The sequence below is a fragment of the Streptococcus cristatus genome, assembly GCF_003943815.1.
GTDB classification, from domain to species: domain Bacteria; phylum Bacillota; class Bacilli; order Lactobacillales; family Streptococcaceae; genus Streptococcus; species Streptococcus cristatus_F.
Genome location: NZ_RJNA01000003.1, coordinates 1 through 57,671 on the forward strand (window position 1 = coordinate 1; position 57,671 = coordinate 57,671).

At 42.0% G+C, this 57,671-nt stretch carries 45 protein-coding genes, 2 pseudogenes, 1 CRISPR repeat array and 1 other annotated feature (1 of these 49 running past the window's edge); of the genes and pseudogenes, 40 read left to right on the top strand and 7 right to left on the bottom strand.

Annotated elements, in window-relative coordinates:
* Positions 1 to 37: 37 nt before the first annotated feature.
* A pseudogene (locus D8872_RS02350) lies at positions 38 to 355 on the bottom strand (IS110 family transposase); the annotation flags it as partial.
* Between the two features lie 271 nt (positions 356 to 626).
* Positions 627 to 812 (bottom strand): annotated as a pseudogene (locus tag D8872_RS02355) (transposase); the annotation flags it as partial.
* 144 nt (positions 813 to 956) lie between these two features.
* Here D8872_RS02355 and pbp2b point away from each other — a divergent pair.
* The 15 genes from pbp2b to D8872_RS02430 all read left to right on the top strand — a co-directional run bounded on the left by pbp2b (position 957) and on the right by D8872_RS02430 (position 16,881).
* The gene (gene pbp2b, locus D8872_RS02360) at positions 957 to 3,014 is read left to right on the top strand and encodes a penicillin-binding protein PBP2B (RefSeq protein ID WP_125389801.1); all 2,058 of its coding nucleotides are present in this window, start codon (positions 957 to 959) and stop codon (positions 3,012 to 3,014) included.
* 53 nt (positions 3,015 to 3,067) lie between these two features.
* Positions 3,068 to 3,664 (top strand): recombination mediator RecR, encoded by a 597-nt coding sequence (recR, locus tag D8872_RS02365; RefSeq protein WP_045496451.1) that lies wholly within the window; start codon positions 3,068 to 3,070, stop codon positions 3,662 to 3,664.
* Positions 3,665 to 3,812: 148 nt separating this feature from the next.
* Positions 3,813 to 4,859 carry a D-alanine--D-alanine ligase gene (locus tag D8872_RS02370; RefSeq protein WP_125389802.1) on the top strand — a complete coding sequence of 349 codons (1,047 nt, stop codon included), beginning with the start codon at positions 3,813 to 3,815 and terminating at the stop codon, positions 4,857 to 4,859.
* A 104-nt stretch (positions 4,860 to 4,963) separates the two neighbouring features.
* The gene (locus tag D8872_RS02375) at positions 4,964 to 6,337 is read left to right on the top strand and encodes a UDP-N-acetylmuramoyl-tripeptide--D-alanyl-D-alanine ligase (RefSeq protein ID WP_125389803.1); all 1,374 of its coding nucleotides are present in this window, start codon (positions 4,964 to 4,966) and stop codon (positions 6,335 to 6,337) included.
* Positions 6,338 to 6,455: 118 nt separating this feature from the next.
* Positions 6,456 to 7,154, top strand: a complete 699-nt coding sequence (locus D8872_RS02380) for a YwaF family protein (RefSeq protein ID WP_125389804.1) — start codon at positions 6,456 to 6,458, stop codon at positions 7,152 to 7,154.
* 108 nt (positions 7,155 to 7,262) lie between these two features.
* Complete coding sequence (locus tag D8872_RS02385; RefSeq protein WP_125389805.1) at positions 7,263 to 7,943, top strand: YwaF family protein; 681 nt, start codon at positions 7,263 to 7,265, stop codon at positions 7,941 to 7,943.
* A gap of 295 nt (positions 7,944 to 8,238) precedes the next feature.
* Positions 8,239 to 9,783, top strand: a complete 1,545-nt coding sequence (locus tag D8872_RS02390; protein WP_125389806.1) for a peptide chain release factor 3 — start codon at positions 8,239 to 8,241, stop codon at positions 9,781 to 9,783.
* A 210-nt stretch (positions 9,784 to 9,993) separates the two neighbouring features.
* Positions 9,994 to 10,905, top strand: a complete 912-nt coding sequence (locus tag D8872_RS02395; RefSeq protein ID WP_061910918.1) for a magnesium transporter CorA family protein — start codon at positions 9,994 to 9,996, stop codon at positions 10,903 to 10,905.
* Between the two features lie 180 nt (positions 10,906 to 11,085).
* Positions 11,086 to 11,979, top strand: coding sequence for an ABC transporter ATP-binding protein (locus D8872_RS02400; RefSeq protein WP_125389807.1), 894 nt, complete (start codon positions 11,086 to 11,088; stop codon positions 11,977 to 11,979).
* Positions 11,976 to 13,190: an ABC transporter permease gene (locus tag D8872_RS02405; RefSeq protein ID WP_125389808.1), complete on the top strand. Its 1,215-nt coding sequence runs from the start codon at positions 11,976 to 11,978 to the stop codon at positions 13,188 to 13,190. Before D8872_RS02400 ends, D8872_RS02405 begins: the two co-directional genes overlap by 4 nt.
* Before the next feature lie 129 nt (positions 13,191 to 13,319).
* Positions 13,320 to 14,045 carry a UMP kinase gene (gene pyrH / locus D8872_RS02410; RefSeq protein WP_005589574.1) on the top strand — a complete coding sequence of 242 codons (726 nt, stop codon included), beginning with the start codon at positions 13,320 to 13,322 and terminating at the stop codon, positions 14,043 to 14,045.
* Positions 14,046 to 14,064: 19 nt separating this feature from the next.
* Positions 14,065 to 14,622 (top strand): ribosome recycling factor, encoded by a 558-nt coding sequence (gene frr, locus D8872_RS02415; protein WP_005589576.1) that lies wholly within the window; start codon positions 14,065 to 14,067, stop codon positions 14,620 to 14,622.
* A 99-nt stretch (positions 14,623 to 14,721) separates the two neighbouring features.
* Positions 14,722 to 15,576 (top strand): RNA-binding virulence regulatory protein CvfB, encoded by an 855-nt coding sequence (gene cvfB, locus D8872_RS02420; protein WP_125373533.1) that lies wholly within the window; start codon positions 14,722 to 14,724, stop codon positions 15,574 to 15,576.
* A complete protein-coding gene (locus D8872_RS02425; RefSeq protein ID WP_125389809.1) occupies positions 15,577 to 15,792 on the top strand; it encodes a YozE family protein in 216 nt (71 codons plus the stop codon).
* A 90-nt stretch (positions 15,793 to 15,882) separates the two neighbouring features.
* Complete coding sequence (locus D8872_RS02430; RefSeq protein ID WP_125389810.1) at positions 15,883 to 16,881, top strand: PhoH family protein; 999 nt, start codon at positions 15,883 to 15,885, stop codon at positions 16,879 to 16,881.
* A gap of 63 nt (positions 16,882 to 16,944) precedes the next feature.
* Here the strand turns inward: D8872_RS02430 and nrdF are convergent, their stop codons facing one another.
* From nrdF to nrdH, 4 genes are all read right to left on the bottom strand, one after another.
* A complete protein-coding gene (gene nrdF, locus D8872_RS02435; protein ID WP_125389811.1) occupies positions 16,945 to 17,910 on the bottom strand; it encodes a class 1b ribonucleoside-diphosphate reductase subunit beta in 966 nt (321 codons plus the stop codon).
* 2 nt (positions 17,911 to 17,912) lie between these two features.
* Positions 17,913 to 18,143 carry a hypothetical protein gene (locus D8872_RS02440; protein ID WP_125388054.1) on the bottom strand — a complete coding sequence of 77 codons (231 nt, stop codon included), beginning with the start codon at positions 18,141 to 18,143 and terminating at the stop codon, positions 17,913 to 17,915.
* A gap of 52 nt (positions 18,144 to 18,195) precedes the next feature.
* Positions 18,196 to 20,355, bottom strand: coding sequence for a class 1b ribonucleoside-diphosphate reductase subunit alpha (nrdE, locus tag D8872_RS02445; protein WP_125389812.1), 2,160 nt, complete (start codon positions 20,353 to 20,355; stop codon positions 18,196 to 18,198).
* Positions 20,356 to 20,449: 94 nt separating this feature from the next.
* Positions 20,450 to 20,668 (bottom strand): glutaredoxin-like protein NrdH, encoded by a 219-nt coding sequence (gene nrdH / locus D8872_RS02450; protein WP_005589588.1) that lies wholly within the window; start codon positions 20,666 to 20,668, stop codon positions 20,450 to 20,452.
* Positions 20,669 to 21,110: 442 nt separating this feature from the next.
* On the opposite strand from nrdH, the gene D8872_RS02455 reads away from it, so the two are divergent.
* From D8872_RS02455 to budA, 15 genes are all read left to right on the top strand, one after another.
* Positions 21,111 to 21,374: a phosphocarrier protein HPr gene (locus tag D8872_RS02455; protein WP_005589589.1), complete on the top strand. Its 264-nt coding sequence runs from the start codon at positions 21,111 to 21,113 to the stop codon at positions 21,372 to 21,374.
* A gap of 4 nt (positions 21,375 to 21,378) precedes the next feature.
* A complete protein-coding gene (ptsP, locus tag D8872_RS02460; RefSeq protein WP_125389813.1) occupies positions 21,379 to 23,112 on the top strand; it encodes a phosphoenolpyruvate--protein phosphotransferase in 1,734 nt (577 codons plus the stop codon).
* 234 nt (positions 23,113 to 23,346) lie between these two features.
* Positions 23,347 to 24,771, top strand: coding sequence for an NADP-dependent glyceraldehyde-3-phosphate dehydrogenase (locus D8872_RS02465; RefSeq protein WP_125389814.1), 1,425 nt, complete (start codon positions 23,347 to 23,349; stop codon positions 24,769 to 24,771).
* Between the two features lie 388 nt (positions 24,772 to 25,159).
* Positions 25,160 to 27,073 carry a 1,4-alpha-glucan branching protein GlgB gene (gene glgB, locus D8872_RS02470; RefSeq protein ID WP_125389815.1) on the top strand — a complete coding sequence of 638 codons (1,914 nt, stop codon included), beginning with the start codon at positions 25,160 to 25,162 and terminating at the stop codon, positions 27,071 to 27,073.
* A gap of 3 nt (positions 27,074 to 27,076) precedes the next feature.
* Entirely contained in the window at positions 27,077 to 28,219 is a 1,143-nt protein-coding gene (locus tag D8872_RS02475) for a glucose-1-phosphate adenylyltransferase (protein WP_005589595.1), read from the top strand.
* A complete protein-coding gene (gene glgD, locus D8872_RS02480) occupies positions 28,209 to 29,348 on the top strand; it encodes a glucose-1-phosphate adenylyltransferase subunit GlgD (protein ID WP_125389816.1) in 1,140 nt (379 codons plus the stop codon). Before D8872_RS02475 ends, glgD begins: the two co-directional genes overlap by 11 nt.
* The gene (gene glgA, locus D8872_RS02485) at positions 29,345 to 30,775 is read left to right on the top strand and encodes a glycogen synthase GlgA (RefSeq protein WP_125389817.1); all 1,431 of its coding nucleotides are present in this window, start codon (positions 29,345 to 29,347) and stop codon (positions 30,773 to 30,775) included. The genes glgD and glgA overlap by 4 nt, the downstream gene beginning before the upstream one ends.
* 133 nt (positions 30,776 to 30,908) lie before the next feature.
* A complete protein-coding gene (locus tag D8872_RS02490; RefSeq protein ID WP_125389818.1) occupies positions 30,909 to 33,305 on the top strand; it encodes a glycogen/starch/alpha-glucan phosphorylase in 2,397 nt (798 codons plus the stop codon).
* Positions 33,306 to 33,446: 141 nt separating this feature from the next.
* Positions 33,447 to 33,947, top strand: a complete 501-nt coding sequence (locus D8872_RS02495) for a phosphatase PAP2 family protein (protein ID WP_125389819.1) — start codon at positions 33,447 to 33,449, stop codon at positions 33,945 to 33,947.
* Between the two features lie 149 nt (positions 33,948 to 34,096).
* Positions 34,097 to 35,038, top strand: a complete 942-nt coding sequence (gene manA, locus D8872_RS02500) for a mannose-6-phosphate isomerase, class I (RefSeq protein ID WP_125389820.1) — start codon at positions 34,097 to 34,099, stop codon at positions 35,036 to 35,038.
* A gap of 342 nt (positions 35,039 to 35,380) precedes the next feature.
* Positions 35,381 to 36,550: an AI-2E family transporter gene (locus D8872_RS02510; protein WP_125389821.1), complete on the top strand. Its 1,170-nt coding sequence runs from the start codon at positions 35,381 to 35,383 to the stop codon at positions 36,548 to 36,550.
* On the top strand, positions 36,543 to 37,772 hold the full coding sequence (locus D8872_RS02515; protein ID WP_125389822.1) for a tetratricopeptide repeat protein: 1,230 nt from the start codon (positions 36,543 to 36,545) through the stop codon (positions 37,770 to 37,772). Before D8872_RS02510 ends, D8872_RS02515 begins: the two co-directional genes overlap by 8 nt.
* Before the next feature lie 99 nt (positions 37,773 to 37,871).
* Positions 37,872 to 38,177: a DUF4298 domain-containing protein gene (locus D8872_RS02520; protein ID WP_125389823.1), complete on the top strand. Its 306-nt coding sequence runs from the start codon at positions 37,872 to 37,874 to the stop codon at positions 38,175 to 38,177.
* A 160-nt stretch (positions 38,178 to 38,337) separates the two neighbouring features.
* The gene (locus D8872_RS02525) at positions 38,338 to 39,087 is read left to right on the top strand and encodes a PHP domain-containing protein (protein WP_125389824.1); all 750 of its coding nucleotides are present in this window, start codon (positions 38,338 to 38,340) and stop codon (positions 39,085 to 39,087) included.
* A 114-nt stretch (positions 39,088 to 39,201) separates the two neighbouring features.
* Positions 39,202 to 39,921: an acetolactate decarboxylase gene (gene budA / locus D8872_RS02530; RefSeq protein WP_061910878.1), complete on the top strand. Its 720-nt coding sequence runs from the start codon at positions 39,202 to 39,204 to the stop codon at positions 39,919 to 39,921.
* Positions 39,922 to 40,088: 167 nt separating this feature from the next.
* Here the strand turns inward: budA and fbpA are convergent, their stop codons facing one another.
* Entirely contained in the window at positions 40,089 to 41,738 is a 1,650-nt protein-coding gene (gene fbpA / locus D8872_RS02535; RefSeq protein WP_125389825.1) for an Rqc2 family fibronectin-binding protein FbpA, read from the bottom strand.
* A gap of 171 nt (positions 41,739 to 41,909) precedes the next feature.
* Positions 41,910 to 42,146: a binding site (T-box leader), on the top strand.
* A 127-nt stretch (positions 42,147 to 42,273) separates the two neighbouring features.
* On the opposite strand from fbpA, the gene trpX reads away from it, so the two are divergent.
* From trpX to D8872_RS02585, 10 genes are all read left to right on the top strand, one after another.
* Entirely contained in the window at positions 42,274 to 43,281 is a 1,008-nt protein-coding gene (gene trpX, locus D8872_RS02540) for a tryptophan ABC transporter substrate-binding protein (RefSeq protein ID WP_125389826.1), read from the top strand.
* A 317-nt stretch (positions 43,282 to 43,598) separates the two neighbouring features.
* Entirely contained in the window at positions 43,599 to 44,645 is a 1,047-nt protein-coding gene (gene pheS, locus D8872_RS02545) for a phenylalanine--tRNA ligase subunit alpha (protein WP_125389827.1), read from the top strand.
* A gap of 168 nt (positions 44,646 to 44,813) precedes the next feature.
* Positions 44,814 to 45,326 carry a GNAT family N-acetyltransferase gene (locus D8872_RS02550; protein ID WP_125389828.1) on the top strand — a complete coding sequence of 171 codons (513 nt, stop codon included), beginning with the start codon at positions 44,814 to 44,816 and terminating at the stop codon, positions 45,324 to 45,326.
* A 117-nt stretch (positions 45,327 to 45,443) separates the two neighbouring features.
* Entirely contained in the window at positions 45,444 to 47,873 is a 2,430-nt protein-coding gene (gene pheT / locus D8872_RS02555; RefSeq protein WP_376739484.1) for a phenylalanine--tRNA ligase subunit beta, read from the top strand.
* A 153-nt stretch (positions 47,874 to 48,026) separates the two neighbouring features.
* Positions 48,027 to 51,413, top strand: a complete 3,387-nt coding sequence (gene cas9 / locus D8872_RS02560; RefSeq protein WP_125389830.1) for a type II CRISPR RNA-guided endonuclease Cas9 — start codon at positions 48,027 to 48,029, stop codon at positions 51,411 to 51,413.
* 160 nt (positions 51,414 to 51,573) lie between these two features.
* Complete coding sequence (gene cas1 / locus D8872_RS02565) at positions 51,574 to 52,485, top strand: type II CRISPR-associated endonuclease Cas1 (RefSeq protein WP_125389831.1); 912 nt, start codon at positions 51,574 to 51,576, stop codon at positions 52,483 to 52,485.
* A 1-nt stretch (position 52,486) separates the two neighbouring features.
* A complete protein-coding gene (gene cas2, locus D8872_RS02570) occupies positions 52,487 to 52,810 on the top strand; it encodes a CRISPR-associated endonuclease Cas2 (protein WP_061910864.1) in 324 nt (107 codons plus the stop codon).
* Positions 52,807 to 53,850 (top strand): CRISPR-associated protein Csn2-St, encoded by a 1,044-nt coding sequence (gene csn2-St / locus D8872_RS02575; RefSeq protein WP_125389832.1) that lies wholly within the window; start codon positions 52,807 to 52,809, stop codon positions 53,848 to 53,850. The genes cas2 and csn2-St overlap by 4 nt, the downstream gene beginning before the upstream one ends.
* A gap of 70 nt (positions 53,851 to 53,920) precedes the next feature.
* A CRISPR array of direct repeats spans positions 53,921 to 56,897; the repeat unit is 36 nt; unit sequence GTTTTTGTACTCTCAAGATTTAAGTAACTGTACAAC.
* 136 nt (positions 56,898 to 57,033) lie between these two features.
* On the top strand, positions 57,034 to 57,450 hold the full coding sequence (locus tag D8872_RS02580; RefSeq protein WP_125389833.1) for a YbgA family protein: 417 nt from the start codon (positions 57,034 to 57,036) through the stop codon (positions 57,448 to 57,450).
* Between the two features lie 162 nt (positions 57,451 to 57,612).
* A protein-coding gene (locus D8872_RS02585; RefSeq protein ID WP_125389834.1) for an SP_0198 family lipoprotein crosses the window boundary here: on the top strand, positions 57,613 to 57,671 show its 5' portion. It continues 373 nt past the right edge of the window; 59 of the gene's 432 nt are visible here — the first part of the coding sequence; the start codon lies at positions 57,613 to 57,615; its stop codon lies off the right edge, out of view.

Consider the following 57,671-nt stretch of genomic DNA (forward strand, 5'->3'; position numbering starts at 1 on the left):
CCTGCACGTAAGTTGGTTTACGATTGTGCACAAGCTAAGATTTAGCCAGCTTTTCAGCGTCAATTTTATCTGTTTTACGAACTCGCAGACTGTCCAATTGCTTCTTAGCTTCCAGTGGATTTAGCCGTGTGTAAGCGTAACTATATTCCTCAAGAAAGGCTTGAAGACGTCGAGAATAGACGCCTGTAGCCTCAAATATAATCTCAGGGTTATGAACAGTTTTCAAGTCCCCCAACAGGCGATTGAATCCAATGGCATCATTGAGTATGGTGTAGCCATGAACCTTCTCACCGTTGACTAAAATTGCCACCTCAGAACTTGTTTTACTGACATCCATTCCAAATACTGCACGCATGACATTACCTCTTTTGTCTTGAATAATTCCATGTTTTAGTGATTTTATTTTCAATACGCGACGTTTAGCGTCCCACATACTTTGATCAAACTCCACCTAAAACAAGGTGTCTTGCCAGTTTTTCAAGCGACGTCTAGCGCCATAGAGCCCTACGACTTTACAAGACACCACTACTTTAACATAAAGAAAAAGTAGTGAGTACTCTCTTCCGTCGGAGATTTCTTCACTACTAATCTTAGTATGTTTGTCAACTGTAGTGGGTTGAAGTCAGCTAAGCTCGAGAAAGGACAAATTTCGTCCTTTCTTTTTTGATGTTTAGAGCGATAAAAATCCGCTTTTTGAAATTTTCAAAGTTCCGAAAACCCAAGGCATTGCGTTTGATGACCTTGATGAGGTTATTAGTGGCTTCTAGCTTTGCGTTTGAGTAGGTAAGATCTAAGGCGTTTATAATTTTAGATCCATAATTCCTACAGTGGTTTTACCCACTACAGAAATTATAGATTTTCTCATTGTTGGAGAAAAATTCTTTTTCGATCCTTTTAGATTTCCATGCTTCATTGCTGGGGAAATGTGGTAAAATAAAAGATAGATTTTTACGAGGATGAGAGAAGAAATGTCTAAGAGAAAATTTGATAGCCATTCTATCACAGGCCGACTCTACCTTCTATTTGGTATAGTCGGAGTCTTATTTTTGGTGCTGATTGCTCGTCTGGGCTATATGCAGGTCGTCAATCAAGAATTTTATACTGATAAATTAGCTAAGGCCAGTAAAACAAAGATTAAGTCGAGTTCGGTTCGTGGACAAATCTATGACGCTTCGGGCAAGCCCCTGGTGGAGAACACAACCAAGCAAGTGGTGACCTTTACACGAGACAATAAACTGACAGCAGAAGAAATCCGTGAAACAGCACAAAAACTGCTGCAGTATGTGTCTGTGTCGGACCTAAAGGTGACCGAGCGCCAAGAAGTTGACTATTATCTGGCGGATAATAAAGTTTACCGCGAAGTGGTTGAAAAATTACCTAAGGAAGAAAAATTTGATACGGATGGCAATCGTTTACCTGAAGCCAAGATCTATAAGGCAGCAGTGGAGAGTATTGATCCAAGCCAGCTAGGCTATACAGATGAGGAAAAGAGGATTATCGCTCTATTTAGCCAGATGAATGCTGTTCCAAACTTTTCAACAGGGACGATTCAGACAGATGATTTGACGACGGAGCAGGTCGCTACGATTGCGTCCATCGGAAAAGAACTTCCGGGTATTAGTATTTCAACCAGCTGGAATCGGAAAGTTTTGGAAACATCGTTGGCTTCGATTGTTGGTCAAATTTCAACCGAAAAAACAGGTCTGCCAGCTGAGGAAGCAGATGACTATGTCAAGAAGGGCTATTCTCTGAATGACCGAGTGGGAATTTCTTATCTGGAAAAAGAGTATGAGTCTGTTTTACAAGGAAAACGAGCAGAAAAAGAAATTCGGCTGGACAAAAATGGCAACATGGAGAGCGTTGAGACCATTTCCGAGGGAAGCAAAGGGAACAACTTGAAACTAACCGTAGATCTGACTTTCCAGCAGGGAGTCGAGGATATTCTCAGAAATGCCTTTAATATGGAGCTAGCCAAGGGCAATGCAACCTATTCAGAAGGTGTCTATGCCGTGGCTATGGATCCCAATACAGGATCAATCTTGGCTCTGGCTGGTGTCAAGCATGATCTGGAAACAGGCGAAATCTCGGCGGATGCGCTGGGTACCATTACCAATGTTTTCGTTCCAGGTTCTGTCGTCAAGGCGGCTACCTTAACCGCTGGTTGGCAGTACGGAGCCATTTCAGGAAATCAATCCTTGGTCGATCAGCCGATTCTTTTCGCGGGTTCTGCTCCCATCAATTCTTGGTTTACGGCCTATGGCTCACGCTCTATTACAGCGGTGGAGGCTCTGGAATATTCGTCTAATACCTATATGATTCAGGTAGCCCTAAATATGCTTGGGACTCCGTATAGCCCAAATATGGCTTTAGGAACCAACAATGTCGATGCTTCAATGAAAAAACTCCGTTCGACTTTTGCAGAATATGGTCTGGGGACTGAGACAGGAATTGATTTACCGACAGAATCTACAGGCTACATTCCCAAAAACTTCACAGTTAGCAATTATATTACGGATGCTTTTGGTCAGTTTGATAACTATACTCCACTTCAGCTGGCTCAATATGCGTCGACGGTAGCCAATAACGGCAAACGGGTAGCTCCGCATCTAGTCGAAGGCATTTACGCCAACAATGACCAAGGTGGCCTAGGAGACTTGATTGAAAAGAAGGAAACAAAAGAGTTAAATCAGGTCAATATTTCTGAGGAAGATATGGCTCTGATAAAACAAGGCTTCTATCAGGTGGTCAATGGATGGAGTGGCTTGACAACTGGACGGACGATTGCGCAGGGCGCTATGGTTTCGATCAGTGCAAAAACCGGGACTGCCGAAACCTTTGTCAACGGTGGTACATCTGCTATCAATACCAATGTTGTATCCTATGCACCAAGCGATAATCCTAAAATAGCTGTAGCCGTTGTCTTTCCGCACAATACTGACCTTTCCTCAACGGTCAGCCACAGTATTACCCGTGATATTATCAATCTTTACAACCAACAGCACCCTATGAATTAGAAAGGAAAAGCAGTAGAATCAGATAAAGATTTTACTGCTCAACGATTACTATTATGCTTTATCCAACTCCTATCGCTAAATTGATTGATAGCTTTTCCAAACTGCCGGGTATCGGCATCAAGACAGCTACTCGTCTGGCCTTTTATACCATCGGGATGAGTGACGATGATGTCAATGAGTTCGCCAAAAATCTATTAGCTGCTAAACGCGAGCTGACCTACTGCTCTATCTGTGGCAATCTGACGGACGATGATCCTTGTGCTATCTGTACGGATCAAACGCGCGATCAGACTGTGATTCTGATCGTTGAGGATAGTCGCGATGTGTCTGCTATGGAAAATATACAAGAATACCACGGCCTTTATCATGTTCTTCACGGCCTCATCTCCCCTATGAACGGTGTAGGACCAGATGACATCAACCTTAAGAGTCTCTTGACTCGCTTGATGGACAGCCAAGTGACGGAAGTGATTGTGGCTACCAATGCAACGGCTGACGGAGAAGCGACTTCTATGTATATTTCTCGCGTTCTCAAGCCCGCTGGTATCAAGGTGACCCGTCTGGCCCGCGGATTGGCTGTCGGCGCTGATATCGAATACGCAGACGAAGTGACCCTGCTCCGAGCGATTGAAAATCGGACAGAATTGTAAGATGAAAGAAAGATTTCCTGCTGAAAAACAGCTTTGGGAGTCTTTTTTCTATTCAAAAATGCTGGGAAATATGATATACTGAAACAGTCTAAAAAGAAGATGGGGCAACCCAAAATGAACTTATAGCTAGAAATGTTAGGATAAGATAATGGTCAAACAAACCTTGATTTTACTATACGGTGGCCGCAGCGCTGAGCGAGAAGTTTCAGTCTTGTCGGCTGAGAGTGTCATGCGCGCTATCAACTATGACAAATTTTCTGTCAAGACTTATTTCATCACAAAAGCTGGCGATTTTATCAAAACGCAGGAATTTACAGAAAAACCAGCTACAGATGAAAAGCTCATGACCAATGCAACGGTTGATCTTTCACAGCAAGTCAAACCGAGTGATATTTATGAGGAAAATGCAGTTGTCTTTCCTGTTCTTCATGGACCGATGGGCGAGGATGGCTCCATTCAAGGCTTCCTTGAAGTGTTGCGGCTTCCTTATGTGGGCTGCAACATCTTGTCTTCCAGTGTTGCTATGGACAAAATCACCACCAAACGTATTCTGGAGTCTGCTGGAATTCTGCAGGTGCCTTATGTAGCAGTGATTGAGGGCGAAAATCTGGAAGAAAAAATTGCTGAAATCGAAGAAAAATTGACTTATCCGATTTTTACCAAACCGTCTAATATGGGCTCTAGTGTCGGTATTTCCAAGTCTGAGAATCAAGAGGAGCTACGGGCAGCATTGGATTTGGCCTTCAAGTACGATAGCCGTGTCTTGGTTGAGCAGGGAGTCAATGCGCGTGAGATTGAAGTTGGTCTCTTAGGAAATTATGACGTTAAGAGCACCTTGCCGGGCGAAGTGGTCAAAGATGTGGCTTTCTACGACTATGAATCCAAGTATATTGACAATAGGATTACCATGGATATCCCTGCAAAAATTTCAGACGAGGTTATTGCAGTCATGCGTACGAATGCTGAGACAGCTTTTCGTGCCTTGGGCGGACAGGGATTGGCTCGCTGTGATTTCTTCTACACCGAAGAGGGGGACATTTTCCTCAATGAGCTCAACACCATGCCTGGCTTTACCCAATGGTCTATGTATCCCTTGCTTTGGGAAAATATGGGACTGCCTTATTCCGGGTTGATTGAGAAATTGGTAAATCTAGCTGAAGAGGCCTTTACTCAGCGAGAAGCGCATCTTTTATAAATATGATATAATAGAGGGACTGAGATGACAGACTGAATATTTACTATTTAGTCTGGCCTCAATCCCTTCTTTTTTGGGAAAAAGCGGAAAAATGAGTTAAAAATATGAAATTAGATTTATATGAAATAGCAGAAGTCTTGGCTGCCAAAAATGATGTCAGTCAGTTTGAAAATGTGACTTTTAGAAATGCTGAATTTGACAGCCGTTTGATTGAGACGGGGGATCTTTTTATCCCGCTCAAGGGCGCGCGTGACGGTCATGACTTTATCGCGACCGCCTTCGCTCAGGGAGCTGCAGCTACCTTGTCTGAGCATCCAGTAGCAGAAGGACCTTATATTTTGGTCGATGATGTACTAGCGGCCTTTCAAGGCTTGGCTCAATACTATCTGGAAAAGACAGGTGTAGATGTGCTCGCTGTGACAGGCTCCAATGGGAAGACCACAACCAAGGATATGCTGGCTCAGCTATTAGCTACTAGCTACAAAACCTATAAAACTCAAGGCAACTATAATAATGAAATCGGTCTGCCCTACACAGTACTCCACATGACAGATGACACAGAAAAGCTAGTTTTAGAAATGGGACAGGATCATTTGGGAGATATCCACCTTCTGTCTGAAATTGCCAAGCCAAAGACGGGCATTGTGACCTTGGTTGGTGAAGCTCACTTAGAATTTTTCGGAAGCCGTACGGAGATTGCTAAAGGAAAGATGCAAATTGCAGATGGCATGAAGAAAGGCGGTCTGCTCTTGGCTCCAGCTGATAAGATCGTCAATGATTTTCTGCCAGACCAGCAAAAAGTAGTCCGCTTTGGTCCCGATGCAGATATTTACTTGACTCGCTTGGAAGAGCGCAAAGACAGCTTGACCTTTGAAGCGAATTTTCTGGAGCAGGCGATTGACTTGCCCGTGACTGGCAAATACAATGCGACCAACGCTATGATCGCCTCTTACGTTGCCTTGCAGGAGGGTGTCAGTGAGTCGGCGATCCGTCAGGCTTTTGCCCAGCTGGAATTGACCCGCAATCGAACCGAGTGGAAGAAGGCGGCTAATGGGGCCGATATCCTGTCAGATGTCTACAATGCTAATCCGACAGCTATGCGCTTGATTCTTGAGACTTTCTCAACGATTCCAGCCAGTCAGAGTGGTCGCAAGGCTGCAGTATTAGCCGATATGAAAGAGCTGGGTGCTGACTCCAAGCTGATGCACGGAGCCATGATTACCAGTCTCAATCCAGAGATTATCACCGATCTTTTCCTTTATGGAGAGGACATGGAAGCTCTCTACGTCTATGCTCGGGAAATCTACCCACCAAATCGGGTACATTATTTTGTCAAAAATGCTGACAAGGATCAGTTTGAAGATTTGACCAAGACCGTTAAGACTTGGTTGCAATCATCCGACCAAATCTTGCTCAAGGGTAGTAATTCGATGAAGTTGGATAAATTATTGGAGGCCTTGGAGCATGGAGACAAGTGATACTTCCTCTAGGCTAGATAGACAACTGAAAAAATTTTTGAAAAGAAATTAAGGACTTTGCTAGGAAGAGCAAGCCCAGTGTCCTTAAAAATTATTTATTAGGATNAAAATTTGAAAGATGAATTTACTAGATTTTTTTACTAGTCACAAAACAGAACCGCCTGTGATGACGCCTTTTGCTTATATTCTGCTCATGATGAGCCTAGTGTCCGTCATCTATGTTGCTAGTCGTTATTTTGAGCGAAAGAAAGTGCAGACTTTTTTTAGGGTTGCCCAAATCGTGCAATTAGTCTCTTTGTATGGCTGGTACTTAGCTATTCAGGAGCCTTTGTCAGAGAGTCTCCCCTTGTACCATTGTCGAGTGGCGATGTTTGCTGTCTTGCTACTGCCAGATAAAGTAGCTGTAGCTTATAAACAATATTTCGCCTTATTGGGAGTATTTGGACCGATTTGCGCCATTGTCTATCCGATTTTGGATCCCTATCCATTTCCACATATCACGCTATTTTCATTTTTCATCGGTCATTTGGCTCTGTTAGGCAATTCGATTATCTACCTGATGAAGCATTATGATAGACTTAATTTGTCCTATCGCCGTATTGTAGAAATTACCTTTGGCTTGGATTTCCTCATCTTGCTTGGAAATATTGTATTTGGAGGAAACTACGGTTTCTTAAAGGAGCCACCTCTGGTAGGAGATCATGGTATGCTTGGCAACTATCTGATTGTGTCGATGGTCTTAGCGGCTGCCTTGCTTCTATTTTCTTACTTGTTCAAAGAAATGAAGGAAAGACAGGCAGAGCGATTGACCCAATAAAGATTGGAAGAGGAAATGATTTCTCTAGCAACTAGGAAAATTCTGCCTAGATTTTCAATCTGACTGGGAGTTTGAACATACAGATTTTAAAAGTAGAAAGGAAACCAGATGCATCATTTTTTGACTACCAACCAAACTGAACCACCCTTTGTATCAGCTTTGGCCTACTCTTTGATGATGGCACTGCTTTTGCTATCCATCTACGCATCGATAAAATACCATAAGAATCCTAGCTTTATCAAAAGCATGAAAATTCTTCAGTTGTGCCAACTGGCAGTTCTTTATAGTTGGTATGTGGGTTTTCAGCTTCCTCTGGCAAATAGTCTGCCTTTGTACCATTGCCGTTTGGCCATGTTTGCGGTGGTCTTTCTGCCAGATAAATGGCCCAGCAAGCAGTATTTTGCTCTCTTAGGAGCCAGCGGAGCAGTCTTTGCCCTTGGTTATCCAGTCTTTGATCCTTATGATTTCCCGCACATTACCAGTTTTTCTTTCCTGATTGGTCACTATGCGCTCTTGGTAAATTCCTTGATTTATCTGATGAATTACTACGATAAGACCCAACTCAAGAAATACATGATTGTGCTCTATACTTTTGTGCTCGATGCCTTTCTTGTCGGTGTCAATCAAGTGACGGGTGGAAATTACGGTCTGCTAAAAAGCCCGCCTTTTATCAATCAGCACAATCTTTTAGTAAAATATTTAGCTGTATCGATTATTTTGTCCGCTACCTTGCTTCTTTTTGATGAAGTATTTAAGAAACGCTGGAAAAAGCAGCTGGAAATTGTTTGATATTGCATTTTATAGCTCCTGTCAAGTTAATTTGGCAGGACTTTTCTTAAATCTGATTTTAATCTTAATCTTTGCAATTTTCCTCTTTAGCAGTGTCATTGTTAGATTTTAAGACAAGTTAGCCAAATATAAAGAATAGAATCGCTGGCAAGGGCGATTTTTACCTTTCTTATATAATTGAAAAAAAGCGCCAAATCCGCTATAATAGGTAGGTTGAAAGGATTAGAATATTCCAATGTAAAATATAAAAATACTGACATTCACCATTATCCAAAAAGAAAAGAAAGAGAAGAAGATGACTTTACAAGAAGAAATTAAGAAACGACGCACCTTTGCCATTATTTCCCACCCGGACGCGGGGAAAACGACCATCACTGAGCAGTTGCTCTACTTCGGAGGCGAGATTCGTGAGGCTGGTACCGTAAAAGGAAAGAAAACAGGAACTTTTGCCAAGTCTGACTGGATGGATATCGAGAAACAACGTGGGATTTCGGTCACTTCATCTGTGATGCAATTTGACTACGATGGCAAACGCGTGAACATCTTAGACACACCAGGGCACGAGGACTTCTCAGAAGATACCTATCGGACCTTGATGGCGGTGGATGCTGCTGTCATGGTCGTGGACTCTGCCAAGGGTATCGAGGCTCAAACCAAGAAGCTCTTTGAGGTTGTCAAACACCGTGGAATTCCGGTCTTTACCTTTATGAACAAGCTGGACCGTGACGGTCGTGAGCCACTGGACCTCTTGCAAGAATTGGAAGAAGTCTTGGGGATTGCTAGCTATCCAATGAACTGGCCAATCGGGATGGGGAAAGCCTTTGAGGGCTTATATGACCTCTATAACCAACGCTTGGAGCTCTATAAAGGAGATGAGCGTTTTGCCAGCCTAGAAGATGGGGACAAGCTTTTTGCCAGCAATCCTTTCTATGAGCAAGTTAAGGATGACATTGAGCTCCTGAAGGAAGCAGGGAATGAGTTCTCAGAGGAAGCTATTTTAGCTGGTGAGCTAACCCCAGTCTTCTTCGGTTCAGCCCTGACTAACTTTGGGGTGCAGACCTTCCTTGAGACCTTCCTCAAGTTTGCTCCAGAACCTCATGGACACAAGAAAACAGACGGAGAAATTGTGGATCCTTATGACAAGGATTTCTCAGGATTCGTCTTTAAAATCCAAGCCAACATGGACCCTCGTCACCGTGACCGTATTGCCTTTGTCCGTATCGTATCGGGTGAATTTGAGCGCGGTATGAGTGTCAACCTACCTCGTACTGGTAAGACTGCCAAACTGTCTAATGTTACCCAGTTTATGGCGGAAAGTCGTGAGAATGTAACCAATGCCGTAGCAGGTGATATCATCGGGGTTTACGATACAGGTACCTATCAGGTTGGGGATACCTTGACGGTTGGAAAAAACAAGTTTGAATTTGAACCCCTGCCAACCTTTACTCCAGAGATTTTCATGAAAGTATCAGCTAAGAACGTCATGAAGCAAAAATCCTTCCATAAAGGAATGGAGCAGTTGGTACAAGAAGGAGCCGTCCAGCTTTATAAGAATTACCAAACAGGTGAGTACATGCTAGGCGCTGTCGGGCAACTCCAGTTTGAAGTTTTCAAGCACCGGATGGAAGGCGAGTATAATGCAGAAGTTGTCATGACTCCAATGGGTAAAAAGACAGTTCGTTGGATTTCGCCAGAGGACCTAGACGAGCGCATGTCGTCAAGCCGCAACATCTTGGCCAAAGATCGTTTCGACCAACCTGTTTTCCTCTTTGAAAATGACTTTGCCCTCCGCTGGTTTGCAGACAAGTATCCAGATGTGAAGTTAGAAGAGAAGATGTGATTCAGTACTACCAATTGGAAATAAAGTTCCTAATTGGTGGACGCTAGCCGCTATTTGGCGAACTAGCTAACTGCCTTACTAACTACGTTTGGCAAATGAAACCGATTTGCTTGGTTATTGTCAGGACATAGGAGCTTTGGCAATGAGGCTAAGTGTGGACATTAGGCGTGAGTTATTAGACAATCATTCTAGATCCCAGAAAGGAGTTCTATGTTTCTGGAAAGAAAACTAAAAGACCAATCTGTCTGGATCAACATTGACTCAGATGATGTTAAAAAGAATGGACAGATTTATCAGGATTACAATATCGACCTTGAAACCATCGAGTATGCGCTGGATAAAAATGAGCGGGCTCACATGGACTACAATCGTGAGAATGGGACGGTTCTTTTTATCTATAATGTGCTGAATCTAGCGACAGAGAAGGACTACTATGAGACCATTCCGATGACTTTCGTGGTGCAGCAGGATCGTCTCATCACCATCAGCAATCAAGACAATGCTTATGTGGTTGATATCATGAAGGCTTACACGGAGAATCATGAGCCCGTATCGGTCTATAAGTTTCTTTTTGCCAGTTTAGAGTTGATCTCCAATTCCTACTATCCGGTCATTGAGCAGATGGATAAGCGCAAGGATGAGCTTAACCGACTTTTGCGTCAGAAAACTACTAAAAAGCACTTGTTTGCTCTCTCGGATTTGGAAACTTCCATGGTCTATCTGGTGGCAGCATCCAAGCAAAATAGCATACTGCTAGAGCACATCAAGAGCCATGCTGTTTATCGTGGGTTTGATGAACTAGAGACCGAGCAATTTGAAGATGCCATGATTGAGGCACGTCAGCTGGTTTCAATGACGGATTTGATTGCTCAGGTTCTTAGCCAGCTTTCGGGCTCCTACAATAACATCCTGAACAACAATCTGAATGATAATTTGACTGTCTTGACCATCATTTCAGTTCTTCTGGCAGTCCTAGCAGTTATCACCGGCTTCTTTGGTATGAATGTTCCCCTGCCTTTGTCAGATGATAAAAATGCTTGGCTTTATATTATCATCATTAGCTTTGTTCTCTGGACTCTTCTGACCAAGCTCCTCAACTGGGTGGTCAATAAAGAGCGATGAATAAAATACATTAAATGAATGAGGTTTTCGAGCCTCATTTTTTTGCGGTATTAGCTGGAGCGGGTTTCTTCTTCTATTTATGAAAAATAGAGAGAAAATGTTTTGTATAGTAGGACAAAAAGATGAAAATCTGCTTTCAAAGTAGTATAATAATCTTAGTATCATAATAGGAGGTTTCATATGCTTCATGTAGAAAAACTAGAAAAAAGTTTTGGGCAAAAGCAAGTCTTGTTCGGTATTGATTTTGAAGCCCAGCCGGGGCATATCCTTGGCTTGATTGGGAAAAACGGTGCTGGGAAAACAACGATTTTTCACAGTATTTTGCGCTTCCTAGACTATAGTGGAGAGATTCGTTTCGAAGGGCAGGCTATCAAGCAGGAGACCTATAATAGGATTGGCTATCTGCCTGAGGAAAGAAGCCTGATGCCCAAGCTGACGGTCTTTGAGCAAGTGCGCTATCTGGCAAATCTAAAGGGTGTGCCGACAGCTGTTGTCAAAGAAAAACTGCCCCAGTGGATGGAAAAGCTCCAGGTCAAGGGGAAATTAACCGACAAAATCAAGAGTTTGTCCAAGGGGAACCAGCAAAAGGTTCAGCTGATTATCACGCTCTTGCATGAGCCAGACTTGATCATCTTAGATGAGCCTTTCAGCGGTCTGGATCCTGTCAATACTGAAATCCTGAAGGAAGTCATTGTTGAGGAGAAGAAGCGTGGAGCGACGATTATCTTCTCGGATCATGTCATGACAAATGTGGAAGAACTGTGCGATGATGTCCTGATGATTCGTGACGGGCAAGTGGTCCTCAATGGCGATGTACAGGCAGTCCGCAACCAATATGGCAAGACTCGTCTTTTCGTCTCAAGTGACCTGTCTCAGGCTGAATTAGAAGCCCTGCCTCATGTTGTCAAGGCGACGCAGACCAAGCAAGGCATCTGGAAATTGATTTTGGATGACGAAACAGCTGGTCCTGAATTGTTTGATCGCTTGACCAAGGGAAGTTATGTGGCAACTTTTGACCAGCAGGCACCGACAATTGATGAAATTTTCAAATTAGAATCAGGGGTGGAAGTATGAAACAAATGTTAATCGTCATCAAAGAAACCTACCTGCGTCATGTCAAGTCTTGGAGTTTTGTCTTTATGGTCTTGTCTCCTTTTCTCTTTCTTGGGCTGAGCTTGGGGATTGGCTATCTGCAAGGAAGCTCGATGGCCTCTTCAAAAAAAGTAGCAGTACTGACCCAGCTTGATTCTGTACGAGAAGTATTAAGAGCTGAAGATCAGCTGAGTTTTCAGTACAAAGATGAAACTGCAGCCAAGCAGGCTGTAAAAGATAAGAAAATCTCGGGCTATCTGACGATTGAGGAAAGAGATGGACAGCTTTATGCCACCTATTACGCAGAAACCAGTATGAACGCTGCAACGAAAATGGCTCTGTCCAATTCCCTTATTCAAGTCCAGCAGGCTTTAAACTTGGCTCAGGCCGAATTATCAGATGAGCAGAGTCAGATTCTTGCGCGGACAGTCCAGTTTGAAGAGAAAATTGATGAAAACAAAGAAAGCAAGAAGATGGTTCAGACCTTTGCTGCAATAGGGCTGGGCTTCATGCTCTATATGATTTTGATTACTTATGCCAGCGTTACTGCCCAAGATGTGGCCAGTGAAAAGGGCACAAAAATCATGGAAGTCATCTTCTCCAGTATTAAGGCAACCGATTATTTCTATGCTCGTATGATTGGGATTTTTGCAGTGATTCTTAGCCATCTGGGTATTTATGTGCTTGGTGGACTGGCAGCCTTTCTCTTTGCGGACAGCATTCCTCTTGTATCCCAAGTCTTGAAGAGTAATCCAGCCATTCAGCAGTATATCGGAGAAGCTGTGTCTTTGAATACCCTAGCTTTTGTAGCTGTCAGCATCTTTATGTATGTCGTCTTGTCGGCCTTTCTTGGTTCGATGGTGGCACGAGCAGAAGATACAGGAAAAGTCCTTTCGCCAGTTATCATGCTCATTTTAGTCGGTTTCATGGGAGTTTCAGCTTTGGGAGCAGCAGGAGATAATGTGATTTTGAAGGTTGGTTCTTACCTTCCGTTCATCTCAACCTTTTTCATGCCTTTCCGGGCTATCAATGGTTATGCGACCAGCTTGGAAGCTTGGCTTTCTCTAGGAATTACAGCTATTTTCGCGGTGATGATGACATTTTTCATCGCGCGAATCTACTCCAGCCTTGTCCTGCAGACGGATGATTTGGGAGCTTGGAAGACCTTCAAACGTGCTTTAAAATATAAATAAATCACAACTTCACTGGAGTCATCTGGTGAAGTTTTCTTTTTGTATTTTAATTTAATATTTTGAATAATAGGGCTAGGTAAAAAGTGGAATTTATGGTAAAATAGTACAGATAAAACAAGGAGTGGAAAAATGGTAGAACCTAAATATAAGCGTATTTTGATTAAACTATCTGGAGAAGCTTTGGCTGGCGAAAAAGGTGTGGGTATCAATATTGCCACTGTTCAAAAGATGGCTGAAGAAATCAAGGAAGTCCATGAACTGGGCATTCAAATTGCCTTGGTTATCGGTGGCGGTAATCTTTGGCGAGGCGAACCAGCAGCAGAAGCAGGCATGGATCGCGTTCAAGCGGACTATACTGGGATGTTAGGGACAGTTATGAATGCACTTGTAATGGCAGATTCCTTGCAACAAGTGGGCGTTGACACCCGCGTTCAAACAGCAATTGCCATGCAACAGGTAGCTGAGCCTTATATTCGTGGACGTGCTCTTCGTCACTTGGAAAAAGGTCGGATCGTTATTTTCGGTGCTGGTATTGGTTCACCATATTTCTCAACAGATACGACAGCTGCTCTGCGGGCTGCGGAAATTGAGGCAGATGCTATCCTCATGGCTAAAAATGGTGTAGATGGAGTCTACAATGCCGATCCAAACAAGGATAAGACGGCTGTTAAGTTTGATGAATTGACCCACCGTGATGTTATTAACAAAGGCTTACGCATCATGGACTCGACTGCTTCTACCCTTTCTATGGACAATGACATTGACCTAGTCGTCTTTAATATGAATGAACCTGGCAATATCAAACGAGTCGTCTTTGGCGAGCAAATCGGGACAACTGTCTCAAATAATTTATAAAAATCAGGGAGAAAAGAAAATGGCAAATGCAATTGTAGAAAAAGCAAAAGAAAGAATGACCCATTCGCACCAAAGTTTGGCGCGTGAATTTGGTAGTATCCGTGCAGGCCGCGCTAATGCTAGCCTTTTGGATCGCATCCATGTGGAATACTATGGAGTAGAGACACCGCTTAACCAACTCTCTTCTATCACGATTCCAGAAGCGCGTGTTCTTTTGGTGACACCTTTTGATAAGTCTTCTATCAAGGATATCGAGCGTGCGATTAATGCATCTGACTTAGGTATCACACCATCTAGCGACGGATCTGTCATTCGTTTGGTTATTCCAGCTCTGACAGAGGAAACTCGTCGTGAATTAGCTAAAGAAGTGAAAAAAGTCGGTGAAAATGCTAAGATTGCGATTCGTAACATCCGTCGCGATGCGATGGACGAAGCCAAGAAACAGGAAAAGGCTAAAGAAATCACTGAAGATGAATTGAAGGTTCTTGAAAAGGATATCCAAAAAGTCACTGATGATGCAGTGAAGCATATCGATGATATGACAGCGACTAAAGAAAAAGAACTTCTAGAAGTTTAATATTTTAACAGAATCAAAACTCAGTTGGCCTTGGCTGACTGAGTTGTTTTAACATAAAAATCCTTGCGAGTAGAAGAAGCAAGGTAGAAATAGGAATATATGAATACAAATCTTGCTAGCTTCATCGTGGGGATTATCACGGATGAAAACGATCGTTTTTACTTTGTCCAGAAGGATGGACAAACTTATGCGCTTTCTAAAGAAGAGGGACCGCATGAGCTCGGTCAGTCTGTCAAGGGCTTTGCCTACAGCGATATGAAGCAGAAACTTCGCCTGACGACTCTTGAAGTCACAGCGACCCAAGAGCAGTTTGGCTGGGGAACAGTGACGGAGGTTCGCAAGGATCTAGGCGTCTTTGTCGATACCGGCCTGCCGGATAAGCAAATCGTCGTGTCACTAGACATCTTGCCAGAAATCAAGGAACTTTGGCCTAAGAAGGGCGACCGCCTCTATATTCGTCTGGATGTGGACAAGAAAGACCGCATCTGGGGTCAACTGGCTTATCAAGAGGATTTCCAGCGTCTGGCTCGCCCTGCCTACAATAACATGCAGAACCAAAATTGGCCAGCCATTGTTTATCGGCTCAAGCTTTCTGGCACCTTTGTCTATCTGCCAGAGAATAATATGCTGGGCTTTATCCATCCGAGCGAGCGCTATGCAGAGCCACGTCTGGGGCAGGTCTTGGACGCACGAGTAATTGGCTTCCGTGAAGTAGACCGCACCCTTAACCTCTCCCTCAAGCCTCGCTCCTTTGAAATGCTGGAAAACGATGCCCAGATGATTCTGACCTATCTGGAGAGCAACGGTGGCTTCATGACTTTGAATGACAAATCTTCACCAGACGATATCAAGGCCACTTTTGGTATTTCCAAAGGCCAGTTTAAAAAAGCCCTGGGCGGTCTCATGAAAGCTGGTAAAATCAAGCAAGATCCGACTGGAACGGAGTTGATTTAAATGAGAAAATCTTTTTACAGTTGGCTGATGACGGAGCGCAATCCTAAAAGTAATAAGCCCAAAGCAATTTTGGCGGACTTGGTTTTTCAGGATACTGCCTTTCCCAAGCATACGGATGATTTTGATGAGGTCAGTCGTTTTCTGGAAGAGCATGCAAATTTTTCCTTTAACTTGGGCGAGTTCGATGCGATTTGGGAAGAATATCAGGCCCATTAAGTGGATAGTGGCTAGGGATAGTCATTTTCTGCTTGCTTTGATATAATAAAGGTAATTCATTCAATAAATTAAAATAGAGAGGTTCTTTGTTTGCAGGAACATTCAGTAGAATTGAAACTGGGCCATCCAGATGATGCCTTTCATCTCTTTGGCTCTAATGAACGCCATCTGCGCCTAATGGAGCAGGAATTGAAGGTCACCATTCATGCCCGAACCGAGATTGTGCAGATTCTGGGTACGGAGGCTTCCTGCGAGGAGGCTCGCCAGGTTATTCAGGCTCTCTTGGTCTTGGTCAATCGTGGTATGACCATTGGTACGCCCGATGTTGTGACGGCTATTACTATGGTCAAAAATGATGAAATTGATAAGTTTGTAGCTCTTTACGAAGAAGAGATTATCAAGGACAGCTATGGCAAGCCAATTCGAGTCAAGACACTGGGTCAGAAAATCTATGTGGACAGTGTTAAAAATCATGATATCGTCTTTGGGATTGGACCAGCCGGAACAGGGAAGACTTTTCTGGCGGTGACCTTGGCGGTGACTGCTCTCAAGCGTGGGCAGGTCAAGCGAATCATCCTGACAAGGCCAGCGGTAGAAGCTGGTGAGAGTTTGGGCTTTCTGCCTGGTGACCTTAAGGAAAAGGTGGATCCATATCTTCGTCCGGTCTATGATGCTTTGTATCAGATTTTGGGTAAGGACCAGACTACGCGCCTGATGGAGCGAGAAATCATTGAGATTGCACCCTTAGCCTATATGCGGGGGCGGACGCTGGATGATGCTTTTGTCATTCTGGATGAAGCTCAAAATACGACCATCATGCAGATGAAGATGTTCCTGACACGTCTCGGCTTCCAGTCTAAGATGATTGTCAATGGAGATATCAGTCAGATCGACCTGCCTCGCAATGTCAAGTCCGGCCTCATTGATGCTCAAGAGAAATTGAAAAACATCTCCCAGATTGATTTTGTGCATTTCTCAGCTAAGGATGTGGTTCGCCATCCAGTAGTGGCGCAGATTATCCGTGCCTATGAGCCGCCAGCTCCTAAGAAAGAGGATCGTGAAGTAGCTGAGGACGAAAGCGCGAGTTGATGATAAATGATAAAAAAACGACTAACTTGATGAGCAAGTTAGTCGTTTTCTAGTGTCTGAAAATTATTTGGTTAAACCGTAGTTGTAGTCATCATCTTGCATGGCTTCAACTTCACCAAGAAGGTAACCATTTCCGACTTGAGAGAAGAAGTCGTGGTTAGATGTTCCTGTTGAAATCCCATTCATGACGATTGGGTTGACATCGTCAGCTGAATCTGGGAAGAGTGGATCTTGTCCTAGGTTCATAAGGGCTTTATTGGCATTGTAACGAAGGAAGGTTTTGACTTCTTCGGTCCAGCCCACACCGTCATAGAGGCTTTCCGTATAGCCTTCTTCGTTCTCGTAGAGGGTGTAGAGCAGGTCGTACATCCATTCTTTGAGTTTCTCTTGCTCTTCTTCCGGTAATTCATTGAAACCAAGTTGGAATTTGTAACCAATGTAGGTTCCGTGAACAGATTCATCACGGATGATCAGTTTGATGATTTCCGCAACGTTGGCTAGTTTGTTGTTACCAAGATAGTAGAGGGGTGTAAAGAAACCAGAGTAGAAGAGGAAGGTTTCAAGGAAAACGCTGGCAATCTTCTTTTCAAGGGAGCTACCATTGAGGTAGATTTCATTGATAATTTCAGCTTTTCTCTGTAGGTATGGGTTTGTGTTAGTCCATTCAAAGATTTCTTCGATTTCAGCCTTGGTATTCAAGGTTGAAAAGATAGAAGAGTAAGATTTTGCGTGGACGGATTCCATGAATTGGATATTGTTGAAGACGGCTTCTTCGTGGGCAGTACGGACGTCCTTACGTAGAGCATCCACACCAGATTCAGATTGGAGGGTATCCAGCAATGTCAATCCTCCGAAGACCTTGCCGACCAAGTCCTTTTCCTTGTTGGACAATTTTCTCCAGTCATCCAGGTCATTAGACAAGGGAATCCGTGTATCGAGCCAGAATTGCTCCGTCAGCTTTTCCCAAGTTGATTTGTCAATGACATCTTCGATAGCATTCCAGTTTATGGCTTTATAGTATGTTTGCATGTTTATATTCTCTCGTTTTTTTGAATTCTTTTCTTAACTAAATACTTTCCAGCTACTGAGCTACCTTTTCGTAGTCCGTCAGAGGCTATTGTATCAATTTTGCTTTCTAAATTTATTTTATCTTCTTCCAAAATGGAAATCTTCTTTTTATCTTGTCGGCGTAGCTTCTTTAAAATTGCGTTCTGAAATTTTAACTCATTATTTTCTCGTTTTGTTTTACTAAATCCGAACATATTCTTCTCCTAATTAAAAGTAAGTTATAAATTTGATATTTTAGAATCAAAACTAGATCACACAGCTTTCACACTGATTTGCCCCAACTTCGCCGCCATCGTCAGTGAAGGTGCGGACGTAGTAGATGGACTTGATTCCCTTGTTGAAGGCGTAGTTACGCAGGATAGAAAGGTCGCGGGTTGTCTGCTTGCTTTCTTTTTTCCATTCGTAGAGGCCTTTAGGAATATCGCTGCGCATAAAGAGAGTCAGTGAAAGTCCTTGGTCCACGTGCTCAGTTGCAGCGGCATAAACATCAATTACCTTGCGCATGTCCATGTCATAGGCGCTGGTGTAGTAAGGGATAGTCTCAGTTGACAAGCCTGCCGCAGGATAGTAGATCTTACCGATTTTCTTTTCCTGACGTTCTTCGATCCGCTGAGTGATTGGATGGATTGAAGCAGAAACATCGTTGATGTAGCTAATAGAGCCATTTGGTGCAACAGCTAAGCGGTTTTGATGGTAGAGGCCGTCAGCCTTGACCTTGTCGCGTAACTCTGCCCAATCCTCTGCAGATGGGATAAAGATATCTTTGAAAAGTTCTTTGACACGATCAGACTTAGGTACAAATTCACCCGTCAGGTATTTGTCAAAGTAAGTGCCGTTAGCATAGTCAGATTTTTCAAAGTTATGGAAGGTCACGCCACGCTCGCGAGCGATATTGTTAGACTCAACTAAAGTCCAGTAGTTCATGAGCATAAAGTAGATGCTAGTGAACTCGACAGCTTCCGCTGATCCATAATCGATCAACTGCTGAGCCAAATAGCTGTGCAGTCCCATAGCTCCCAGACCAAAGGTATGCGCCAGACTGTTACCGTTGTCGATAGAAGGCACAGCTGTGATGTGTGAGCTGTCAGTGACAAAGGTCAAGGCGCGTGTCATGGTTCGGATGGATTTTCCGAAGTCAGGCGAAGTCATCATGTTGACAACGTTTGTAGATCCCAAGTTACATGACACATCTGTTCCCAGGTGGAGATACTCTTGTGCGTCATTCAAGAGGCTAGGCTCTTGAACTTGCAGGATTTCTGAGCAAAGGTTACTCATGATAATTTTGCCGTCGATTGGATTGGCACGGTTAGCTGTATCGATATTCACGACATAAGGATAGCCAGACTCTTGTTGCAGTTTAGAAATTTCTGTTTCCAAATCACGGGCCTTGATCTTGGTTTTGGTGATTTTAGGATTAGCAACTAGCTCATCGTATTTCTCTGTGATGTCGATATAGGCAAATGGAACGCCGTATTCACGTTCGATTGAGTAAGGGCTGAAGAGATACATATCTTCATTCTTGCGCGCTAATTCGTAGAATTTATCTGGAATGACAACACCGAGCGAGAGAGTTTTAACTCGAACTTTTTCATCAGCATTTTCTTTCTTGGTAGAAAGGAAAGCGATGATATCTGGGTGGAAGACATTGAGGTAAACAACTCCAGCTCCCTGACGTTGGCCCAGCTGGTTAGAGTAAGAGAAGCTATCTTCAAACAGTTTCATAACAGGAACAACTCCAGATGCAGCTCCTTCATAACCTTTGATGGGCGCTCCAGCTTCCCGCAGATTGCTGAGGGAAATACCGACCCCGCCTCCGATACGAGAGAGCTGCAGGGCGGAGTTGATGGAGCGGCCAATTGAGTTCATATCATCTGTTACTTGGATGAGGAAGCAGGAAACCAATTCACCGCGACGAGCCCGGCCAGCATTGAGGAAGCTTGGTGTAGCTGGTTGATAGCGCTGGTGGATGATTTCATTTGCAATATCCTTGGCAATGGCTTCATCTCCGTTGGCAAAGTAGAGGGCATTAAAGAGCACCCGATCTTCCATGCTTTCCAGATAGTATTCACCATCATTTGTCTTCAGTGCATACTGGTTATAGAATTTATAGGCAGCCATGAAAGATTTGAACTTGAAATCTTGAGCATGGATAAAAGCAGACAACTCTTCAATATATTCAGGAGAATAGAGTTGGATAAATTCTTTTTCCAAGTAGTTCTCTTCGATTAAATATTGAATTTTTTCAGTAATAGAAGCAAACTTCATCGTGTTTGGTTCAACATTTTCTTTAAAGAAGGCTTCCAAGGCTTCTTTGTCTTTGTGAAGCATGATTTGTCCATTGACTGGACGGTTGATTTCGTTATTTAGACGGAAGTAAGTCACATCTTCTAAGTGTTTGAGTCCCATAATTTTCCTTTTTCTAAAATGTCTTTTGCTTTTACAAAATAAACGGCTCCTACGAATGATAGGAGCGGCAACAAAGCTCTAAATACTGGTGAGATTATGATAATTTTTTAAGTTTACCAGGCTGGAAACCAGAAAATGCTTCAGTTGGTGTTTGAATAACAGGCGCTGCATTGAAACCGAGGCTTTTAACATGGTCGATGTATTCTGGTTGCTCATCAAGGTTGATTTCGCGATATTCTACATTGTTGGTATCAAGAAAACGCTTGGTCATCTTGCATTGAACACAATCGTTTTTAGAGTAAATAGTTACCATTAGATGATTCCTCTATACTTTCATTTTCTTAAATTTAAATCTGAAACTAGTATATCTAAAAGCGAATTCGATGTCAACAGTTTTGAACTAAATATTGTATGATATTTTCTTATAGCAACTATTGAGATACAATATATAGTGTGTAAAACATCGAAACAAAGAGAAATAACCACAAGGAGTCACAGCGCTTACTGTACTTTAAGCGAAGCTAGACCAAGAAGAATTCATTATAAGGAAGAAAGCCTTGAAACTATTTCGGAAAGAGAGGGAGTTGACGATTGAATCTACTATTTTAAAACAGAATTCATTTTCAAAGTCTAACGAAATATTTTGTAAGCGGGCTATAAAATTCTTGAAAAAGATTTCAAAAAGTGATATAATATCAACTTGTAAGGGTTATCACTTTAACTCAAAAAGAATTATTTTAAAGGAGAGTCTAACTATGGCTTCTAAAGATTTCCACATTGTGGCAGAAACAGGTATTCACGCGCGTCCAGCAACATTGTTGGTACAAACAGCTAGCAAATTTGCTTCAGATATCACTCTTGAGTACAAAGGTAAATCAGTAAACCTTAAATCAATCATGGGTGTTATGAGTCTTGGTGTTGGCCAAGGTGCTGACGTTACAATCTCAGCTGAAGGTGCAGACGCGGATGATGCTATCGCTGCTATCTCAGAAACAATGGAAAAAGAAGGATTGGCATAAGAAAATGACAGAAATGCTTAAAGGAATTGCGGCATCTGATGGTGTTGCTGTTGCTAAGGCATATCTATTAGTTCAACCGGATTTGTCATTTGAGACTGTTTCAGTCGATGATACGAATGCAGAAGAGGCTCGTTTGGATGCAGCTCTTGAAGCTTCACAGAACGAGCTTTCTGTTATCCGTGAGAAAGCAGTAGATAGCCTTGGTGAGGAAGCGGCTCAAGTATTTGACGCTCACTTAATGGTACTCGCTGACCCTGAAATGGTTGGTCAAATCAAAGAAACGATCCGTACTAAGAAAGTAAATGCGGAAGCTGGTCTGAAAGAAGTTACAGACATGTTTATCGCTATTTTTGAAGGTATGGAAGACAATCCATACATGCAAGAACGTGCGGCAGACATTCGTGACGTGACGAAACGTGTTTTGGCAAACCTTTTGGGCAAGAAATTACCAAATCCAGCTTCTATCAATGAAGAATCAGTTGTGATTGCACATGACTTGACTCCTTCTGATACAGCTCAATTAGACAAGAAATTTGTTAAAGCTTTTGTAACTAACATCGGTGGACGAACAAGCCACTCTGCAATCATGGCGCGTACGCTTGAAATCGCAGCGGTATTGGGAACAAATAATATTACTGAACTCGTTAAAGACGGCGATATCATCGCAGCTAATGGTATCACTGGTGAAGTAATCATTAACCCAACTGAAGAGCAAGCAGCAGAATTCAAAGCAGCTGGTGAAGCTTATGCGAAGCAAAAAGCTGAATGGGCTCTCTTGAAAGATGCTCAAACAGTGACTGCCGATGGCAAACACTTTGAACTCGCTGCTAACATTGGTACACCAAAAGACGTTGAAGGTGTCAATGCAAATGGTGCTGAGGCCGTAGGTCTTTACCGTACAGAATTCCTTTACATGGATTCACAAGACTTCCCAACAGAAGACGAGCAGTACGAAGCATACAAGGCTGTACTTGAAGGAATGAATGGTAAACCTGTTGTCGTTCGTACAATGGATATCGGTGGAGATAAGGAACTTCCTTACTTCGATATGCCGCATGAAATGAACCCATTCCTTGGTTTCCGTGCATTGCGTATTTCTATCTCTGAAACTGGTGACACTATGTTCCGTACACAAATCCGCGCCCTCTTGCGTGCTTCTGTACATGGACAATTGCGCATCATGTTCCCGATGGTTGCTCTCTTGACAGAATTCCGCAAGGCTAAAGCAGTTTACGAAGAAGAAAAAGCGAAATTGCAAGCGGAAGGCGTTGCTGTAGCGGACAATATCCAAGTGGGTATCATGATTGAAATTCCAGCAGCAGCAATGCTAGCTGATCAATTTGCCAAAGAAGTTGATTTCTTCTCTATCGGTACGAACGACTTGATCCAATACACAATGGCTGCTGACCGCATGAACGAACAAGTTTCATACCTCTACCAACCATACAACCCATCAATCCTTCGCTTGATCAACAATGTTATCAAGGCAGCTCATGCTGAAGGAAAATGGGCAGGTATGTGTGGAGAAATGGCCGGTGACCAAACAGCTGTGCCACTCCTTGTAGGTATGGGCTTGGATGAGTTCTCTATGAGTGCAACTTCAGTTCTTCGGACTCGTAGCCTCATGAAGAAATTGGATACGAAGAAGATGGAAGAACTTGCACAACGCGCATTGACTGAATGTGCAACGATGGAAGAAGTTCTTGAACTTGAAAAAGAATATCTTGACTTCGATTAATCTGAAAATTAAGATCAGAAAATTTTTCTGGTCTTTTTTACTTTTCTTCAGTGTCCAGTGGACCTAGTGTAGAAAGTGAGAATTGATAAAAAAGAGAGAAATATAGAGGGTTAATATGAGCAAAAGAATATAATTCATGAAATTTGTGAAAAATTTCTTTAAATTTCTAAAATTTAGTTGAAATTTTCAGAAAATTTGATAAAATGATACTTAATAACATTTTGGAGGGGACAAGTGACACAATATAAGAACTATATAAATGGAGAGTGGAGAGCTTCTGAAAATGAAATCACCATCTCATCTCCTATCAATAATGAGATTTTAGGAACTGTTCCTGCCATGAGTCAGGCAGAGGTTGATTATGCGATGGCGAGTGCTCGTGCGGCTTTGCCAGCTTGGCGCGCCCTTTCAGCAGTCGAACGTGCAGCTTATCTGCATAAGGCCGCGGATATTTTGGAGCGCGATCAGGAGAAGCTTGGCGAAATCCTTGCCAAAGAAGTTGCCAAGGGTATTAAAGCGGCGATTGGAGAAGTTGTTCGGACAGCAGACTTGATTCGCTATGCGGCTGAAGAGGGCATCCGTATTCATGGCCAGGTTATGGAAGGTGGTGGCTTTGAAGCTGCCAGCAAGAAAAAACTGGCTGTGGTCCGTCGTGAGCCTGTAGGAGTTGTACTGGCCATTGCGCCATTTAACTACCCAGTTAATCTGTCAGCTTCGAAAATTGCTCCTGCCCTTATCGGCGGAAATGTTGTGATGTTTAAGCCACCTACTCAAGGTTCAATCTCTGGTTTGCTCTTGGCTCAGGCTTTTGCTGAGGCTGGTCTGCCTGCTGGTGTTTTCAATACCATCACAGGACGTGGTTCAGAAATTGGGGATTACATCATTGAGCATAAGGAAGTAAACTACATTAACTTTACTGGTTCGACTCCAATCGGAGAACGCATCGGTAAGTTGGCTGGCATGCGTCCAATTATGTTAGAATTGGGTGGTAAGGATGCTGCAGTTGTGCTGGAAGATGCTGACTTGGAGCATGCAGCTAAGCAGATTGTTGGTGGGGCATACAGTTATTCCGGTCAGCGCTGTACGGCTATTAAACGTGTCATTGTCATGGAGAGCGTAGCAGATAAATTAGCGGCGCTGATTAAGGCAGAGGTAGAGAAACTGACGATTGGTGATCCCTTTGATAATGCGGATATCACACCAGTCATTGATCATGCATCAGCAGATTTCATCTGGGGCTTGATTGAAGATGCTCAAGAAAAGGGAGCGTCAGCCTTGACAGAAATCAAACGTGAAGCAAATCTCATCTGGCCTGCCTTGTTTGACCATGTGACACTAGATATGAAATTAGCTTGGGAAGAGCCATTTGGTCCTGTTCTTCCGATTATTCGTGTGACTTCCGTTGAAGAGGCTATCCAGATCTGTAACCAGTCAGAATTTGGTCTTCAATCTTCAGTCTTTACAAATGATTTCCCGAAAGCATTTGAAATTGCTGAGAAACTGGAAGTGGGTACTGTACACATCAATAATAAGACCCAACGTGGTCCAGATAACTTCCCATTCCTTGGTGTTAAGGGATCTGGAGCCGGAGTGCAAGGGATTCGTTACAGTATCGAAGCGATGACACAAGTGAAATCCATCGTGTTTGATGTGAAATAATGAGAAAGGCGGCTTTGTGCGGCCTTTTTTCTTACCTTTATGAACTTGTAATTCTAACAAGTGTTCGAACAATATAAAAATAAGTAGGCGCTCATATTTTTGATTGCTTATCATTTTAAAATGTAAATTTACATATTGGTCTAGATAAATTATTTTAGGAATCCTAGTACAGGGATTGATTTTTAAGTACAGATATTAGCCTCAAACTCTTTGAAATCAGTATTTTATCAGATATTTTCCACAAGAACCTTGATATAGCAACTCATTCTTGTAAAGAAATTGGGCTTTTGAAATTTTTGAGATAGTTTTTGGAAATTTACTTGAAAAATATAAGAAAATGGGGTAAAATAGAAACATAGAAAACGCTTACAAATAGAAAGGTGACTAAATGGACAAAAAAGAAGCATTAAGAACCTTTACAACAGGTGAAAACTTTCATTTGCAGCATTATTTGGGAGTGCATCAGGATGTGGTGGATGGCAAGGCTGGCTACACCTTTAGAGTTTGGGCTCCAAATGCGCAGAATGTGCATCTGATTGGAGATTTCACCAATTGGTATGGAGAGCAGATTCCTATGACTCGCAATGAAGGCGGTGTCTGGGAAGTCTTCACGGATTTGCCTAAGGAAGGAGATATTTACAAGTACAATATCAAACGCAGTAGTGGTCAGGAAATCTTGAAAATTGATCCGCTGGCTATCTATTTGGAAGAGCGCCCAGGTACGGGAGCTATTGTTCGGACTATTCCAGAAAAGAAGTGGCAAGATGGACTTTGGCTGGCTCGGAGAAAGCGTTGGGGCTTTTTCTCAAGACCGGTCAATATCTATGAAGTGCATGCTGGATCTTGGAAACGTAATCCTGACGGCAGTCCATATTCTATGGCTCAGCTTAAGGAGGAGTTGATTCCTTATCTGGTCGAAATGAACTACACGCACGTTGAGTTCATGCCGCTCATGGCCCATCCTTTGGGACTCAGCTGGGGCTACCAGCTCATGGGCTACTTTGCCTTTGAACATACTTATGGAACGCCAGAGGAATTTCAAGACTTTGTCGAAGAATGTCACTTGAATAATATTGGTGTCATTGTGGACTGGGTTCCAGGTCACTTTACCATCAATGACGATGCCTTGGCCTACTATGATGGAACACCAACCTTTGAGTACCAGGATCATGACCGAGCTCATAACTATGGCTGGGGTGCCTTGAATTTTGATCTAGGAAAAAATGAAGTGCAATCTTTCTTGATTTCTAGTATCAAGTTCTGGATTGATTTCTATCATCTAGATGGGGTTCGTGTGGATGCAGTTAGCAACATGCTCTATCTAGACTACGATAGTGGTCCTTGGCAGCCAAACAAGGACGGCGGTAATCGCAACTATGAAGGTTATTACTTCCTGCAACGCCTCAATACGGTTATCAAATTAGCTCATCCAGATGTCATGATGATTGCTGAAGAGAGCTCGTCCGAAACCAAGATTACGGGTATGAGAGAAATGGGCGGTTTGGGCTTTGACTTCAAGTGGAATATGGGCTGGATGAACGATATTCTCCGGTTCTACGAAGAAGATCCGATTTACCGCAAGTACGATTTTAATCTGGTGACCTTCAGCTTTATGTATGCTTTTTCTGAAAATTTCCTCTTGCCTTTCTCTCACGACGAAGTTGTTCACGGTAAGAAGAGCATGATGCATAAGATGTGGGGTGACCGCTATAATCAATTTGCTGGTCTCCGCAACCTCTTGACCTATCAAATCTGCCATCCAGGCAAGAAATTGCTCTTTATGGGTTCAGAATTTGGTCAATTCCTAGAGTGGAAGTCAGAAGAGCAGCTGGAATGGTCAAATCTGGACGATCAGATGAACAAGCAGATGCAGAGCTTCACTTCGGCCCTCAACGCCTTTTATCGAGATAATCGTCCGCTTTGGGAGATTGATCTTAGCTACGATGGCATCGAAATCATTGATGCCGACAATACCGATCAGAGCGTCCTTTCCTTTATCCGTAAGACGGAAAAAGGAGATATGCTGGTCTGTGTATTCAACATGGTGCCAGTAGAGCGCAAAAACTTTACCATTGGTGTGCCAGTGGCAGCCGTTTATGAAGAAGTATGGAATACTGAATTAGAGAAATGGGGAGGTGTTTGGAAAGAACACAACGAAACAGTTCAGTCTCAAGAGGGACTATGGAAAGATTATCCGCAGACCTTGACCTTTACGCTACCAGCTTTGGGAGCAAGTATTTGGAAAATCAAGCGTCGTGTGAATGTTCGTAAAAATGCTAAAAAAGATTCCACAAAGGAGTAGGATATGAAGAATGAAATGCTAGCTTTGATTCTTGCCGGTGGGCAAGGAACTCGTCTTGGAAAGCTCACACAAAGTATTGCAAAACCAGCAGTACAGTTTGGTGGTCGTTATCGTATTATTGATTTCGCGCTGTCAAACTGTGCCAACTCTGGGATTAATAATGTCGGTGTGATTACCCAGTACCAACCACTTGCTTTGAACAGTCACATCGGGAACGGTTCAAGCTGGGGCTTGGATGGTATCAACACAGGTGTATCCATTCTTCAGCCTTACTCTGCCAGTGAAGGAAATCGTTGGTTTGAGGGAACTAGCCACGCTATTTTCCAAAATATTGACTATATCGACAGCATCAATCCTGAATATGTCTTAATCCTATCTGGTGACCATATCTACAAGATGGACTATGATGATATGCTCCAATCCCATAAGGATAACAGCGCTAGTTTGACGGTTGCAGTCTTGGATGTACCTCTCAAGGAGGCCAGCCGTTTTGGTATCATGAATACCGACGCTAACAATCGGATCGTTGAATTTGAAGAAAAACCAGAAAATCCTAAATCTACCAAGGCTTCTATGGGAATCTATATCTTTGACTGGCAACGTCTCCGCAATATGTTGATTGCTGCTGAAAAGAGCAATGTAGATATGTCCGACTTTGGTAAGAATGTTATCCCTAACTATCTTGAATCTGGCGAAAGTGTTTATGCTTATGAATTTAACGGCTACTGGAAAGACGTTGGTACGATTGAGTCACTTTGGGAAGCTAATATGGAATACATTAGTCCAGAAAATGCTTTAGACAGTCGTGATCGTCAGTGGAAAATTTACTCACGCAACTTGATTTCACCACCCAACTACCTTGGTGCAAATGCTCATGTTGAAGATTCTTTGGTAGTTGACGGCTGTTTTGTGGATGGAACTGTTAAGCATTCTATTCTTTCAACAGGCGCTCAAGTTCGTGAGGGTGCAGAAGTTATTGATTCTGTCATTATGAGTGGCGCTATTATCGGTCAGGGAGCTAAGATTAAACGTGCGATCATTGGTGAGGGCGCTGTTATTTCTGATGGTGTAGAGATTGACGGAACAGATGAAGTGCAAGTAGTCGGATATAATGAAAAAGTGGGGGTACCAACAGATGAAGATTGATAAATATTCAGCGATTTTAGGAAATACGGTCGGTTTCCACGACATGTCAACCTTAACAGAACATCGTCCAGTTGCCAGTTTGCCATTTGGTGGGAAATACCGCTTGATTGACTTCCCACTTTCTAGTCTTGCTAATGCTGGTGTTCGTAGCGTCTTTGGTATCTTCCAGCAAGACAATATCAGCTCTGTATTTGACCATATTCGTTCAGGTCGTGAGTGGGGCTTGTCTACACTTTTGAGCCACTACTATCTAGGTATTTACAATACTCGTGTAGAAAGCAGCACAGTTGGTAAGGAATATTATGAACAGTTACTGACTTATCTGAAGCGCTCAGGCTCTAACCAAACTGTAGCCCTGAACTGTGATGTGTTGATCAACATTGACCTAAATCAGGTCTTCCACTTACATAACACAACCCAGCAACCGATGACAGTGGTTTACAAGAAATTGCCATCTAAGGACATTTCAGATGTGAATGCAGTTCTGCAAGTCAGTGAAACAGACCATGTCCTAGGACATAAACTGCATAGTGATAGAGACGAGGGCGAGCTCTTCAATATGTCTACAGATATTTTTGTAGTAGATACGCCTTGGTTGATTGAAAAATTGGAAGAAGAAGCCCAAAAAGAATTCCCACAAAAACTGCGCTATGTTCTTCGGGACTTGGCAGCTGAAGTTGGAGCTTTTGCTTACGAGTACACAGGCTATCTGGCAAATATTTACTCTGTTGAATCATACTATAAGGCCAATAAAGATATGCTTGATCGGCAGAAATTTTACTCTCTCTTCTCGCCAAATCACAAGATTTATACAAAGGTGAAAAATGAAGAGCCGACTTACTATGCAACAGGATCAAAAGTAAATCGTTCTCAGTTTGCCTCAGGTAGTATTGTAGAAGGTGAAGTTGTAAATTCTGTTATTTCGCGGAATACAAGAATTTTAGCGGGTAGCAGTGTCAAAGACAGTCTCCTCTTCCCGCGCGTTGTCGTTGGAAAAAATGCAGTGGTAGAATATGCAATTGTGGACAAGGGCGTTGAGATTGCTGAAGGAGTTGTCGTTCGAGGGACAGCTGAACATCCAGTTGTACTGAAGAAAGGTCAAAAAGTTACAGAGGACATCGTTTCATGAAAATTTTATTTGTAGCAGCAGAAGGGGCACCTTTTTCCAAGACGGGTGGCTTGGGAGACGTTATCGGCGCTCTCCCCAAATCCTTGGTCAAAGCTGGTCATGAGGTTGGAGTCATTCTGCCCTATTATGATATGACGGATGCTAAATTTGGTGATCAAGTTGAAAACCTCTTCTCTTTTGAAGTCAGTGTCGGCTGGCGTCGGGAGTATGTCGGTGTCAAAAAGATTGAGTTGGAAGGTGTCAACTTCTACTTTATCGATAATCAGCATTATTTCTTCCGTGGACATGTCTATGGTGATTTTGATGACGGCGAACGTTTTGCCTACTTCCAATTAGCAGCAATCGAACTGATGGAGCGCATTGACTTTATTCCAGATGTTCTCCATGCGCACGATTACCATACAGCTATGATTCCTTTCTTGGTCAAGGAAAAATACCGCTGGATTCAGGCCTATAATAACATCAAGACAGTGCTGACGATTCACAACTTAGAGTTTCAGGGACAATTTCCGGATAGTATGCTTTGGGAACTCTTTGGTGTCGGCTATGAACGTTATGCGGATGGCACTCTCCGTTGGAATGACTGCCTCAACTGGATGAAAGCGGGCATTCTCTATGCGGATCGCGTGACAACTGTTTCACCGAGCTATGCCAACGAAATTCGGACAGCTGAGTTTGGTTGCGGTCTGGATCAGATTCTTCGGATGGAGTCAGGCAAGCTGGTCGGCATTGTCAATGGTATCGATACAGATATCTACAATCCAGAAACCGATAAATTGCTGGCTTACCACTTTAACAAAGATGATTTGACTGGGAAATTGGAAAATAAACGAGCTCTTCAAGCAAAAGTAGGCTTGCCAGTTCGGGATGATGTTCCTGTCGTTGGTATCGTCTCTCGATTGACACGTCAAAAAGGTTTTGATTTGGTGGTGGAAGAGTTACATAATCTGCTTCAGGAAGATGTGCAAATTGTGCTACTTGGAACAGGTGACCCTGCATTTGAACGGGCCTTCGCTTGGTTTGGCCAGGCTTATCCTGAAAAACTATCCGCTAACATTCTTTTTGATGTTACTTTGGCTCAGGAGATCTATGCAGCCAGTGATATTTTCCTTATGCCGAGCCGCTTTGAACCTTGCGGTCTGTCGCAGATGATGTCCATGCGTTACGGTACACTGCCACTGGTTCACGAGGTTGGTGGCCTGCGAGATACGGTTGAACCTTTCAACGTCTATGATGGGCAGGGAACAGGCTTTAGCTTCAATAACTTCTCTGGTTATTGGCTAACATGGACATTCAAAGAAGCCCTCAATCTTTACTGGCATGACCAAGAAGCTTGGCATAGTCTGCAAATACAGGCGATGGAAAGAGATTTCTCTTGGGATACAGCCAGTCGAGCATATAGTGATTTATATGAGTCACTGCTCTAGAATATTGCATTAGAACAGCAATCCTCTCTTGTTTCTGACAAGAGAGGATTTGTCGGGTAAGTGGTCTTTCTCATGTTGACATCTTATCCAGACGGATGCTTTTCCCTAAAAGAAAGGAAGTTGATTGGTAAAAATGGAATTAAATAAAGAACAGTTTATCCGAGATTTCAAGGATACTTTGCACGAACGACAGCTGATTAAGATTGCGGATGCTACGCCTGCCGAGCTTTTTCAAGCCCTCGCTAGTACTATTCGTAAATATATCACGCCACTGTGGCTGGAGCGCCGCAATAAACTCGTAGAACAGCAGCAAAAGACAGCCTATTATTTCTCAATTGAGTTTCTGCCGGGACGTATGCTGGAAACTAACCTACTCAATTTAGGTATTCTCGACACGGTCAAGGAAAGCTTTGCTGAGTTAGGAGTTGACTTTGAGGATGTAAAAAATGCTGAGCACGATATGGCGCTGGGAAATGGAGGCCTTGGCCGCTTGGCCGCAGCCTTTATGGACTCGCTAGCTACAACGGGCTATCCAGGATTTGGAAATGGAATTCGCTATCGCTACGGTCTTTTCAAGCAGAGAATCGTAGATGGCTATCAGGTGGAAATTCCAGACGATTGGTTTGGCAGTCTGGGCAATGTCTGGGAAACCCGTAAGGATCACGGCATTGTGGATGTTAAAATCTTTGGTAATGTCTACTTGCGTGCCAATGAAGAAGGCCGCATTGTGCCGGTTTATGAGCATTCTAAAACACTGCGGGCCGTTCCTTACGATGTGCCGCAGATTGGCTTTGGCAATGACAATATCAACAATCTCCGTCTATGGGATGTTGAAATCCCAGAAGAATATGAGTTGGACTATCCAACCATTGAAGCCCGTCGACGGGTGCAAGATATCACTGCCATTCTCTATCCAGACGATTTTAGTTACGAAGGAAAAGAACTGCGCCTGATTCAGGAATACTTCATGACCAGTGCGGGTTTGCAGACTATTATCAAGTCTTACCTCAAGCAAGGTCGACCGCTCAAGGATATTCATGAGAAGGTCTCTGTCCATATCAACGATACCCACCCAGCAGTCGCGCCAGCTGAGTTTATGCGCCTTTTGCTGGATGATTATGGTCTCGAGTGGGCAGATGCTTGGAATGCGACGGTAAAAACTATGAGCTACACCAACCACACCATTTTGTCAGAAGCCTTGGAAAAATGGGATGCGGAGCTCTTCAAGAATGTTCTGCCACGGGTTTATCAAATCATCCTAGAAATCGACAACCGCTATGTGGCTGAAATGGCTGGACGTGGACTTGATCCGCAAGTCATCGAAAGCACTCGGATTGTCAAGGACAATCAAGTCCACATGGCTCACTTGGCTATCATCGGTGGTCATTCAATCAATGGTGTGGCCAAACTCCACACAGAACTGCTCAAAGAAGACACCTTGCGTGATTTCTACAGTATTTATCCAGAGAAGTTTAATAACAAAACCAATGGGATTATCCAGCGCCGCTGGCTGCAGATTGCGGACCAGCCTCTGTCAGCTAAGATTGATAAGCTGATTGGCAAGGGCTGGAGAAGTGATATTCACGAGCTGCGCAAGCTTTTGGAATTTCAAGACAATCAGCAAGTGTTGGCTGATTTCTACCGAGTGAAGCAAGAAGCCAAGGCCCGTCTGGCTGACTTCATCAAGGAATCAACAGGAGTGGAAGTTTCTACAGAAGCCATCTTTGATGTACAGGTCAAACGGCTCCACGCCTACAAGCGTCAGCTGCTCAACCTGCTTCATATCATCAAGCTCTATTGGGACCTCAAGGACAATCCTGACAAGGATATGGTGCCACGCGTCTTTATCTTCGGTGCCAAGGCCGCTCCAGGCTACCACTTTGCTAAGTCGGTTATCAAACTGATTAATGAAGTAGCCAATCTGGTCAACAAGGATGAAAGCCTGCAAGGCAAGCTCAAGGTTGTTTTTCTAGAAAACTACCGTGTCAGCCTGGCTGAGCTCATCATTCCTGCGGCAGATGTATCTGAGCAGATTTCTCTGGCTTCCAAGGAAGCTTCGGGTACTTCCAACATGAAGTTCATGATGACAGGTGCCATTACCCTAGCCACTCTGGACGGAGCCAATATCGAAATCAAGGACGAGGTCGGTGACGACAACATTGTCATCTTCGGGCTGGACAAGGACCAAGTTTATGAGCACTATGCCCGCCACGATTATTACTCACGCGGTGTCTATGAAAGCAATCCAGATATTCGCCGAGTGGTCGATACCTTTGTCAACGGCACCATTCCAAACGTCCGCGAAGAAGGATCTGAAATCTACGAAGCCCTTATCACCCATAATGACGAATACTTCCTCTTGGAAGATTTCCATTCCTATGTAGAAGCTCAAGAGAAGATTGATGCTCTCTATCGTGACAAAGAAAAATGGGCCCGCATGAGCTTGATCAACATCGCTACATCTGACAAGTTCACCTCAGACGATACCATTGAGCAATATGCCAAGGAAATCTGGAACTTGGAGAAATAATACTCCTGAGAAAACATGAACAATTAGAGATTGGGGCTTGGGTCTCAGTCTCTTTTGTATCCATCTACCATCTTATCTAGAAATATGCTATAGTAGAGAAAGTATGAGAATTCGACTTTTTGAAAAGCAGGGTAAGCAAGCATGAAAGACTACGCGATTTTTTATCAACAATTAACGGCTCCCTTTCGCAGTTGTCCTAGGATAGTGAAAGGAATGACCTATTTTAATAGGGGGATGACTGTTTTTATGCCGCTGGTGTATGGATTGGTCTTGATTGATGCCTTTCTGACAGAAGGTTGGAAAGGGCTGCTTGCTTTTTTTCTCCTTCCAGCTATCGGATTTGGTCTCTTGTCAGCTATTCGTAAACGACTGAATCAAGCACGCCCTTACGAGAAATGGGCTATTCAACCCTTGCTGGCCAAGGATACATCAGGCAAGTCCATGCCCAGCCGCCATGTCTTTTCGGCGACAGTGATTTCTATGTGCCTGCTCTACTTTTTCTGGCTGCCGGGGCTTATCTGCCTCTTGCTTTCAGCAGGGCTGGCTCTAGTGCGCGTGATTGGCGGAGTGCACTATCCAAAGGATGTAGTGATAGGATACCTTTGCGGAATTTGCTGGGGAGCTTTAATCTTTTTATTATAAATGTCTGGCGAGAGCCAGATTTTTCTTTGTAAAGTAAGTTGAGGAGTAGACAAAGTGCCCGAGTCTATATTATAATGTAAGCAGTACCAAACTTTTATCATCAAGGATTGCCTGATTTTGGATGATGAAAAATATGTAAGGAGACTATTATGTCAGAACCGTTATTTCTAGAGTCTGTGATGCAGGAGAAAATTTGGGGCGGCACTAAGCTGCGTGATGTTTTTGGCTATGAAATCCCCAGCGACCATGTGGGCGAGTATTGGGCAATTTCGGCTCATCCGAATGGTGTTTCAACCGTCAAGAATGGACGCTTTGCAGGTCAGAAGCTAGATGTTCTCTATGCCGAGCACCGAGAGCTTTTTGGCAATCGCCCCGAGCCAGTCTTTCCGCTTTTGACGAAGATTTTAGATGCCAATGACTGGCTCAGCGTTCAAGTCCATCCAGATGATGCCTATGGATTAGAGCACGAAGGAGAGCTTGGCAAGACAGAATGCTGGTATGTCATCGCTGCAGACGAAGGGGCAGAGATTATCTACGGTCACAATGCCCAGAGCAAGGAAGAGTTGCGTCAGCAAATCGAGAGCAAGGACTGGGATCATCTTTTGACCAAAATTCCGGTCAAGGCTGGTGACTTCTTTTATGTGCCAAGTGGCACCATGCATGCTATTGGCTCAGGCATTCTGATTTTAGAGACTCAGCAGTCTAGCGACACAACTTATCGGGTCTATGACTTTGATCGTAAGGACGATGCTGGCAATCTTCGTGAGTTGCATTTGGAGCAATCGATTGACGTTCTGACTATCGGTGAGCCAGCCAATAGCCGTCCCGTTACCATTCAGGCAGACGATTTGACCTCTACTCTTTTGGTGGCTAATGACTTCTTTGCTGTTTACAAGTGGGACATTGCTGGTTCTGTTGAATTTAAAAAGACAGTAGATTACAGCCTGTTCAGCGTTTTGGAAGGTGCTGGCGAGTTGACAGTAGATGGATTAGTGTATCCAATCGAAAAAGGCTCTCATTTCATTCTACCGAGCGATGTTACAGAATGGATCTTGTCTGGCGACTTGCAACTAATTGTCAGCCATCCATAGTGAAAAAACAAATGAGAGTGGGACAGAAATCGGTAATTCGTTAGAATTCGATTTCGTCGTCCCACCTCCGCACAGTTGAGTAGGGCTGTGAAAGCTGATGAAATCAGCGTAGTAGAGCCCACTCAACCACTGCGTCTTGATCGACAATCCAAAGACAATTGAGAGGCTAGGACTTTTGTCCCAGCCTCATTTTTCTTTATTTTCGAAGAATGAATAGAGAAAACAGGACTTTAACTTCAATCGGTGAAAAAGTCCAATAAATGAGGCATTTCATCATGGTTGCTTGAAGAATTTTTTTTTGAAAAATGGTACAATGAAATGGAATATCCAAAGGAGTTGAATATGGAACATAAAGAAAAAGATTTTAGTTTATCCTGGTTTTTTAGATGGTTCTTGGATAATAAGGCCATTACCGTATTTTTGGTGACTTTGCTCATCGGTTTGAACATTTTTATTCTCAGTAAAATTAGTTTTATTTTTACACCGGTGATTGAGTTTATTGGTGTGATCATGCTGCCTGTGATTTTGGCTGGCCTGCTTTACTATCTGCTTAATCCCATTGTCGATCTGATGGAGAAGCACAAGATTAACCGTGTGACTGGAATTACAATTGTCTTTGTCTTAATTGGTATCTTGATTGTGTGGGGCTTGGCGGTTGCTATTCCTAACTTGCAGCATCAGGTAGTGAGTTTTTCAAAAAATGTTCCCGCCTATCTCAAGCAAGCCAATAAAATGATTGATGATCTTTTGACCAATCATATTTCAGACGATTTGAAGCCACAAATCGAGCAAGTTACGAATAAGCTTTCGACTCAGATCACTTCATGGGCTAGTAATTTTTCATCTAAGGCAGTCAATTGGGCCAGCAATTTGATTAGTACGGCTTCACAAATCATTGTGGCTATTATCATCATGCCTTTTATTCTTTTCTATTTGCTGCGCGACGGGAAAAATCTCAAAGGCTATGTGGTTCAGTTCTTGCCAACGAAATTCCGCGAGTCATTTGGTCAGGTCATGACAGATGTGAATACCCAGTTGGCCAATTATGTTCGTGGTCAGGTGACCGTAGCGATTATTGTGGCCTTTATGTTTATGATTTTTTTCAAGATCATCGGCTTGCGGTACGGTGTGACTCTAGCGGTTGTGGCAGGAGTTTTGAACTTGGTGCCTTATTTGGGAAGCTTCCTTGCTATGTTGCCGGCTTTGGTTCTTGGATTGATTGCTGGTCCGATCATGCTGTTGAAAGTCATTATCGTCTTTATTGTGGAGCAGACTATTGAGGGGCGCTTCGTGTCTCCGCTGATTTTGGGAAGCCAATTAAGCATCCATCCGATTACAATTTTATTTGTTTTGCTGACTTCAGGAGCCATGTTTGGTATCTGGGGTGTCTTGCTGGGAATTCCAGCTTATGCATCAGCCAAGGTTGCCATCACAGCGCTCTTTAAGTGGTACAAGAAGGTCAGCGGTTTGTATGAAGAAAGTGTTCAAGAATTAGGAGAAGGCAGTGAGTAAGAGTGAACAAATGTTAACAGCCCTGCAAAATCAAGATTTAGGGCAGGCTGAAAAGTATTTTGAAGAGGCTTTGAGCCAAGATACCGATCAAGAGTTGTTAGAATTAGCCGATTACTTAGAAAGTATCGGCTTTTTCCCTCAAGCCAAGCGAATTTATGAAAAATTGGCTCCGCTCTTTCCGGAATCCTATATCAGTCTGGCAACGATTGCTGCTGACGATGGTGACTTGGAAGAAGCTTTTGCCTATTTAGAGGAAATTGACTCAGAAAGTGAATGGTATGTGGCAGCTCTCTTGGCCAAGGCTGACCTCTATCAGCTAGAGGGATTGCCAGATGTGGCGCGGGAGAAATTGCTGGAAGCTACCAAACTATCGGACGAACCTTTGGTGACTTTTGGTTTGGCAGAAATTGAATTTGAATTGGAAAATTTTGTCCAGGCCATCAAGGAATATGCCCAGCTAGATAATCGCTCTATCTACGAGCAGACAGGCGTATCTACCTATCAGCGTATCGGCCTTTGCTATGCCAGTCTGGGGAAAATCGAAGCAGCCATAGAATTTTTGGAAAAGGCTGTGGAGCTGGAATACGATGAAGAGACGGTCTATGAATTGGCAGCTATCTTATATGAGCAAGAGGAGTACCAAAAAGCTAATTTGTACTTCAAGCAGCTGGATACGATTTCGCCAGATTTTGAAGGCTATGAGTATGCCTATGCGCAGTCTCTCCATGCGGAGCATAAGACTGAGGAAGCTTTGGCAATGGCAGAGCAAGGCTTGACCAAAAATCCTTTCGAGACTCGCCTTCTGCTCCTTGCTTCCCAACTATCTTACGAACTGCATGATGTGGAAAAATCTGAAAACTACTTGCTGGCAGCTCAGGAAAATGCAGATGATTTGGAGGAAATTGCTCTACGCCTGACCAATCTCTATCTGGAGCAGGAACGCTACGACGAGGTCTTAGCTTTTGAGGAACAAGAGCTAGACAATGTCTTGACTCGCTGGAATCTGGCGCGTGCTTATCAAGCCTTGGAAAATCTGGAAAAAGCTGAGGAGCTGTATCAGGAACTGGCAGTTGACTTGCAGGAAAATCCTGAATTTTTGGAAGAATATGTTTATCTCTTGCGCGAATTAGGGCGTGTGGAAGAAGCGAAAATACAGGCTGGTAAGTACCTGCGTTTGGTTCCAGATGACACTGCTATGGCAGATTTGTACGAAAGTTTGTAAAATTTTATTGAGAAAGCTCTTTTGTACTGCCTTTCGGGTATATTAGGAAGAAGATTTTCTTACTGACACGATAGTTTGATTAAAGAAGGAGTAGAGATATTGTCCCAACTGAAACGAATCCAAGAAATGGAAGAGCATTTGAATAAATACGCTCAGACGCTGGCTGCAGCTCAATCAGCTTTGGCTGAGCTGGAGGCCAGCCAGAAGCATTATATCCAGCTCCGAGATTATTACACCAGCCAAGTTTTCTTTGACGATTTGGAATTTTCCAATCGACCAGATTTTCCTGAGGATGTGGCCTGCGGTGTTCTGAGCGAAGATGCTGTTTATGACCTGATGGGAGAGCACTTTGAAACAGCGCTGCAGCTGCTAGACCTATCCAGTGCCATGCTGAAAGAAAGGTAAAGGTCTAGGAGGATTTTTGAAATAAAATGCCTTCTGTCGAAAAGCTAGAGCACAGAATAAGGGTAACTTAAAAAGTCAGAACTGTAGTAAAACCTAAACAAAGTTCGACCAACTATTGACATTATTAAAGGACATAAGATTAGCAGAAAGGCGGATGAGCATGCGCGACAATCATCTTCATACTTATTTTTCCTATGATTCTGAGGCGGATTTTTCTGACTATCTGGACCATTATGAGGGCGAGATTGTCACCACGGAGCATTATGATTTGTCCAATCCTTACCCTTACCAAGCTTCCTCGCCCCATGATGATGTGCCTGACTATGCGGCCTATTCGGCAAAAATAGCAGAGCTGAACCAGCAATATGGCAACCGCATCAAAAAGGGCATTGAAATTGGCTATTATGCTCCGCGTAAGGACGATATTTTAGCTTTCCTAGCCGACAAGGAATACGACATCAAGCTCTTATCTGTTCATCATAATGGTAGTTTTGACTATCTGGAGGAGCCTGTCTTGCAGCTGGACAAGATGGAGCTGATTCCCCGCTATCTGAGAGAGCTAGAAGAGGCTATCGAGGCTGTTCCAGCAGATGTTCTAGCGCATTTCGACTACGGTTTCCGCAAATTCGAGCTTACTGTAGAAGAGTTGAAAACTTTTGAATCGCAGCTGCGACAGCTTTTTCAAAAGATGATTGATCATGATCTGGCCTTTGAACTCAACTGCAAGTCTATGTATCTCTACGGTCATGAAGATCTCTATATCTACGCTCTTGGTCTTGTCAAGGAGCTTGGTGGTCAGCGCTTTTCAGTGGGATCAGACGGCCACAAGCTGGAACATTTTCGCTTGAAGTTTGACCAAGTGGCTCAAATCCTCGCTGATGTCGGTATTGAGGAAAGCCAGCTGATTTAAGGCTACCGTGCGTTTTTTCAAACTTCTATTAAACGATTTTTTTGAATTTCGACCAGAATATGATATACTTAATTATCTTAGAAAATACAGAAGTTTATTGATATAGGAGAAAAAATGGCAGAGCCAGTGAAATTATTTCAGTATAATACCCTAGGAGCTTTGATGGCTGGACTTTATGGTGGGAGCATGACGATTGGGGAGCTCCTGAAATACGGCGATTTAGGGATTGGTACACTGGATTCCATTGATGGGGAGTTGATTGTTCTTGATGGCAAGGCCTATCAGGCTAAGGGATCTGGCAATGTGCCTGAAGTTGTTGAAGTTTCAGATGATGTAACAGTGCCCTACGCTGCGGTTGTTCCACATCAAGCGGAGGTCATTTTCCGCCAACGCTTCGAAATGACAGATGAAGAGCTGGAAAAGCGAATTGAATCCTATTACGATGGGGAAAATCTATTCCGCTCCATCAAGATTCATGGAGAATTTTCCCACATGCATGTGCGAATGATTCCAAAATCAACCTCAGAGAAAAAGTTTGCTGAAGTAGCCGTAAGTCAGCCTGAGTACCATGCGGATAATGTCTCCGGCACCATAGTTGGTTTTTGGACACCCGAAATTTTCCACGGTGTCAGTGTAGCCGGCTATCATCTTCACTTTATTTCAGACGACCATACCTTTGGTGGTCACGTTATGGACTTTGTTATCAAGGAAGGGATTGTGGAGCTAGGTGCTGTCGATCAGTTGGATCAACGTTTCCCAGTTCAAGACCGTAAGTTCCTCTTTGCAAAATTCAATGTCGATGAAGTAAGATCGGACATGGATAAGGTTGAGTAGCCAATTACTGTGACAATTGTCTACTTCTGATAAAAAAAGGGGCTAGGAATCTGCGGTCCCAACCTCTGAAAGATAAGTAGAGTTTTAAATTTAGTAAGTTTGAGGAGCCTCGGCTCCTCTTTTGTTTTTCAATATCCGCCAAATCGATATTTTAGAAACTGATTAGTTTACATTTTCATGCTTTTAATCTTTTCTTCATCTGGTGTGACGCGCAGGGTTTTCTGGCCTGTATAGGTGACAAATCCGGGCTTGCCACCAGTGGGCTTGTTGAGTTTTTTAGCCTCAATCATGTCCACTTGGACTAGATTGGAGAGTCTGGCTTTGGAGAAGTAGGCTGCTAGCTCGGCAGCATCTGTCTTAACTTCATCGCTAGGCTGAAGATTGCCTGTGATGACCACATGGCTACCTGGGATATCCTTGGCGTGGAACCAAAGCTCGTCTTTCTTGGCGATCTTAAACGTCAGCTCATCATTTTGTAGATTGTTGCGACCAACTAGGATAATGGTTTGACCATCTGTTGCCAGATATTTCTCCGGTTTCTGCCTTTTCTGGATTTTCTCTCTCTGGCGGCGGCGGATAAAGCCAGTCTGGATAAGTTCCTCTCGGATTTCCGCGATTTCAGTTAGACTAGCCTGAGCAAGGGCGGTTTCCACGCTCTCTAGATAGAGAATTGTAGCCCGAGTCTCCTCAATCAAACTGGTCAGATGTTTGACGGCTTCCTTGAGCTTCTGGTAACGTTTGAAATAGCGCTGGGCATTTTGGTTTGGTGTCAGGGCCTTGTCAAGTGCGATGATAATCTTCTCACCTGTGTAGTAATTGTCCAGCTCTACCTGATCCCGATCGTTGGGCACCTGATGGAGAAAGGTGGTCAAGAGTTCCCCTTTTTGACGGAATTCCTCTGCATTCTCCGTTGCTAGGAGCTCTTCCTCCTGCTTGCCCAGCTTTTTACGGTTCTTGTCCAACTCATTTTCTACTCGGCGAATCAGTTCGCTGGCCTGTTGGTTGACCCGATCACGCTCAGCCTTGTCCTTATAGAAAGTGTCCAAAAGCTCGGATAGACTGGACATTTGGGTCTTGCTGTCGGAAAATAGCAGAGCAGAGAAGGATTTTTCGGTCAGGCTAGGCTGAGTTGGACTGGCAAAAAATGCTCGGAAGGTTTTGAGCTTGTCGGCCGTCAGACGGCCTCTGAGTTCGGTAGCTGTATCCCGACCCAAGCCCTGAAACATTTGCTGCAGGCGTTTGGGTTCTATGTCTTCAGTATGCAGGATTTCAAAGAGCTTTTCATCACCCACAGTGAAAGGATTGAGACTGCCTGTCTGAGGCGGTGTGACATAAGTTGAGCCCGGTAGGATAGTTCGATAGCTATTCTGCGAAAATCCGACGTGTTTGATGGCTTCAATAATCTTACCGCTAGCCTTGTCCAAGAGAATGATATTGCTGTGCTTGCCCATGATTTCGATGATCAAAGTCACAGCCACGCTATCGCCGATTTCGTTCTTATTGGAGACGCTGATTTCCAAAATTCGGTCATTGTCCACCTGCTGGATTGCTTCAATGACGGCGCCTTGCAGGTATTTGCGCATGACCATGATAAAGGTATTGGGAACGGCTGGATTTTCAAAAGTAGTCTCTGTCAGCTGGACGCGCCCAAAGACTGAGTGGGCTGACAGGAGCAGTTTGTGGCTTTTGCGATTGCTGCGAATCTGTAAAACCAGCTCCTGTTCAAAAGGTTGATTAATCTTTTGGATGCGGCCGCCCAGCAATTCGCGGCGGAGCTCCTCTGTCATGTGGTGTAAAAAAAATCCGTCGAAAGACATGCTTTTCTCCTTGAAAGTTGCTAAAGAAGATTATAACAAAAAACCAAGCCAAAAGCTTCTAAAGTCTCATTAAAAAGAAATTTATTTTTTGTCAATGATTATCGCTATAAGTAAAAAGCGAACATTTTATAAAAATTTTCAAAAAAGCCTTGACATCCCTTCAGGAAAAATTTACAATATAGGAAATTAGAAAAGTAGTAGATGAATTTGTTTTTAGCGAGCTTGTGGTTGGTGGAAATGAGCAGCAAATCTTTACGAAATTGGGCTAATTGATAAAATGAATTTGAAACAATAAGAATTCGGTAGGCACACCTTACAGTGCAGCTTGTTTGATGACAAGACAGAGATATGGAGAAAGACTAGCTATTTTTCCATAATTGAGGTGGCACCGCGATTTACGTCCTCACACAGAATACCTGTGTGAGGATTTTTTGTTGCTTATTATAAAAAAATAAGGAGAATTGCCCATGTTTAAACGATGGCGTCCCTAGGGATTGAATAGCAAAAAAATGAAATAAAGAAATGGAGAAAAAATATGAAAAATAAACGTTTAATGACTATTTTAGGCCTTCTGGCTGTTTTGGTAATCGGTGGGATGGCTTATTCCAGCTTGAGTGGAAAGAGCAACGGATCTAAGACTGGCGACGATAGTAAGACAGTCAAGGTTGGTGTCTTGCAGTATGTCAGCCACCCTTCGCTTGATTTGATTTACAAGGGGATTCAAGACGGTCTAGCTGAGGAAGGCTACAAGGGCGACAAGATTAAGATTGACTTTATGAATGCCGAGGGAGATCAGAGCAAAGTCTCTACCATGAGTAAGCAACTGGTGTCCAATGACAATGATGTGCTGATTGGGATTGCGACTCCGTCTGCGCAAGGCTTGGCTGCGGCTACTAAGGACAAGCCTATCGTCATGGGAGCTATCACAGATCCAGTCGGAGCAAACCTAGTGAGAAATCTGGATAAGCCAGGTGGTAATATCACAGGTGTTTCTGACCACAATCCAGCTAAGCAACAACTAGAGTTGATTAAAAAATTAACGCCAAATGTAAAAACAATCGGTGCCCTTTATTCTAGTAGTGAAGACAACTCCAAAGCTCAGGTAGAAGAGTTCAAAAAATTGGCTGAAGAGGCAGGCTTCAAGGTAGAGGAATATTCTGTTCCTTCAACCAATGAAATTGCATCAACCATGAATGTCATGACTGGTAAGGTTGATGCTATCTGGATTCCAATTGACAATACCATTGCGTCAGCATTTGCGACAGTTGTATCCAGCAATAAAGAAGCTAAGAAACCGATTTATCCAAGTGCGACAGCCATGGTAGAAGAAGGCGGTCTTGCCTCTGTCGTTGTAGACCAGTATGACCTCGGTGTTGCGACAGGTAAAATGGCTGCTAAAGTCCTTAAAGGTGCCAAGCCTGCTGATACTGCAGTAGATATTTTTGATAAAGGTAAATCTGTTATCAATACTAAAAATGCCAAAGAACTGGGTATCACTGTACCAGAAGATGCTCTCAAAGAAGCAGGACAAGTGATTAAATAGAAAGAAAGGAAGGAAGTCTGTTGCTCAACGGACTTCTTTTTCTTCTTGTAAATTCTATAACTGAGCTTGCGAAATGTTTAGAAATCTGTTAGAATGAATTATAATTGAATAGCAATCCGCAAGACCAGTAACCTAGGGGAAGTTTGACAGGGAGGGGAGCCAGCGACTGAGAGCTCTCTAGATGAAAGCTAGGCGAATTCACTTGCTTTAGGATTGGTAATTAAGGTCTGGCTTGCCAGATAAAAAACGGATGGTACCGCGTGTCAACGCTCCGCTTCGGTGTGAGTGAGACCGCGGTTTTTATTTTTGGAGGAACTATGTCAACAATTGAAGAACGATTGCAGAGTCTGCGTGAGGAAACTTTAGCCCAATTGCAGACCATTACTCTGGAAAATGCTAAGGATATGCAGGAGCTGAAAGTATCTGTCCTAGGGAAAAAAGGAAGTCTTACTGAGATTCTCAAAGGGATGAAGGATGTTTCCGCTGAGATGCGTCCTATTATCGGGAAGCACGTTAATGAAGCACGAGATGTGCTGAATGCAGCCTTTGAAGAAGCAGCTCAAATCTTGGAAGAGCAGAAAGTTGCAGCCCAGCTGGCCAATGACGCCTTGGATGTAACCCTGCCTGGACGTAAGATTCCGGCTGGAAATCGCCATATCTTGACCCAAACGAGTGAAGAAATCGAAGATATCTTTATCGGTATGGGCTATCAGGTCGTGGATGGTTTCGAAGTTGAGTCAGACTACTACAACTTTGAGCGGATGAACCTGCCTAAAGACCACCCTGCGCGGGATATGCAGGATACCTTCTACATCACAGAAGAGATCCTCTTACGTACTCACACTTCTCCTGTCCAGGCTCGTGCGATGGATGCCCATGACTTTAGCCAAGGGCCACTCAAGATGATCTCTCCGGGACGTGTTTTCCGTCGTGATACAGACGATGCGACTCACTCTCACCAGTTTCACCAGATTGAAGGTCTGGTCGTAGGGGAAAATATCTCTATGGCTGATTTGCAAGGAACCTTGCAGCTGATTATTCAAAAAATGTTTGGTGCGGATCGTAAGATTCGTCTGCGCCCATCTTACTTCCCATTTACAGAACCATCTGTCGAAGTGGATGTATCTTGCTTTAAGTGTGATGGTGCCGGCTGTAATGTCTGCAAGAAGACTGGCTGGATCGAAATCATGGGAGCTGGAATGGTGCACCCAAGTGTCTTGGAAATGAGTGGCATTGATTCAGAGAAATATTCTGGCTTTGCCTTTGGTCTCGGTCAGGAACGGGTGGCTATGCTTCGCTATGGTATCAACGATATCCGTGGCTTCTACCAAGGCGATGTACGTTTTTCACAGCAGTTTAAGTAAGAAGTCAGTAGAATAGAACTTATTTTGAACAATCCCATCACGAAAAGCCTGATTAGCAATGTTTGCGGACTTGAAATGCGTGGGAAAGAGGCTCATCAGTATACTAGCTTATAAGACAATTTTAGCTAGGAATATCGCTCACAGCCGCTTCTGAGAAAGGAGTGCCCTATGTTAGTTAGAGTTCAGCCAGAAGATCTGGATATTTTGCGGGAGTTACAAGTACAGACCTACCAAGAAACTTTTGGTCCTTTCATCAAGCAAGAAGATTTGGAACATTATTTTTCCCATGAGCTGGCGCGTGAAAGGCTGGCGCGGGAGTTGGCTAATTCTGAGTCTGAGCATTATTTTGTACTGGACAAGGAGCAAAAGATCGCTGGTTTTCTCAAGTGTAACTGGGGGCAGGCTCAGACAGAGCAAGAGTTGGAAGATTCCTTTGAAATTCAACGGATTTATGTGCTTGCCTCCCATCAGGGCCTCGGTTTTGGCAAGGAAATGTTTGAATTTGCCTTAGCAGAAGCTGAGAAACGTGGTTTTAGCTGGGCTTGGCTAGGTGTTTGGGAAAGAAATTTCAAGGCGCAGAACTTTTACTTTAAATATGGCTTTGAAAGGTTTAGCCAGCATGAATATATCACTGGTGATACGGTCGATATTGACTGGCTTTTAAGGAAGAAATTAAACTAAAAAGACGATAACATCGCTGTTTATTGGACTTTTAGTAAAAACAGAAATTTATAGAGAGGAATCAAATACGACCGAAAATTGAATAGACTGGCTTTGTCTATAAAGTCAGAGTTAGGTCTGCTCGGTCGTAAAATCATAAATATGTTAGTTAGTTATAAATGGTTAAAAGAACTGGTTGATTTGGATGTGACGAGCGCCGAGCTGGCGGAGAAAATGTCCACAACTGGTATTGAAGTAGAAGGAGTCAGCTCGCCAGCTGAAGGTCTTTCGAAAATTGTTGTCGGAGAAGTTTTGAGCTGTGAGGATGTACCTGAAACTCACCTGCACCTCTGTCAGGTCAATGTCGGTGAAGAGGAGCCTCGTCAGATTGTCTGTGGAGCACCGAATGTTCGCGCTGGGATCAAAGTTATGGTGGCTGTACCAGGCGCTCGCATTGCAGATAATTATAAGATTAAAAAAGGAAAAATCCGTGGCTTTGAGTCACTGGGCATGATTTGCTCTCTCGGTGAGCTGGGCATTTCGGATTCTGTCGTGCCAAAGGAATTCGCGGATGGCATCCAAATTTTGCCAGATAGTGCTGTACCAGGAGATGAGGTATTCCCTTATCTAGACCTGGACGATGAGATTATCGAGCTTTCTATCACGCCAAACCGGGCTGACGCTTTGTCTATGCGCGGAGTGGCGCACGAAGTAGCAGCTATCTACGATAAGCCTGTTCATTTCAAAGAATTTCCTTTGACTGAAGGGGATAAAGAGGCTGCGGCTAGCTTGTCTGTTGTCATTGATAGCGAAAAAGCACCGTTTTATGCAGCTCGTATTTTGGACAATGTGACCATTGCTCCGAGTCCTCAGTGGCTGCAAAATCTCCTCATGAACGAAGGAATCCGTCCGATTAACAACGTAGTGGACGTGACTAACTACATCTTGCTCTACTTTGGTCAGCCCATGCATGCCTTTGATCTGGATACATTTGAGGGCGACCAGATTGTCGTCCGAGAAGCGCGTGCTGGTGAAAAACTGGTGACGCTGGACGGCGAAGAGCGGGAGCTGGAAGTTGGAGATTTAGTTATCACTGTGGCAGATAAGCCAGTGGCTCTTGCAGGTGTCATGGGTGGAGCAGCGACGGAAATCTCTGGCAAGTCTACTCGTATCGTTTTGGAAGCGGCTGTCTTCAATGGCAAGTCAATCCGTAAGACAAGCAGCCGTCTGGGCTTGCGTTCGGAGTCTTCTTCGCGCTTTGAAAAAGGGATTAACCTTGCAACAGTAACCGAAGCTCTAGATGCTGCTGCAAGCATGATTGCTGACTTGGCGGGTGCAACTGTTCATGCTGGCATTGTCCAAGCAGGACAGTTAGATACGACTGACAAGCAGGTTTCGACTAGCCTTTCTGATGTCAACCGAGTTTTGGGAACAGATTTAACTTATGCGGATATTGAAGATATTTTCCGTCGTCTAGGCTTTGGTCTTAGCGGATCTGCGGACTTGTTCACAGTCAGCGTGCCTGCTCGTCGTTGGGATATTAGTATTCCAGCAGATCTTTACGAGGAAATTGCTCGTATTTATGGCTATGACCGCTTGCCGGTTTCCCTGCCTCAAGATGCTGGAACAGCTGGTGAATTGACGGCCACTCAGAAGCTACGTCGCAAGGTTCGGACAGTGGCTGAAGGAGCAGGGCTGACAGAGATTATTTCCTATGCCTTGACCACGCCAGAAAAAGCTGTCGAATTTACGCTTAATCCTACGAATCTTACTGAGCTTATGTGGCCGATGACAAGGGAGCGCAGTGTTCTTCGCCAAAATATGCTCTCAGGCATGTTGGATACTGTCAGCTACAATGTTGCTCGTAAAAATAAGGATTTGGCCCTTTATGAAATTGGGAAAATCTTTGAACAAACAGGTAATCCAAAGGAAGAATTGCCTAATGAAATCAATAGCTTTGCCTTTGCCCTAACTGGCTTGGTAAGTGAAAAAGATTTCCAAACGCCAGCGACTCCTGTGGACTTCTTCTACGCTAAGGGAGTGGTTGAAGCGCTCTTTGACCGCCTAGGATTAGAAGCTGATTATCAAGCAACTGATAAACTTAAGAGTCTGCACCCAGGTCGGACAGCGCTGATTTCGATTAAAGGTCAACTAGTGGGTTATGTTGGGCAGGTTCATCCAGTGACGGCCAAGGCTTATGACATCCCAGAAACCTATGTGGCGGAGCTCAATCTGACGGCTATTGAGGCGAGTCTTGAGCCAGAACAGCCTTTTGTAGAAATCACCAAATTCCCAGCTGTTACTCGCGATGTGGCCCTGTTGCTCAAAGTAGAAATCAGCCACAGACAGGTTGTTGAAGCGATTCAAGCTGCCGGAGTGAAACGTTTAACGGATATCAAGCTCTTCGATATCTTCTCAGGTGAAAAGCTGGGTGTTGGTCTCAAGTCTATGGCCTACACTCTGACCTTCCAAAATCCAGAAGACAGTCTAACCGATGATGAAGTGGCTAGATACATGGAAAAAATCCAAAAATCCTTGGAAGAAAATGTCGGCGCAGAAGTAAGGTAGTAAACGATTCCCCAGTCTTTTGGCTGGGGATAATTTTATGTTAAAGTAAAAGTCAGTTTTATAATTATAGATTGTCAAAATTATATTATTTCTTGAGTTTTTAAACATTTAGAGTTACAATGATATTAATATAATATTCAACGAGGTGAACATATGAACGGAAAAATATTAGGGCTTGATATCGGTGTGGCTTCTGTTGGTGTTGGAATCTTAGACAAAGAAACTGGTGAAATTAGTCATGCTAGTTCTCGGATTTTCCCAGCGGCTACTGCTGACAGTAATGTCGAGAGACGAGAATTTCGCCAAGGGCGGAGATTAGGACGCAGAAAGAAGCATCGAAAAGTGCGTCTAGCCGATTTATTTAGTGATGCGGGGCTTATAACAGACTTTTCCCAAGTATCTATCAATTTAAATCCATACGAACTGCGCGTTAAGGGATTAAATGAAAAATTAACTAATGAAGAATTATTCATTGCTTTGAAAAATATTGTAAAAAGGAGAGGGATTAGCTATCTTGACGATGCTAACGAAGATAGTGAGTTTTCTTCTTCAGACTATGGTAAGGCTGTTGAAGAAAATAGAAAGCTTCTAGCAAATAAAACACCGGGACAGATTCAGCTAGAACGTTTTGAGAAATACGGACAGGTTCGAGGTGATTTTACTGTTGAAGAAAATGGAGAAAAACACCGTCTGCTTAATGTGTTTTCGACTTCAGCTTATAAAAAAGAAGCAGAGCGAATCTTGACAAAGCAGCAATACTATAATCAAGATATCACTGATGAATTTATTCAGGCTTATTTAACGATTTTAACTGGAAAACGTAAGTATTACCATGGACCGGGGAATGAAAAGTCTCGGACGGATTATGGACGCTTCAGAACAGATGGAACAACTTTGGATAATATTTTTGGTATTTTGATTGGAAAATGTACTTTTTATCCAGAGGAATACAGAGCTGCTAAAGCTTCTTATACGGCACAAGAATTTAACTTACTCAATGATTTGAACAATCTGATTGTTCCAACAGAAACTAAGAAGCTTAGTGAGGAGCAGAAGAGACAGATTATTGAGTATGCCAAAAAAGCTAAAACTTTAGGTGCGGCTACTTTGTTGAAGTATATAGCAAAAGTGATTGACGCGTCGGTGGACGATATTAAGGGCTATCGGATTGATAAAAGTGAAAAACCAGAAATGCATACTTTTGATATTTATCGAAAAATGCAAACATTGGAAACGGTAGATGTTGATAGACTATCCAGAGAAGTTTTAGATGAGTTGGCTCATATCCTCACACTCAATACAGAACGTGAAGGAATCGAAGAAGCGATTAAAGTATCATTTATTAAAGGAGAATTTGAACAAGATCAGATTGCTGAATTAGTCTCATTTAGAAAGTCTAATAGTTCCTTGTTTGGAAAAGGTTGGCATAATTTTTCAATCAAATTGATGATGGAGTTGATTCCAGAGCTTTATGAAACATCTGAAGAGCAAATGACAATCCTTACACGATTGGGCAAACAAAAAACAAAGGCAAGATCTAAACGAACCAAGTATATTGATGAGAAGGAATTGACCGAAGAAATTTACAATCCAGTAGTTGCTAAGTCAGTCAGACAAGCAATTAAAATCATAAATCTTGCTACAAAGAAATATGGTGTCTTTGATAATATCGTTATTGAAATGGCGCGTGAAAATAATGAAGAGGATGCAAAGAAAGATTATGTGAAGCGTCAAAAAGCCAATGAAGATGAGAAAAATGCTGCAATGGAAAAAGCAGCTCATCAATATAATGGTAAAAAAGAACTGCCAGACAATATTTTTCACGGGCATAAGGAATTGGCGACAAAGATTCGACTCTGGCATCAGCAGGGAGAAAAATGTTTATACACTGGAAAAAATATTCCAATCAGTGATTTAATTCATAATCAATATAAATATGAGATTGATCATATTTTGCCACTATCTCTTTCATTTGATGATAGTTTAGCAAATAAGGTACTAGTTTTAGCAACAGCCAATCAAGAGAAAGGACAGCGCACACCATTTCAAGCTTTGGATAGTATGGATGATGCATGGCCTTATCGAGAATTTAAGTCCTATGTCAAAGCCTCTAAGGCACTCAGTAATAAAAAGAAAGATTACTTGCTCAATGAGGAAGACATTAACAAAATTGAAATCAAACAAAAATTTATTGAGCGCAATCTAGTTGATACTCGCTATTCTTCTCGAGTAGTTTTAAATGCTCTTCAGGATTTTTATAAATTAAATGATTTTGATACCAAAATTTCAGTGGTGCGCGGACAATTTACTTCTCAACTTAGGAGAAAGTGGCGTATTGATAAATCACGTGAAACTTATCACCATCATGCAGTCGATGCATTAATTATCGCGGCCTCCAGCCAATTAAGACTTTGGAAAAAGCAGAGTAATCTTCTAATTTCATACAAGGAAAACCAATTTGTGGATTCTGAAACGGGGGAGATTATTTCATTGACTGACGATGAGTACAAAGAATTAGTATTTAGAGCCCCTTATGATCATTTTGTTGATACGGTAAGCAGCGAAAAATTTGAAAATCGTATTTTATTTTCCTATCAAGTGGATTCAAAATATAATCGTAAAATTTCTGATGCAACAATTTATGCCACAAGAAAAGCAAAGTTGGGTAAAGATAAGTCGGAGGAAACCTATGTATTGGGTAAGATTAAGGATATATATACTCAAATAGGTTATGATGCTTTCATAAAGCTCTATAAAAAGGATAAAAGTAAATTCCTGATGTACCAGAAGGATCCACTAACTTTTGAAAAAGTCATTGAGGAGATTTTAAAAACTTATTCTGATAAGGAGATAAATGAAAAAGGAAAAGAAGTTGCTTGCAATCCCTTTGAGAAATATAGACAGGAAAATGGTCCTATTCGAAAATATAGTAAAAAAGGAAAAGGTCCAGAAATTAAGAGTCTGAAATACTATGATAAAAATATTCCAGAATCATTTGTTAATATAACTCCTCATAATAGCAAAAATAAAGTTATTCTTCGTCAATTAAATCCATGGCGTACAGATGTTTATTTTAATCCAGATACTAAAAAATATGAATTATTAGGATTGAAATATGCTGATTTGCAGTTTGAAAAGGGAACTGGGAACTACTCTATAACTCCAGAAAAATATTACGAAATCAAAGAAAAAGAAGGAGTAAGTGAACAATCAGAATTCAAATTTACCTTATATAAAAATGATTTACTTTTAATTAAGGATACAAAAACTAAGGAACAACAAATGTTTAGATTTTTATCTAGAACTATGCCAAACAAAAAACACTATGTTGAATTGAAACCCTATGATAAAGCTAAATTTGAGGGGAATCAGCCCCTAATGGCTTTATTTGGGAACGTTGCTAAAGGAGGACAATGCTTGAAAGGTTTAAATAAAGCGGATATCTCCATCTACAAAGTTCAAACAGATGTTTTAGGGAATAAACGTTTTATCAAAAAAGAGGGTGATGCTCCAAAACTCGAATTTGAAAATAATCTTTAAAAAGAGTTGCAATTAGCTCTGCAATATATTATAATAGTAATTGTAAGGGACGCCTTACACAGTTACTTAAATCTTGCAGAAGCTACAAAGATAAGGCTTCATGCCGAAATCAACACCCTGTCTCTTGGCGGGGTGTTTTCGTTTTGTAAAGGGGAAATTTATGACTTGGAGAATTGTACACGTATGTCAAAGTGAAAAAATGAGATTAAAACTAGATAATCTCTTAATTAAAAAGATGGGAGAAGAATATACCATTCCTTTGAGTGATATTTCTATCATAGTAGCAGAGGGAGGAGATACAGTTGTTACGCTTCGTTTACTAAGTGCTCTAAGTAAATATAATATTGCTTTAGTAGTTTGTGATAATGAGCATCTGCCGACGGGTATCTATCATTCTCATAATGGGCATTTCCGAGCTTATAAGAGGCTACAAGAACAATTGCTTTGGACGCAGGATCAAAAGGACAAGCTGTGGCAAATTGTTACTTATTTCAAAATTAATAACCAGCAGGATGTGTTAGCTATGTTTGAGAAGGATTTAGATTGTATTCAACTATTAGCTGACTATAAAGAACATATTGAGTTAGGCGATAAAACAAATCGAGAGGGTCATGCAGCTAAAGTATATTTCAATGAATTATTTGGTAAAAAATTTGTGCGCGTAACTCAACAGGAAGCTGATGTTATCAACGCAGGTTTAAATTATGGTTATGCGATTATGAGAGCTCAAATGGCAAGGATTGTGGCTGGTTATGGATTAAATCCCTTGATTGGAATCTTTCATAAAAATGAATACAATCAATTTAACCTGGTAGACGATCTGATGGAACCTTTCAGGCAGATTATTGATGTATGGGTTTATCATCATTTGAGAGAGGAAGACTATTTGAAATATGAATTTCGATTAGCTTTAACAGATTTATTAAATGCAAAGATTCGTTATGGTAAGGAAAATTGCACTGTAACTGGAGCTATGGATAAATATGTAAAAGGATTTATCAAATGTATTGCGGATAAAGATACAACAAAATTTTACTGTCCGATCGTCTCAAGTTTGGAATGGAGTAAATAAAATGAGGTATGAAGCGATGAGATTGATTTGTTTTTTTGATCTTCCTATGGAAACTAATCAGGAAAAGAGAATCTACCGTAATTTTCGTAAAGAATTGATTGCAAATGGTTTTGAAATGCTACAGTTTTCTGTATATTATCGAACTTGCCCTAATCGTAGCTTTGCTGGTAAATTCTATAAGAAATTAAAACAAAGTAATTTACCTAGTGGAAATGTTCGGTTGCTGGCTGTGACGGAAAAACAGTTTTCTGAAATGGTTCTGATTATTGGTGGGAAGACGAAGCAAGAAGAAGTAGTCAGTGATAATAAGTTGGTAATCATATGAAACTATATTTTAAGCATCCTTATAAGGAAAACCTAGCCATTAATTTTGGAAAATTTACGCAGGTTGTTGGTGAAGACCAACAGTTGAAGTATTATATTTGGCAATTATTAGTCTGGTATTTTGGTGGTAAAAAATACAACACAGAGGACTTAACACTCTTTGAACAAAGCGAACCAGAAATTTGTACAGAAGAGATGATCATAAAAAGAAGTGAGTATAAGATTGTTTCAATTTCAAATATTCAGGATTTGATTGAGCAGATGAATTATAAAAAGGGAACAGTTGCATTTGATTTTTTAAAATCTAAACTGGATAACCTAGAAGTGATGGAACAAATTGATTTTATTAATGATAAACTAGATCAAATATCTGCTATAGTAAATAAGCAACTCAATTTTCAAATTGGCGATATTGATTATCATACTGAAAGCGTCTATCTGAATGTAGAACAACTGATTTTAAAAAATTTTCTACCATATTTTGGAATGGGAGATAAAAATATTTCCTTCGAATTTGTCGAAAATGAAACCAAGTTTTTAATATTCTTGACCATGCTGCAAGAGACACTTTTAAAAACTAATCAGAAAATAATTTTGCTTTTGAGAAGTATGGATGATTATCTGACTTACCAATCTTTTGTAAAGTGTTGCAAACGCCTCCAAATGATGACAGAAAAATTTCCTAATATTTATGTAATATCTTTTCCTTCAAATGAAGGCTATCTTTATATCAACAGAGAAAATATGGAATTTGTTAATATTATTTCTGGTTTTATAGAGCATTACTATGAGTTTCGGTTTATGTATGAAAGTTTTGTACAGCGTTATCCATCCAATGAGATTCCTAATGAAGAAGAATTTCTAATTTCTTTGCAAAAAATTTCTCCTTATTTATTTAGCTCTGATGTGGAACATATGAGTCTTTCGATTTATGATATGGTCACTTTAAAAATTATGAATAGCTTATACCAATATGATAAAATTATTGATTTTAAAGTACAGATGGCTAATCCATTATTAACAAATTTTTTAAAATATTAGACTTGACAAGCTTTTGGGGAGAATCTATAATCAGTATGAGAGTACAAAAAGCAAAAATTTTTAATTTGAGGTTTTTGTACTCTCAAGATTTAAGTAACTGTACAACAGTTATTCTGATGGGTCTTATGATAATTCAGTTTTTGTACTCTCAAGATTTAAGTAACTGTACAACTAAAAATAGTCTTTCTCTTTGATATAGATGGTTTTTGTACTCTCAAGATTTAAGTAACTGTACAACGCCAGGTACTGTCCTAATTCACCGATACGGGTTTTTGTACTCTCAAGATTTAAGTAACTGTACAACTGCAGCCATCTATGACGTTCGTGGTATTCGGTTTTTGTACTCTCAAGATTTAAGTAACTGTACAACAAATATCTACCACAGGAAATATTTCATCCGTTTTTGTACTCTCAAGATTTAAGTAACTGTACAACCTTTTTTGTTGATGGTCAATGTCTCAATATGTTTTTGTACTCTCAAGATTTAAGTAACTGTACAACAAAACAATCTCAAGGAGAAATTATCATGACGTTTTTGTACTCTCAAGATTTAAGTAACTGTACAACCACGCAAGAGCCCTATAAACCTTCAACCTAGTTTTTGTACTCTCAAGATTTAAGTAACTGTACAACCGATGTCTTGGATAGGGTTCAAGCAAACTCGTTTTTGTACTCTCAAGATTTAAGTAACTGTACAACTGTTGTGAAATGTGCTAAGAAAGTCAATGTGTTTTTGTACTCTCAAGATTTAAGTAACTGTACAACTCCTGACTGCCAGATTAAAGAGCAGTATCGGTTTTTGTACTCTCAAGATTTAAGTAACTGTACAACAAGTCAACGAGGGTACCCCCCGAAGCGGCAGTTTTTGTACTCTCAAGATTTAAGTAACTGTACAACGCAGAGGCAGCCTATCATCATCCATAAGGCGTTTTTGTACTCTCAAGATTTAAGTAACTGTACAACCAGCCGTTACTGTGTAATTTTCGTACTTGGGTTTTTGTACTCTCAAGATTTAAGTAACTGTACAACAGGAATTCTGGCCAACCCCGTATACTGCGGGTTTTTGTACTCTCAAGATTTAAGTAACTGTACAACAATGAGGGCTTAAGGCTCTACACAGACACAGTTTTTGTACTCTCAAGATTTAAGTAACTGTACAACTAAATTGTTCAATCTCAGCCATCTTGCGTGGTTTTTGTACTCTCAAGATTTAAGTAACTGTACAACTAAATTCGATCATTCTTAATCCACCCCCTCGTTTTTGTACTCTCAAGATTTAAGTAACTGTACAACCGCTGGCCGTCTTTTGATTGACCAACTGCCGTTTTTGTACTCTCAAGATTTAAGTAACTGTACAACCCATCGTATCCAGTGAACGTCACTACTCCAGTTTTTGTACTCTCAAGATTTAAGTAACTGTACAACAGTACGCATTTAGAAATGCTGAGGATATCTGTTTTTGTACTCTCAAGATTTAAGTAACTGTACAACCTCTCCTCACCAACTAATATCGGAAGCTGAGTTTTTGTACTCTCAAGATTTAAGTAACTGTACAACGTCAAATCTCAGATAGAAACTAGGGCGGAGGTTTTTGTACTCATAAGGAGCGTTGACTTTTAGTCCAACAGGTTTTTGTACTCTCAAGATTTAAGTAACTGTACAACGTCAAATCTCAGATAGAAACTAGGGCGGAGGTTTTTGTACTCTCAAGATTTAAGTAACTGTACAACAGTGCAGCCAATCTATACGAAGTTATTCAGTTTTTGTACTCTCAAGATTTAAGTAACTGTACAACTCCCTACGAAATTCCATTGTTTCAGAACCGTTTTTGTACTCTCAAGATTTAAGTAACTGTACAACGCCAGCTCGTCATAGGTATAGCTCCAACTGGTTTTTGTACTCTCAAGATTTAAGTAACTGTACAACGGTCTTTTTTGTCTGCTGTTTCCAAAACAGGTTTTTGTACTCTCAAGATTTAAGTAACTGTACAACATTTTAATACTAAGAAATTAACCACCGTAAGTTTTTGTACTCTCAAGATTTAAGTAACTGTACAACTGTTAGCACGGATTATCTCCTAGGGCGCACGTTTTTGTACTCTCAAGATTTAAGTAACTGTACAACCCCTCCGTAACAGTGTACATAAGAAAGAAAGTTTTTGTACTCTCAAGATTTAAGTAACTGTACAACCTAGAGGCTAAAGCTAGTGCTGCTACCCTGTTTTTGTACTCTCAAGATTTAAGTAACTGTACAACATTTGGCAAGGATATCAAAACCCTGCTCATGTTTTTGTACTCTCAAGATTTAAGTAACTGTACAACAAACAGCTTCAGGTGGTGCTATCGGACGCTGTTTTTGTACTCTCAAGATTTAAGTAACTGTACAACGAGTCGATAGTGGCCCGGCTTCCGGTTCTTGTTTTTGTACTCTCAAGATTTAAGTAACTGTACAACCTATTTCCAAGTTGTCAGACCTACTCATTAGTTTTTGTACTCTCAAGATTTAAGTAACTGTACAACTGCCTTTGACCTCAAGCAAAAGCTTAAAGGGTTTTTGTACTCTCAAGATTTAAGTAACTGTACAACTCATCTTCCACCTCCTCAATCTCAATGCCTGTTTTTGTACTCTCAAGATTTAAGTAACTGTACAACTAATGTGTACTTCGTGAACGTTTCGACTTGGTTTTTGTACTCTCAAGATTTAAGTAACTGTACAACAATTTGCTATGACAGTTAATGCAATTTTAAGTTTTTGTACTCTCAAGATTTAAGTAACTGTACAACTGGGACCATCGTCGAAGGGCGAACTCACACGTTTTTGTACTCTCAAGATTTAAGTAACTGTACAACCGTCGTTTGGTATAAGGAAGTTTCGTCTGAGTTTTTGTACTCTCAAGATTTAAGTAACTGTACAACAATCCTGCTCTGAATGTCCATATCAAGATTGTTTTTGTACTCTCAAGATTTAAGTAACTGTACAACCTCCGCCCGGTTTTAGGTGGTTGTTTGCTCGTTTTTGTACTCTCAAGATTTAAGTAACTGTACAACAGAAGAAAGCTAAGCGGACTTGGTACTGGTCTCATAAAATTGCTTTTTATCTTGCTAACTTTATGACTGGGATGCGAGTAACGATGTGGACGAGGTTGGAAGAATTCGAAAGTGAAGATTAGAAGGAAAAGTAATCATGGAAAATGTAAGCCAAATCTCCCAATGTCAGACTCTTTGGGCTAGAAATAAATATCTGGTGCTCAGTCATTCCAGTAAGATCTATCTGGAAATCCGTCAGTATCTGAAAAGCGATTTGGTGGAAGCGGCACATGTCCAAGACTTGATTGATCAGGCGGTAGCCCTGCCTGAAAATCGCGGTCAGGTCTGCAATGCCTTTCAGCATGTTTGGGGCTATTTTAAGAAAAAAGCCAGCCCAGCTGAAAAAGAAAATTTTATGCTTCTTTTAGAGCGATACCAAGCAGGTCAGGTGGAGCAGGAGGTTTTGGTAGAAGCTGTGAAAGATTTGCTTAGAAAGTACCCCAATCCCTATCTGCAACAGTCGACCTTGATATTTGGGGATGAGGCAGAAGGCTCGTCCATCAAGGATGACTAGCTTTGATCCTCTAGAAGAAGCAAGAAATTCTACATCTCCAGTCAAGTAAGGCTGGGGAATTTTTTATTTTTAGATAAAAAATGCTATATGATTGACAAACAAAACAGACAATTGTAGAATATAATTATAAACTACAAATGTAGAAAAAAAGGAGGAAACACTATGACTATTTCGAAAAAAGCCTTTACTGGAATCTTATCATTAACAGTCGCAGTTTTATT

Coding starts and splice junctions, on each gene's coding strand:
- glgA (WP_125389817.1), top strand. CDS start 29,345: ATGAAAATTTTATTTGTAGCAGCAGAAGGGGCACCTTTTTCCAAGACG.
- csn2-St (WP_125389832.1), top strand. CDS start 52,807: ATGAAACTATATTTTAAGCATCCTTATAAGGAAAACCTAGCCATTAAT.
- D8872_RS02425 (WP_125389809.1), top strand. CDS start 15,577: ATGAGAAAATCTTTTTACAGTTGGCTGATGACGGAGCGCAATCCTAAA.
- frr (WP_005589576.1), top strand. CDS start 14,065: ATGGCAAATGCAATTGTAGAAAAAGCAAAAGAAAGAATGACCCATTCG.
- fbpA (WP_125389825.1), bottom strand. CDS start 41,738: ATGTCTTTCGACGGATTTTTTTTACACCACATGACAGAGGAGCTCCGC.
- nrdE (WP_125389812.1), bottom strand. CDS start 20,355: ATGGGACTCAAACACTTAGAAGATGTGACTTACTTCCGTCTAAATAAC.
- manA (WP_125389820.1), top strand. CDS start 34,097: ATGTCAGAACCGTTATTTCTAGAGTCTGTGATGCAGGAGAAAATTTGG.
- D8872_RS02490 (WP_125389818.1), top strand. CDS start 30,909: ATGGAATTAAATAAAGAACAGTTTATCCGAGATTTCAAGGATACTTTG.
- D8872_RS02455 (WP_005589589.1), top strand. CDS start 21,111: ATGGCTTCTAAAGATTTCCACATTGTGGCAGAAACAGGTATTCACGCG.
- D8872_RS02375 (WP_125389803.1), top strand. CDS start 4,964: ATGAAATTAGATTTATATGAAATAGCAGAAGTCTTGGCTGCCAAAAAT.
- cas9 (WP_125389830.1), top strand. CDS start 48,027: ATGAACGGAAAAATATTAGGGCTTGATATCGGTGTGGCTTCTGTTGGT.
- D8872_RS02580 (WP_125389833.1), top strand. CDS start 57,034: ATGGAAAATGTAAGCCAAATCTCCCAATGTCAGACTCTTTGGGCTAGA.
- pheS (WP_125389827.1), top strand. CDS start 43,599: ATGTCAACAATTGAAGAACGATTGCAGAGTCTGCGTGAGGAAACTTTA.
- D8872_RS02380 (WP_125389804.1), top strand. CDS start 6,456: ATGAATTTACTAGATTTTTTTACTAGTCACAAAACAGAACCGCCTGTG.
- D8872_RS02395 (WP_061910918.1), top strand. CDS start 9,994: ATGTTTCTGGAAAGAAAACTAAAAGACCAATCTGTCTGGATCAACATT.
- pyrH (WP_005589574.1), top strand. CDS start 13,320: ATGGTAGAACCTAAATATAAGCGTATTTTGATTAAACTATCTGGAGAA.
- D8872_RS02400 (WP_125389807.1), top strand. CDS start 11,086: ATGCTTCATGTAGAAAAACTAGAAAAAAGTTTTGGGCAAAAGCAAGTC.
- D8872_RS02390 (WP_125389806.1), top strand. CDS start 8,239: ATGACTTTACAAGAAGAAATTAAGAAACGACGCACCTTTGCCATTATT.
- D8872_RS02525 (WP_125389824.1), top strand. CDS start 38,338: ATGCGCGACAATCATCTTCATACTTATTTTTCCTATGATTCTGAGGCG.
- nrdH (WP_005589588.1), bottom strand. CDS start 20,668: ATGGTAACTATTTACTCTAAAAACGATTGTGTTCAATGCAAGATGACC.
- D8872_RS02475 (WP_005589595.1), top strand. CDS start 27,077: ATGAAGAATGAAATGCTAGCTTTGATTCTTGCCGGTGGGCAAGGAACT.
- budA (WP_061910878.1), top strand. CDS start 39,202: ATGGCAGAGCCAGTGAAATTATTTCAGTATAATACCCTAGGAGCTTTG.
- pbp2b (WP_125389801.1), top strand. CDS start 957: ATGAGAGAAGAAATGTCTAAGAGAAAATTTGATAGCCATTCTATCACA.
- trpX (WP_125389826.1), top strand. CDS start 42,274: ATGAAAAATAAACGTTTAATGACTATTTTAGGCCTTCTGGCTGTTTTG.
- D8872_RS02550 (WP_125389828.1), top strand. CDS start 44,814: ATGTTAGTTAGAGTTCAGCCAGAAGATCTGGATATTTTGCGGGAGTTA.
- D8872_RS02405 (WP_125389808.1), top strand. CDS start 11,976: ATGAAACAAATGTTAATCGTCATCAAAGAAACCTACCTGCGTCATGTC.
- D8872_RS02495 (WP_125389819.1), top strand. CDS start 33,447: ATGAAAGACTACGCGATTTTTTATCAACAATTAACGGCTCCCTTTCGC.
- D8872_RS02370 (WP_125389802.1), top strand. CDS start 3,813: ATGGTCAAACAAACCTTGATTTTACTATACGGTGGCCGCAGCGCTGAG.
- recR (WP_045496451.1), top strand. CDS start 3,068: ATGCTTTATCCAACTCCTATCGCTAAATTGATTGATAGCTTTTCCAAA.
- D8872_RS02440 (WP_125388054.1), bottom strand. CDS start 18,143: ATGTTCGGATTTAGTAAAACAAAACGAGAAAATAATGAGTTAAAATTT.
- D8872_RS02510 (WP_125389821.1), top strand. CDS start 35,381: ATGGAACATAAAGAAAAAGATTTTAGTTTATCCTGGTTTTTTAGATGG.
- nrdF (WP_125389811.1), bottom strand. CDS start 17,910: ATGCAAACATACTATAAAGCCATAAACTGGAATGCTATCGAAGATGTC.
- cas2 (WP_061910864.1), top strand. CDS start 52,487: ATGAGGTATGAAGCGATGAGATTGATTTGTTTTTTTGATCTTCCTATG.
- glgD (WP_125389816.1), top strand. CDS start 28,209: ATGAAGATTGATAAATATTCAGCGATTTTAGGAAATACGGTCGGTTTC.
- cvfB (WP_125373533.1), top strand. CDS start 14,722: ATGAATACAAATCTTGCTAGCTTCATCGTGGGGATTATCACGGATGAA.
- cas1 (WP_125389831.1), top strand. CDS start 51,574: ATGACTTGGAGAATTGTACACGTATGTCAAAGTGAAAAAATGAGATTA.
- ptsP (WP_125389813.1), top strand. CDS start 21,379: ATGACAGAAATGCTTAAAGGAATTGCGGCATCTGATGGTGTTGCTGTT.
- D8872_RS02385 (WP_125389805.1), top strand. CDS start 7,263: ATGCATCATTTTTTGACTACCAACCAAACTGAACCACCCTTTGTATCA.
- glgB (WP_125389815.1), top strand. CDS start 25,160: ATGGACAAAAAAGAAGCATTAAGAACCTTTACAACAGGTGAAAACTTT.